The sequence below is a fragment of the Bradyrhizobium algeriense genome (assembly GCF_003062295.1).
Classification (GTDB): domain Bacteria; phylum Pseudomonadota; class Alphaproteobacteria; order Rhizobiales; family Xanthobacteraceae; genus Bradyrhizobium; species Bradyrhizobium algeriense.
Genome location: NZ_PYCN01000017.1, coordinates 111831 through 167391 on the forward strand (window position 1 = coordinate 111831; position 55561 = coordinate 167391).

The window sequence follows — 55561 nt, forward strand, 5'->3', positions numbered from 1 at the left end:
ACCAATTAACAGACAATTCCCGTGGGTGGAAACGATGTTCAACGATCAGCTTCTCGCCGGGCGGCGCATTCTCGTGACCGGAGGCGGCACCGGCCTCGGCAAGTCCATGGCCGCGCGGTTTCTCCAACTGGGAGCCGAGGTCCACATCTGCGGCCGCCGCAAGATCGTGTGCGACGAGACCGCGACCGAATTGATGGATCTTCATGGCGGGCGCGTGGTCAGCCACGGCGTCGACATCCGCAATGCGCTTGCCGTCGACGAAATGATCGAACAGATCTGGACCGAAGGTCCCCTCACCGATCTCATCAATAACGCCGCCGGCAATTTCATCTCGCGCTCGGAAGAACTCTCGCCGCGCGGTTTTGATGCCGTCGCCAACATCGTGATGCACGGCACCTTCTACGTGACGCATGCGGTCGGCCGGCGCTGGATCGCCGCCAAGCTGCCCGGCAACGTGGTGTCGATCACCGTGACCTGGGTGCGCAACGGCTCGCCCTATGTGGTGCCGTCGGCGATGAGCAAGTCGGCGATCCATGCCATGACGATGTCGCTGGCGGTCGAATGGGGCAAGCACGGCATCCGCCTCAACACCATTGCGCCGGGCGAAATCCCGACCGAGGGCATGAGCAAGCGCATCAAGCCCGGCGACGAGGCTGGCGCGCGCACCCGGGCGCAGAACCCGATGGGCCGGGTCGGCACCATGGAGGAATTGCAGAATCTTGCGGTGTTCCTGATCTCCGGCGGCTGCGACTGGATTAACGGCGAGACCATCGCCATGGACGGCGCGCAGGCGCTTGCGATGGGCGGCAATTTCTATCAGTTGCGCGATTGGAGCGACGACGACTGGAACAAGGCGCGCGACTCGATCAAGGCGCAGAACGAAAAGGACCGCGCCGCGCGGGGCTAGGTTGTCGTCCCTGCGAACGCAGGACCCATAACCGTTCGTTTTGCGAAGGCGACTGACCGCATCGCCTTTATCGATAAGCCGCGGCGTATGGGTCCCTGCGTTCGCAGGGACGACGTACCGTATTGTTTTTCGCGCGCGATGACGCCAAACTCCGCGCAACGAAAACAAATCACTACGGGAGCGACATGTCCGCGCCAGAGCAACTGACGAACCTTGCCGACATGGTGCGGGAGCGCGCCAGAACGCGCGGCGACGCGATCGCCTATGAGTTCGAGGGACGCCAGACAAGTTTCGCCGAATTCGACATCAACACCAACCGTGTTGCGAATGCGCTGATCGCGCTCGGCGTCAAGCCGGGCGAGCGCATCGCCCATCTCGGCAAGAACAGCGACTTCTATTTCGAGCTCTTGATGGGCGCGATGAAGGCCAAGGCGGTGATGGCGCCGGTCAACTGGCGTCTCGCCGGCCCGGAGGTCGCCTTCATCGTCGCCGACTGCAAGGCGCCGGTGCTGTTCGTAGGCCCCGAGTTCATCACCCAGGTCCGCAACATCAAGGCGCAATTGCCAGATGTGCATCACGTGATCACGACCGAAGGCGGCGCGCCGGAATGGCAGGATTTCGCAGCCTGGCGCGATGGCGCCAGCAGCGACGACCCGAAGGTGCCGATCAGCCCGAAGGACATCGCGATCCAGCTCTACACCTCGGGCACCACCGGCAAGCCGAAGGGCGCGATGCTGTCGCACGCCAATTTCCTCAATCTGGTGAACGCCGGCAGCGAGGCCGAGAAGCCCGAGTGGAACAAATGGACGAACGACGACGTCTCGCTGGTGGCGATGCCGATCTTCCATATCGGCGGCTCCGGCTGGGGCGTCATGGGCCTCTATCACGGCGCCAAGGGCGTGATCGCGCGCGAGTTCGATCCGACCAAGGTGCTCGATTTCTTCGAGCAGTCCGGAATTACAAAACTGTTCATGGTGCCGGCCGCGATGCAGTTCGTGGTGCGGCAACCGCGGGCGCGGCAGGTCGATTTCTCCCGGCTGAAATACATGCTCTACGGCGCCTCGCCGATTCCTGCCGCCCTGCTGAAGGAGTGCATCGAGGTGTTCAAGTGCGGCTTCGTGCAATTGTACGGTATGACCGAGACGACAGGCACCATTGTAGCCCTTCCGCCCGAGGATCATGTCGAGGGGCTGGAGCGGATGCGCTCCGCGGGCAAGGCCCTGCCCGGCATCGAGCTTGCTATCCTCGACCCCGACGGCAAGCGATTGCCGCCGCGCCAGGTCGGCGAAATCGCCACCCGCTCCGGCTCCAACATGGCCGGCTACTGGAACCTGCCCGAGGCAACCGCCAGGACGCTCGGCAGCGACGGCTGGCTGCGCACCGGTGATGCCGGCTACATGGACGAGGACGGCTATCTCTATATCCACGACCGCATCAAGGACATGATCATCTCCGGCGGTGAGAACATTTACCCGGCCGAAGTCGAGAGCGCGATCTGCGATCATCCTGATGTCGCGGAAGCCGCCGTGATCGGCATCCCCGACGACAAATGGGGCGAAGCGGTCAAGGCGATCGTCGTGATGAAGCCGGGCAAGCAGGCGACCGCCACCGACATCATCAATTTTGCCCGCGAGCGCATCGCCGGATTCAAGACACCGAAGTCGGTGGATTTCATGGAGGCGCTGCCGCGAAATCCGTCGGGGAAGATTTTGCGGCGGAATCTGCGCGAACCGTATTGGGCAGGCAAGGACCGGCAGGTGAACTAGCCTCACCGTCATTGCCTGCGACAAACGCGGAGCGTTTGCGCAAGGGAGCGAAGCGACGAAGCTATCCATCTTTCCGTTATGCCGCGATATGGATTGCTTCGCTTCGCTCGCAATGACGGCGGAGCTCAATGCTTCCCTGCTCCCATATACCCAAACAGGAATCCCGCCACTTTCCGCTTCTGGATTTCCTCGCTGCCCTCGGTGATGCGGTAGCGGCGGTGGTGGCGGTAGATGTGTTCGAACGGCTTGTGGCGTGAATAGCCCATGCCGCCGTGGACCTGCATGGCGCGGTCGGCGGCTTCGCAGCACAGCCGGTTGGCCCAAAAATTACACATCGACACCCGGTCGGAGAGCGTGTGCTCGACCTGCGCCTGGGTGAGCTGGTCCATCTCCCACGCGGTCTTGCGGATCAACAGCCTGAGCATCTCGGCCTGCGTCGCAAGCTCGACCAGCGGCCACTGGATCGCCTGGTTCTCAGCCAGCGCCTTGCCGAATGGTTTTCGCTCGCGCGCGTATTTGACGCTCTCGTTGATGCAGTAGACCGCAGCGCCCAGCGAACTTGCCGCCTGCCGGATGCGGTTCTCGTGCACAAAACATTGCGCCAGCGATAGTCCGCGGCCGATTTCGCCGAACAGCGCATCCTCAGGCACGAACACATCGGTGAAGCTGACGCGCGGATGATCCGTCGGCATGTTGAAGGTCCACATGTATTCCTCGACCTTCACGCCCGGGCTCTTGGCCGGCACCAGCAGGCAGGTAATGCCGCGCGCGTCGCCGTCATTGCCGGACGTGCGGGCAAACAGCGCGCAATGGGTCGCAACATGCATGCCCGTGGTCCACATCTTCTGGCCGTTGATGATCCAGCCCTTGACGTTGTCACGGGTCGCCTGAACGGCCCTGGTTTCCATATGCGTCGCGTCGGAGCCGTGCTCGGGCTCGGTGAGACCAAACGTGATGCGATACTTGCCTGTGATCGAGCCGTCGATCATCGCCTTCTGCGCATCGGTGCCGTAGCGGTCGAGCATGGTTACAATCGGCAAATTGCCGACGATCGAATGTTCGTTCTGCAAATCATTGTGCAGGCCGAGGCCTTTCGAGGCAAAATGCTCACGGATCACGGCCATCCAGAGGTTGGAGCCATCCTTGCCGCCATAGCGCTTCGGGATCGCGAAGCGCAGATGGCCCGCGGCGTCCGCGAGGTTCTTGGCCTTGCGCAGCAGCGCTTCCCATTCATGCCGCGGCAGGCCGCCGTTCTCGAAATCGGTGCGCGCCCATTCGCGGCGATGATCGAAGAAGCGGATGTTGTCGTCGGCCTCCTCCAGCGGCTTGATCTCGCGCGCGATGAAGCGGTCGAGCTCATCGAGATAGGCGACAAGGTCTGCAGGCAGGTTGAAATCCAAGGCAGTCTCTCCCGGAAATGTCGTTTGTTTTGATTTGCGTTTAGGCGCTATGCAGCGCTCCCGCTCGGATCGATTTAGGTTGGAAGACCCGGTCCAAGTCAAGCAACGGAATGAGGCTTGGCACGCGCAGGCGCCTTGCGTAATTGGATGGTATCGGACGCCGCGCTGGCGCTATGATCGTGGTCAATATTCTTCTCCGCAGAAAATCGAAACGGGAGCAAACATGGATCTGAAATTCTCCAAGGTAACGCGCAAGGGCCCGATCACGATCATCACCCTGTCGCGGCCCGAAGTGTACAATGCGTTGCATATCGACGCGCATTTCGAACTCAACAAGGTGTTCGACGATTTCTGCGCGGACCCTGCGCAATGGGTCGCGATCGTCACCGGCGCCGGCGACAAGGCGTTCTGCGCCGGCAACGATCTGAAGTGGCAGGCGGCGGGGGGAAAGCGCGGCTGGGACAAGGGCGGTTTTGCCGGCCTCACCTCGCGGTTCGACTGCGACAAGCCGATCATCGCCGCCGTCAATGGCGTGGCGATGGGCGGCGGTTTTGAAATCGCGCTGGCGTGCGACCTCATCATTGCCTCGGAGAATGCCACCTTCGCGCTGCCCGAGCCGCGCGTTGGCCTCGCGGCCCTCGCCGGCGGCGTGCACCGCCTGCCGCGGCAGATCGGGTTGAAGCGCGCCATGGGCATGATCCTCACCGCGCGCCATGTCTCGGCCAAGGAGGGGCTTGAACTGGGCTTCGTCAACGAAGTGGTGCCCGCCGGGGAAGCGCTGACGGCGGCCGAGCGCTGGGCGGAGACGATCTGCAAGAACTCGCCGATGTCGATCCGTGCCTCCAAGCAGGCGATCCAGCGCGGGCTTGACGGATCGCTGGAACAGGCGATCGCCGAGCAGCGCGAGTACCCGGCCGTGAAGGCGATGGCGGCCTCGCAGGACTACATCGAGGGGCCGAAGGCGTTTGCGGAGAAGCGTCCGCCGAAATGGCTGGGGAAATAAGGATCCCTTGTAGGATGGGTAGAGCGAAGCGAAACCCATCCTACGATTTCCCCAGCTCCCTTTTGTACGACGCGTAGTTCGGCTGATCGACGGCGAGCTTGTCCATCGTCGTCTGCCAGAGATGTTCTGCCAACCCCGGCGTCTGCAGATCGACCTCGCCTTTGGCAATCTTGTCCGATAGCGCGCGATTCAATTCGATCAACGTGCCATCCGCGCCGGTCAACTGCTTCAGGCGCTCAGACTCCGCGGCATCGCCCCCCTGCTCCAGCGCCAATTGCCGCGTGACCAGATCCAGCGCGTTGATGCCGACGCGGAGCTTGAAGGCGTCGTGGCCCTTGATCACGGGAGTGATCTCGTTGCGGAGGAAATCCGCGACCGCCTTGATCAGTTCGGTGGGTGTCGGTTCGTCCTGCATCTTAATCTCTCTTTTTAGGCATGATCTTATCCGAAAACCGGTTCCCACTTTTCGGGATCATGCCTTCCCTCTCGGAGCAAGCAATCTCAGCAAATCGATTTCCGTCTCCGACGAACGCCGCCCGATCATGGCGCGCTCCATCGAGTGATCGGGGCCGGAGCGAAAGCGCTGCATCATGCCGCAGCACATGATGCCCCAGCGCAGCGTGCCCATCACTTCCCAGAACATCACGCGATCGGGGTCGGCCTTGCGGCCGGCTTCCTCATAGCCCGCGAATAATTCTTCGCGCGAACCAAAACCGCCGACCGGCTTGTCGATCTCGCCGAAGCGCCAGGAGTTGACGCAGATCCACCCCAAATCTTCCATCGGGTCGCCGAAATGCGCCAGCTCCCAATCCAGCACCGCGCGGACGCCGTCGGGGCCGATGATGAGGTTGCCATGGCGGAAGTCGCCATGCACCAGCGTCACCTCTTTCGACGGCCCGGGATCGCGCTCGCGCAGCCAGCGCAGCGCCAATTCGAACACCGGACGAGGCCGGCCGAAGCTGCGGTATTCCCGCTCGAGGTCGGCAATCTCCTTTGTCGCGCTCATCTCGCGCAGCTTCGGCAGTTTGGATGACGGCAAGCCGTGAATGCCGGCGATGACCTTGCCGAGCTGTCGCGCCAAAATCGGCCGCGCCTTGGCGAATTGCTCATCGCGAAGAATCTTGCGCGCGATGGTCTCGCCCTCGATGCGCTGCATGATGAAGCCGGTGCCGAGTTCGTCCTCGGGCTTCAGCACACGCATCACGCGCGGCGACGGCAGGCCGGCGTCATGCGCGAGCTGCATCAAGACAGCCTCGGCATCGAGGCCGGCGGCCCGTCCCGGCGACGCGCCATAGCCCGGCGGCGCCCGGCGCAGGATGGCGCCGGTGGTTCCGCCCGCGTGCACGATGTCGAACGTCCAGGTCTCCTGGCTGGCGCCGCCGGAAAGTTTGGCGGCCCCAGTCACGCCGGTCGCTCCCGGATACCAGGAGGCGACGCAGCGTCCGAGTTGTTCCTCGATCATTTCCCTTTGAACTTGGCGGGACGCTTTTCCAGGAACGCGGCGACGCCTTCCTTGAAATCCTCTGCTGCGCCCGCGATGCGTTGCGATTCGAATTCGAGGTTAAGCTGATCCTCGAAGGAATTTTCCGGGCTGTCCCAATAGAGTTTTCGGATCAGCGACAGCGCGATCGTCGGCCCATTGGCGAGTTCATGCGCGAGTTTCATCGCCTCTTCCATCAGCACCGCATCGTCATGGACGCGGTTGATGAGGCCCCATTCCAGCGCCTTCTCGGCCGGCAGCCGCTCGCCCATCAAGGACAATTCGACCGAACGCGCCTTGCCGATCATGCGCGGCAGCAGCCAGGTCGAGCCGCAATCCGGCACCAGGCCGATGCGGCGGAACGCCTGCAGGAAATAGGACGAGCGCGCGCACACGATCATGTCGCCCATCAATGCAAAGCTCATCCCGGCGCCGGCGGCGGGACCATTGACCGCCGACACGATCGGGCAATGCAGCCGGCGCAGGCGCCGCAGGAACGGATGGAAGCCGATTTCCAGCGAGGAGCCGGCGTTGCTCTTGCCGGGCTTGTTGCGGCCCTGCAGATTGGCGCCGGTGCAGAACGCGCGCCCGGCGCCGGTCAGCACGAGGCAGCGCACCTCCTCCCGCTTCTCCTCGATCGCGTCGAGCGCCTCGCCGAGGCCGCCCAGCATGTCCATCGAGACCGCGTTCATGACCTCCTGATGGTCGAGCTTGAGAATGGCGACCGGGCCATCGAAATCGAGCGTGACGTGCTTGAACTGCATTGCTTCCTCATGACTTGTGTTTACGCGCTATTTCGCTGCGCGGAAGATCTGAAGGGGTTCTCGGCCCATATTTGATTTTCCGGGCGCGCTTGTCCATGCTTGCCGCAGAACATCTGCCCGCCACCGGGCGCAAACCTGTTATTGTTTGTGCATGATCTTTTTCGGAAAACCGGTGTCCACTTTTCCGGATCATGCACTAACTTGCTCCAAACAAAATGGGAACACCCAATGAGCATCTTTGACCTCACCGGCCGCACGGCGGTCATCACGGGCGGCAATGGCGGTATCGGCCTTGGCATCGCGCAGGCGCTGAACGCGCAAGGCTGCAACGTCTCGATCTGGGGCCGCAACGCCGACAAGAACAAAAGCGCAGCCGCAACCATGTCGGCCGGTCCCGGCAAGGTCGATACGCAAATCTGCGACGTCAGCGATCCCGCCTCCGTCAAGGCGGCGATGAAGACCACGCTCGAAACGTTCGGCCGGGTCGACGGCTGTTTTGCGAATGCCGGTATCGGCGGCGGCGGACGGCGCGCCTTCATCGACCGCACCGAGGAGGAATGGCGAAAAATGTTCGCAACCAATCTCGACGGCGTCTTCCATGTGTTCCAGGCTGCCGCCCGCCACATGACCGAACGCGCCGAGGCCGGCGACAGATTCGGCCGGCTGGTCGCCACCTCGAGCCTGGCGTCGCTGTTCGGCACCGCGCGCAACGAGCATTACGCCGGCACCAAAGCGGCGCTGAACGCGCTGTGCCGCGCGCTTGCCGTTGAGCTCGCGCGGCACGGCGTCACCGCGAACGCGATCCTGCCCGGCTGGATCAAGAGCGACATGACCTCCGGCCTCATGGCCAACGACAAATTCGTCGCCAACGTGATGCCGCGGATTCCGGTGCGCCGCTTCGGCGAGCCGACGGATTTCGGCGGCATCGCGGTGTACCTTATGAGCAAGGCGTCGTCGTATCATACGGCGGATTGTTTTGTCATCGATGGCGGGTACACAGCGTTTTGAGGGTGGGTGTGGCGCAATCGCCGTCGTCCCTGCGAACGCACGCGTTCGCAGGGACGACGGACGAGCTTTCGGAAGAGGTCGCAGTCATGCGTCCGGATTGTGCTTGCGCACAATGCAAATTGGTTCGCAGGCCATAGGGTGGGCAAAGCGAAAGCGTGCCCACCCTCAAGACGTGCGCTCGGCGATAGATGGTGGGCACAGCGCTGACGCGCCTTTGCCCACTCTACGCGACTTCGCGTCAATCTATCCCCACGGACCGCGTGTAGCCGAGGGCCGGCCCCACGGGCTGCGGCGCGGATAATTGCCGCGGGCGTTGACGGAAAGCGTGCCGCCGTGCGCGCCCATCTCCGCCGCGAGCTGCTGCAGCGCGGCGATGCGGTTCTCGGTCGAGGGGTGCGTCGTAAACAGATTGTCCATGCCTTGGCCCGACAGCGGGTTGATGATGAACATGTGCGCGGTCGCCGGATTGCGCTCGGCTTCCGGGTTCGGCACCACATGCGCGGCATTGGCGATCTTGGACAGCGCCGACGCGAGCCACATCGGCTGGCCGCAGATGCGCGCGCCGAGATCGTCGGCGGCGTATTCGCGGGTCCGGCTGATCGCCATCTGCACCAGCATGGCGCCGAGCGGCGCCAGGATCATCATGGCGATCGAACCGATGATGCCGGGGCCGTTGTTGTCGCGGTTGCCGCCGAAGAACATGCCGAATTGCGCCAGCATCGAGATGGCGCCGGCAATCGTCGCAGTTATGGTCATCAGCAGCGTATCGTGATTCCTGATATGCGCGAGCTCGTGCGAGATCACGCCGGCGAGCTCCTCGCGGCTGACCGACTGCACCAGACCGGTGGTGACCGCGACCGCCGCGTTTTGCGGATTGCGGCCGGTGGCGAACGCGTTGGGCTGCGGCTCGTCCATCAGAAACACGCGCGGCATCGGCAGGCCGGCGCGCCCGGCCAGCTCGGCCACCAGATTGAAGAGATCGGGCGCGGTGCGCTGGTCGACCTCATGGGCGCCGTACATCGACAGCACCATGCGGTCCGAATTCCAGTAGGCGAATATGTTCATCGCAGCCGCGATCACGAGCGCGATCATGGCGCCGCTGGCGCCGCCGATCAGATAACCGACGCCCATGAAGAGGCCGGTAAGACCGGCCAGCAGAATGGCAGTCTTGAAATAGCTCATTGTCGTCTCCTAGCCGCCCGCGGCCGAACCGCCATGGCGCACACCTTCAAAAATAGGAATTCCTCCGGCGGCGCTTCAAGATGCCCGCGGTGCGTCGAGGCGCCGCGCTTGGCGGGCGGAAACCTCCGCTGGATTACCGAAACGTAATCTGACAGCTCCGGGTACCTTTCGGGCCTCCCTCCGGTTGCCCATCGCCTGCTTGTGCAACGCCAACGGCGCCGTCTACATTGCCCGGCAACGGGCAGCGTGGGTGCTTGTTCCATCTCGCGAATGCAATCTTGGCTGTTCGTCCGAAAAACTTGGGGAGGAATTTAAGAATGTTTTCGCACGTGATGATCGGCACCAACGACCTCGAAAAGGCCAAGGCGTTCTATGACGCCCTGCTCGGCACGCTCGGCGTCCGGCCGGCCAAGGTCGATGGCCACCGCATTTTCTACTTCACCAAGACCGGTGTGTTCTCGGTGACGAAGCCGATCAACGGCCAGACGGCGACGCCGGCGAACGGTGGCACCATCGGCTTTGCGGCTGAATCTCCTGAGCAGGCCGACGCATGGCATGCAGCCGGCATCGCCAATGGCGGCACCACTTGCGAAAATCCGCCGGGCGTCCGCGAAGGCAGCGCGGGTAAACTCTATCTGGCCTATTTGCGCGATCTCGACGGCAACAAGATCTGCGCGATGCATCGGATGGCGACGTAGATTGTAGGATGGGTGGAGCGAAGCGATACCCATCAGCCGCGACCAGTGGCTGTGGGTTTCGCTTCGCTCTACCCATCCTACGCACTGCGACGCAATCAAAGGGAGCCACGCCATGAATCGATTTGTCAGATCGCTGGCGGTATCAGCCGCACTGTTTGCGGCCAGCCTGCTGCCGGTCCACGCAGAGCTCGATGCCATCGCTCTCAAGAAGGCGATCGAGACGTCGATCGCAAGCGACTATCCAAAGCTCGACGCGCTCTACAAGGAGCTCCACGCCCATCCTGAACTTGCGTTTCAGGAAGTGAAAACCGCTGCCAGGCTCACAGCCGAGATGCGCGCGCTCGGCTTCGACGTTACCGAGAATGTCGGCAAGACCGGGTTGGTCGCCATTTACAAAAATGGCGACGGGCCCACCATCATGGTGCGCACCGAACTCGACGGGCTGCCGATGGAGGAGAAAACCGGCCTCGACTATGCAAGCCGCGACAAGACCACCTGGATGGGGCGGGAAGTATTCGTCGCCCATAGCTGCGGCCACGACATTCACATGGCGAGCTGGGTTGGAACGGCGAAGACGCTGCTGGGCCTGAAAGAGCAGTGGAAGGGCACGCTGATGTTCATCGCCCAGCCGGCGGAAGAGATCGTGGCCGGCGCCAAGGCCATGCTGGAGGACGGCCTGTTCACGCGATTTCCGAAGCCCGATTTCGGCTTTGCTTTGCACGCATATGGCACCTTCGCCTATGGCACCGTGCTCTATACCGTCGGGGCCGGCTCCTCGACTGCCGACGGCCTCTACATCAAATTCCGCGGCCGTGGGGGTCACGGCGCGATGCCGCAGGCAACCATTGACCCCGTGATGATGGCCGCGCGCTTTGTCGTCGATGTTCAGAGTGTGATCAGCCGCGAAAAGGATCCGACCGAATTTGGCGTTGTCAGCATCGGTACGATCCATGGCGGCACCGCGGTAAACATCATTCCCGACGATGTGGTGCTGGCAGGCACCATCCGCAGCTTCAAGCCGGAGGTGCGCGCCAAGATGCTCGCAGGTATCGAGCGGACAGCGAAGGCGGTCGCCGCCATGTCGAATGCGCCGGAGCCGGTGATCACGATCACCGAGGGCACCAAGGCCGTGATCAATGATCCCGGCGTGGTTGCCACGGCAGAAAAAGTGCTGAAAGCGGCGTTCGGCGACAAGCTCAGGCCAATACCGCCCGTCACGCCCAGCGAAGACTATTCGGAGTTCATCAACGCCGGCGTGCCCTCGATGTTCTTCAGAATCGGCGTCTACGAGCCGGAGCGCGTCGCTGCCGCCCGCGAGGGCGAAGGTCCGCAGCTGCCGGCCAACCACTCGCCCTTGTTCGCGCCGGTGCCGAAGCCGACCATCGAGACCGGAATTGCCGCGATGACGCTCGCTGTTCTCAGTGCCTTCGATCAGAAGGCCCGGCACAAATGATGGGACCAGGAACGTAATTCGCCAATCTCGGTGTGTCAGACCTCAGCTTGCCATGAGGCGGAAAATCGCGCCCCTTCGCGCGTGCTTGTGCAAGCCCGTCCCCGCCGTCTACATTGCCGGCCAACGAGCCGAGTGCGCGCCCGCAAGATCAATGTTCTTGCGCAAATGGGAGGAAATAATCCATGAAACACGCCTACATCCCGCGAACGACGACCTACAATCTTAATCCGGGCGAAGAGCTGAACGATTTGCGCATGTCGGACGAGGTCCGTCCGCTGTACGAGCACGTCAAGAAGTTCATCCGCGAGACCGTCGACCCGATGTCGGTCGAGTTCGTGCGGCTCGGCCAGGACAAGAAGGATCGCTGGAGCTTTACGCCGGAACAGCTCGCGGTGCTGCAGAAGGCCAAGGACAAGGCCAAGGAGGAAGGCCTGTGGAACTTCTTCCTGCCCGATGACGAGACCGGCCAGGGCCTGAAGAATTTGGATTACGCCTATATCGCGGTCGAGCTCGCGAAAAATCCGCTGGCCTCCGAGACCATGAACTGCTCGGCGCCCGATACCGGCAACATGGAAGTGCTGGAGCGCGTCGGCACCAAGGCGCAAAAGGAGAAGTGGCTGAAGCCGCTGCTCGCCGGCGAAATTCGCTCCGCCTACGCGATGACCGAACCGAACGTCGCCTCCTCGGATGCCAAGAACATCTCGACGACGGCAAAGCTCGTCGGCGACGAATGGGTGATCAACGGCGAGAAATACTACATCTCCGGCGCCGGCGATCCGCGCTGCAAGATCATGATCGTGATGGTGAAGACCAATCCCGATGCGCCGCCGAGCAAGCAGCAGTCGCAGATCCTGGTACCAACAGACACGCCCGGCGTCGAGATTTTGGGCCCGATGCACGTGTTCGGCCACGACCACGCGCCGCGCGGCCACATGCACCTGCGCTTCAACAATTGCCGGGTGCCGAAGGAGAACATGCTGCTCGGCGAAGGCCGCGGCTTTGAAATCTCGCAGGTCCGCCTCGGACCGGGCCGCATCCATCACTGCATGCGCACGATCGGCAAGGCCGAAAAGGCGCTCGACCTGATGGTGTCGCGCGGGCTCACCCGCGAAGCCTTCGGCAAGAAGATCGCCCATCTCGGCGGCAATCTGCAGATCATTGCCCAGGCGCGCTGCGAGATCGAGGCGATGCGACTGATGGTGCTCAAAGCCGCCAAGGCGATGGACGTGCTCGGCAACAAGGAAGCGCGCATTTGGGTGAGCATGGTGAAAGCCATGGTGCCGGAGCGCACCTGCAAGATCATCGACCAGGCGATCCAGATGCACGGCGCCACCGGCATTTCGCAGTGGAGCCCGCTCGGCGAAATGTACCAGGACGTCCGCCACCTGCGCTTCGCCGACGGCCCGGATGAGGTGCACTGGATGGTGGTCGGAAGGCATGAGCTGAGCATGCCGTAGTGGCTGATCTCCCTCTCCCCGTTCCCGTTCTTCACGGGGTCGAGACGAGCGTAGCTCGCTCTTAGAGGGTTGGGGTGAGGGGCTGCTTCCGCGAATTCAACAGGCAGCGAGTTCGCTGAGACTCCCCTCACCCGCCGCGCTCAGGCGCGCAAGAGCGCTGCCGAGCGCGTCGACCTCTCCCCGCAAGCGGGGCGAGGCAAGGACCTCCGCCGAAACGGGAATGCCCCATGCAATACGACCCCAGCGACCTGAAACCCCGCGAGCGCTACAAGGTGCTTACATCCTTCGTGCTACCGCGGCCGATCGCGTGGGTGACGTCGATGGGACCCGCCGGCGTGGTCAACGCGGCGCCGTTCAGTTTCTTCAACGTGTTCTGCGAGGACCCGCCACTCTGCATGTTCGCCGCCAACCTGCGGCCCGACGGCCGGGTGAAGGATACCGTGATCAACATCCGCGCGACCAATGAGTTCGTGGTCAACATGACCGACGAGGCACTGGCGCATGCGATGCACGAGAGCAGCGGCGACTTCCCGCCCGAGATCGGCGAGCCGGATTATCTTAAACTCAAACTGGCACCGTCGACGAAAATCGCCGTGCCGCGGCTGGCGGATGCGCCGTTTGCGATGGAATGCAGGACCTGGAAGGAAATCGACGTCAACGGCGACCGACTGCTGATCATGGGCGAAGGCATCCACTTCCACATCCGCGACGAATTATGGGACCACGCCGCGATGCGCGTCCACATGGAGCGCTATCATCCGATCGGCCGCATGTTCGCGGATCGCTATTGCCGGACGGATGATCGCGTGGTGTTTCCGCCGGCGGAAGGGGCGAAGAGCGCGGTCTAGATGTAGGATGGGTGGAGCGAAGCGATACCCATCGGCATCACGAACGGTATTGATGGGTATCGCTTCACTCCACCCATCCTACGGACTATGACATCGGTCGGTGCGCACGAAGGAAAGATCGGATCTGGCGCACCGCGAGCGGCACGCGCTCTTTCGGCTCCTTCCACGGAAATAAACTCACTTCCGCATTCGGCGCCAGCATCGCGCTCTCCATGGCGACGGCGTAAGGGTGCGCGGGGATATCGTCGGGCAGGATCAGCACCGGTGTCTGGCATTGGCGCACGAAGTCGCGCGTCACGGTGAAGACGAAATCGGGGTCGGTTCGATACATTCTTGTCAGGAACTTTTCAGCCTGCTCCATCGTGATGTCGTCCCGGCGTTTGACGAGTTCCGGCGCCCAGCCCTTCATGTTGTTGTCGTAGAACAGGTCGCGCATCTCGGGGCGCGAGCCTGACGGCATCGCCAGCACGCCCGCAACCACGCGGTCCGGGGCGCGCTTGATGAGATTCCAGATCAGCGGGCCGCCGATGCAGAAGCCCAGCACCATGAATTTGTCGAAGCCCAGATGATCCATCAGCGCAAGCTGGTCGTCGGTGTGGGAATCCCAGGGACGGTCGATCTCGAGCGGGCCGGAAGACTGCCCGGGCGGCGCGTTGCGCAGGTCGTAGGCGATGCAGCGGTACTCGTCGCCGAACTCCTTGATGGCGTTGAAGGGCGGATAGTCGCCGGTGATGCCTGAGATGTTCGAGTTCAATCCGCCGCCGGCGATCAGGAGCAGCGGGAAGCCGGAGCCGGCTTCTTGGTAGTGGATGCGGACGACGCCCTTTTCCAAAAAGCTCATGGCGGGTTTCCTCTGCCTCTACTCCCTCTCCCCGTTCTTCACGGGGAGAGGGTTGGGTGAGAGGCTGTCACCACGCATTCGACTCGCGGAGAGTCCCCCTCACCCGGATTTTCGCTTCGCGCAAATCCGACCTCTCCCCGCAAGCGGGGCGAGGTAAGCAAGCCACCTCACGCTTTCGCCGGCTCGCCGATCTTGTCTTGCGTCTTGGTATCGAAATCGCTGGCCTCATGCCGCTCGTGCAACTGGCTCGCCGGATCGCCCGAGATGCGGTTGACCATGCGGCCGCGCTTCACTGCGGGGCGTTTTGCGATCGCGTCGGTCCAGCGCTGCACGTTCTTGTATTCGTGCACCGACAGGAATTCGCCGGCGCCGTAGACCAGGCCCTTCGCCAGCGCGCCGTACCACGGCCAGGTCGCCATGTCGGCGATCGTGTATTCGTGGCCTGCGAGATATTCGTTGTCGGCCAGACGGCGGTCGAGCACGTCGAGCTGGCGCTTCACCTCCATGGCGTAGCGGTCGATGGCATATTCGATCTTGCTCGGCGCGTAGGCGTAGAAATGGCCAAAACCGCCGCCGAGAAACGGCGCGCTGCCCATCTGCCAGAACAGCCACGACAGGCATTCCGCCCGCGCCGCGCCACCGCTCGGCAGGAACGCGCCGAACTTTTCAGCGAGATGCATCAGGATCGCGCCGGACTCGAACACCCGGATCGGTGTCGGTCCGCTGCGGTCCATCAGCGCCGGAATCTTGGAGTTCGGATTGACAGCGACAAAGCCGCTGCCGAACTGGTTGCCGTCGATCTTGATCAGCCAGGCGTCGTATTCCGCGCCGCTGTGGCCAGCCGCCAACAGCTCCTCGAACATGACGGTGACCTTGACGCCGTTCGGCGTTGCCAGCGAATAGAGCTGGAACGGATGGCGGCCGACCAGCAGTTCGGCCTCATGCGTGGGGCCTGCGATCGGGCGATTGATGCTGGCAAAGCGGCCACCGCTCTCCTTGTTCCAGGTCCAGACTTTTGGCGGAACGTAAGCTGCGGGATCGGTGACGGGGGCGTCGGTCATTGGTTCGGCTCCAAGCTTCTTCGGCCGTCTCGCGGTTGCACAATCTGTCGCGCGGCGGCCGGCGCAATCCATGTAAGGTTTCGTATCAGCAGCGCAACCAAACAAATAGCGTGCAAAAGTCAGGGAAGGAATGCACCATGCTGCGCCCCTGCCCTGATCGCACGGCGTGGCAGGTGTACTCGGAGCAATGCTCCTGTGGCTGGCATCGTCGAGATCGGCCATAATGGATTGGTCACCACAACGAGACCATCCAAATGCTCCCCTCACAGCGCGCTTTATTCGAGATACCGCGCCAGATCTGCTACCTGAATGCGGCCTCCTACAGCCCGCTGCCGCTTCGAACGCTGGAGGTCGGTCGCGCCGCGGTTCTCCGCAAGGGCACGCCGTGGACGCTCGAGGCCTCCTTCGCCAACCAGCAGCATGAACGCGCGCGCCTTGCTGCCGCCCGGCTCATCAATGCCGAGGCTTCGGATATCGCGCTGATTTCCTCGATCAGCTACGGCGTTGCGACCGCCGCGAAGATGCTGCCGATCACCCGCGGCATGCGCGTGATCGTGCTGGAGGACGATCATTCCTCGCCGGTGCTCGAATGGCAGACGCGGGCCGAGGCGGAAGGGTTCACCGTCGAGACGGTTCGGCAACCTGACGACGGCGACTGGACATCGGCGGTTCTCGAAAGCATCGAGCGATCCGGCGCCCCGCCGGTCAGCCTGGCCTCGATCTCCTCGGTGCACTGGTCGGACGGCGGGTTGATCGATGTCGACAAGGTCGGCGCGGCGCTGCGGCAGCGGGAGGCTGCCTTCCTTGTCGACGCCACGCACAGCACGGGCGTGCTGGCGACCGACGTGAAGCGTCTCGACCCGGATTTTTTGATCTTCCCGACCTACAAATGGCTGCTCGGCCCTTACGGCCGCGCCTTTCTCTATGTTGCGAAACGCCATCAAGGCGGTATCCCGCTCGAGCAGACCGCGTCCGGCCGCCGCAACGTGCGCGCCGAGAACGCGGTCTATTTCACGGATCTCAGTTACGTTCCCGACGCGCGGCGCTTTGACATGGGTGAGCGCGATCATTTCGTCTCGATGGAGATGGCCTCGATCGGCATGGAGATGATGGTCGAATGGGGGGCGCCGGTCATTGTGCAACGTCTCACGATGCTGACGGAGCGGATCGCGGCGGGCGTGCGCGACATCGGCGTCCACGTGCCGGAGCCGCATCTGCGGGCGCCGCATGTATTGAGCCTTGCTTTCAAGGGTGGAATGCCGGCGGGCCTCGTCGAGGGGCTGGCAAGCGAAGGGATCTATGTCGCACCGCGCTTGGGCCGCATGCGTGTGTCGCCGCACGTTTACAATGACGAGGCTGATGTCGACCGGTTCGTGGAAGTTTTGGGCAGGCGGCTGCGGGGTTGACAAGGGTGGGCAAAGGCGACATCTGCGCCGTGCCCACCATGTTCTCGCCGCGCCGCGAGATGGTGGGCACGCTTCCGCCTTCGCTCGTTGAGCTACGGCGGACAAGTCGCTTTGCCCACCCTACGAAGGCGGCATCTACGACACCGCCACCTTCCGCGGCTGCTCCGCCCGCTCCATCACAAATCCCTCATAGCCCTTCGCCGCGACGTCGTTGCAGATCTGCCGGTAGGGCCCGACGCCGCCGATATAGGGCATGAAGATGCGCGGCTTGCCGGGGACATTGGCGCCCATGTACCAGGAATTGGCCTGCGGATAGAGCGTGGTGTAGGCGACCTCGTTGACGTGGGCGACCCATTTGTCTTCGGCGTCGAGCGCCGCCTCCATGGTGTCGAGGCCACGCTCGCGCATATAGGCCATGCAGTCGGTGATCCAGTCGACATGCTGCTCGATCGAGACGATCATGTTCGACAGCACCGACGGGCTGCCGGGACCGGTGATGACGAAGAGATTGGGGAAGCCGGCGCTCATCAGGCCGAGATAGGTGCGCGGGCCCGCCGACCATTTCTGGTTCAGCGTCTGGCCGTTACGTCCTCTGATATCGATCTTCGCGACCGACCCCGTCATAGCGTCAAAACCGGTCGCCAGCACCAGCGCATCGACCTCGTAGTCCTTGGCGCCCACGCGCACGGCATTCTCCGTGATCTCCTCGATCGGGCTGGACTTGATGTCGACCAGCGTCACGTTGGGGCGATTGAAGGTCGCGAAATAATCCGTGTCGATGCAGATGCGTTTTGAGCCGATCGGATGATTGTTCGGCTGCAGCAGCTTTGCAGTCTGCGGGTCCTTCACGATTTCGGCGATTTTTTCGCGGACGAAATTCGCGGCGGTGTCGTTGGCCGCCTTGTCGAGCGCAAGGTTGTTGTAGACCGACATGAAGGTGAGCCCGCCGCGGTTCCAGCGCGCCTCGTATTTCGAGCGGCGCTCGTTGTCGCCGTCGTCGAGCGCGCCGCGATCAGGCATCTCGGTGTAGATGCCGTTCTTCGCCACCTCGCGCGCAAATCGCCTGATCTCGGGATAGTTGGCGCGAAACTTCTCTCGCTCCTGCTCGCTGAGCGCGGCGTTGCGGGCAGGAATGGAGAAGTTTGCGGTACGCTGGAATACCGTCAACTGGCTCGCCTGTTCGGCAATCACCGGCACTGATTGGATGGCAGACGAACCGGTGCCGATGACGCCGACGCGCTGGCCGGTGAAATCGACCGCTTCATGCGGCCAGTGGCCGGTGTGATAGACCTTGCCGTTGAAGCGATCGAGGCCCTTGATGTCGGGCATCCGGGCGTTCGACAGGCAGCCGGTGGCGAGAACGACAAATTTCGCGGCGACTGTCTTGCCGTCTGATGTCGTCACCGACCACAGCGAAGTCGCCTCGTCGAATACAGCGCTGTCGACACGGGTGTTGAACTGGATGTCGGAACGCAGGTTGAAGCGGTCGGCGACATGGTTGGCGTATTTCAGAATCTCCGGCTGCGGCGCGTAGCGCTCGCTCCAGTCCCATTCCTGCTGCAGCTCTTCGGAGAACGAATAGGAGTACTGCATGCTCTCGACATCGCAGCGCGCGCCGGGATAGCGGTTCCAGTACCAGGTGCCGCCGACACCCGAGCCCTGCTCAAAAACCCGCGCCGTCATCCCCTGCCCGCGCAACCGGTGCAACATATACATGCCGGCAAAGCCTGCGCCGACCACGACGACGTCGTAGGATTCGGTGGGTAGAGTGGCGGCAGATGGCATGGCGGACATGAAGACGGGCTCCCTGAGTGTTCTTTGATTTGTCTGCCAGCATTCCTCTCGTAGCGCCAAAGCGCAAGACGCAAATCGGCGGGCTTGGTTTGCATATTTTGCGAGGTGGAATTGCAAGCCCCTCATCCTGAAGGCCTCGCCAACGCGCTTGGCTTTCAGGCCTCGGATAGGCTAGCGTTCGATCAACACACAAACCAACAATGAGCGACTGGCCAGCGGCCTCCACAGGGAGCAACAACCATGAAATCGCCGATCTGCGACATGCTTGGTATAGAGTTTCCGCTGTTCGCTTTCAGCCATTGCCGTGATGTGGTCGCCGCCGTCAGCCGCGCCGGCGGATTTGGCGTGCTGGGCGCGACCGCGCACTCGCCGGAGACCATCGAGCAGGAACTGAAATGGATCGACGATCACACCGACGGCAAGCCCTACGGGCTCGACGTGCTGATCCCCGAAAACATTTCGACCGCGGGCGAAAAGGACGTCACCTGGAAAAGCCTTGAGGCGCGGATCTCGCCGCAGCACCGCGACTTCACCCGCAACCTGCTGAAGAAACATGGTGTTGAACTGACGACGACCAACGTCGCCGACAACCAGCCGCAGCCGTTCGACGCGCAGCGCGCGCTGGACGTGCTCGACGTCTCCTTCCGCCATCCGATCAAGCTGATTGCGAACGCGCTCGGCGTGCCGCCGAAGGCGATGATCGACATGGGAAGGAAGCATGACGTTCCGGTGGCGGCGCTGGTCGGCTCCAAGGAGCATGCGCTGCGCCAGGTCGCGGCCGGCGTCGACATTCTCGTCGCGCAAGGCACCGAGGCCGGCGGCCATTGCGGCGAGATCTCGACCATGGTGCTGGTGCCCGAGGTGATCAAGGCGATCAAGCCGATCCGCGACGTGCCGGTGCTGGCCGCCGGCGGCATCATGACCGGGCGGCAGATGGCGGCGTGCATGGCGATGGGTGCCGCGGGCGCCTGGACCGGCTCGGTGTGGCTCGCCACCGTCGAGTCAGAGACCACCGAAATCTTCCGCGAAAAGATGATCGCGGCGTCCTCGCGCGACGCGGTGCGCTCCAGGGGCCGCACCGGAAAGCCGGCGCGGCAGTTGCGCTCGGTATGGACCGACGCGTGGGACCGCGGGCCGGACAGCCCCGGCGCGCTGCCGATGCCGCTGCAAAGCATCATCAGCCGCGACGCCTTCAACTCGATCGACCGCGCCGCCGCCGCCGGCAATGTGCAGGCGCGCGACCTCGTGACGTACTTTGTCGGCCAGGGCGTCGGCCTGATCGACAGCGTGAAATCAGCCGGCGCCGTGGTGCAGGAATTCAAGGAGGATTTTGCCGATGCGGTGGAGCATATGAATATGCTGATGGAGGAGTGACGGCCTCTCCACGTCATTGCGAGCGAAGCGAAGCAATCCATCTCGCCAAGAAGAAAGTATGGATTGCTTCGTCGCTACGCTCCCTTGCGCAAACGCTTCGCGTTTGTCGCAGGCAATGACGGATGCACCAAACTAATCAATCGAAAGCGAAACAAGAAAAGATGCCAAACACCTCCCTCCCCGAAGACCGCATTCCCGTCATCGTCGGCGTCGGCGAGATCGCCGACCGGCCCAAGGACATCGCAGCCGGCCTCGAGCCGCTGGCGCTGCTCGAGGAGGCGGTGCGGCGCGCGGAAGCGGACAGCGGGACGAAACTGCTCGGCGAGCTCGGGTCGCTCGACGTCGTCAATTTCCTGAGCTGGCGCTACCGCGACCCCGAAAAGCAGCTTGCGGCGCGGCTCGGCGCCAATCCGGCGCATTGCTATTATGGCCCGGTCGGCGGCGAGAGCCCGATCCGCTACATTCATGAAGCAGCAAAGCGCATCGCGCGCGGCGAGTGCAGCGTGGCCGTGGTCTGCGGCGCGGAAGCGCAATCGACCGCAACCAAAGCCGAGCGTGGCGGCATCGCGCTGCCCTGGACGCCGTTCGCCCATGACGTCGAGGAGCCGAAGCGCGGCGCGGCGTTCCAGAAGCCGATGGCGGTGAAGCTCGGCGTGTTCCGGCCGATCACGGTCTATCCGCTGTATGAATCCGCAACCTCGGCGCATTGGGGCCAGACGCCGCGCGAGGCGCTCGCCGAATCCGGTGCGCTGTGGTCGACCTATGCGCGCGTCGCTTCCGGGAATGAAAATTCATGGCTGAAAAAGCGCTTTACACCTGACGAGATCACCACGCCGACGCCGGAAAACCGCCTGATCGCCTGGCCCTATACCAAGCTGATGGTGGCCAATCCGACCGTGAACATGGGCGGCGCGGTGCTGCTGACGTCGCTGGCAAAGGCGCGCGCGGCCGGCGTGCCCGAAGACCGCCTGATCTATCCGACCGGCGGCGCGTCGGCGGAAGAGCCGCGCGATTATCTCGTGCGCGACCAGTTCTTCGAGAGCCACCCGCAGAACGCGGTGCTGAAGGCCGTGATGGACCTCGTCGAGGGCGACGGCAAAAAGTTCGACGCCATCGAGTTGTATAGCTGTTTCCCCTGCGTGCCCAAGATGGCGCGGCGGACGCTTGGCCTTGGCCCCGACGTGCAGCCGACGGTGACCGGCGGGCTCACCTTTTTCGGCGCCCCGCTCAACACCTATATGACACATGCGGCCGTCGCGATGGTGCGAAGCTTGCGCAAGCGCGGCAAGCTCGGCCTGCTCTATGGCCAGGGCGGATTCGTTACCAAGCATCACGGGCTGGTGCTGTCGCGCGAAGCGCCGAAGGGCGCGCTCGCGCAAGACACCAGCGTGCAGGCCGAAGCCGACCGCAATCGCCGCAAGGTGCCGGAGTTCGTCACCGAGGCCAGCGGCAAGGGCAAGGTCGAGAGTTTTACGGTGATCTACGAGGGCAAGGGCGAGGTCGAGCACGGCGTGGTCATGCTGCGGACGGAAACCGACCAACGGGCGTTGGCGCGTATCCCGGCCAGTGATACGGCGACGCTTGCGCACTTGCTGAACATGGATCGCACGCCGGTGGGCTCGGTGGGCTCGATTGTTACGGCGCACGACGGCGTGCTGGAGTGGCGGGTGGGTAGTGCCTTCTTTCCCTCTCCCCTTGTGGGAGAGGGTGGATCGAATGAGCGTACGCTCATTCGAGACGGGTGAGGGGTCTGTCTCCGCGGATAGAGACCCCTCATCCGCCTTGCCTTCGGCATGGCACCTTCTCCCACAAGGGGAGAAGGGAAGAGAATTCTGCTTCCCTCCCTTGCTCCGACCGGCTTACGCCGCCCGCACGGAATCCAGGAACTTGCCGACTTCGAGCTTGAGGCGGTTGGAGTCTGACGACAGCGACTGCGCCGCCGAGAGCACCTGCGACGACGCAGAGCCGATCTCGCTGGCGCCGCGCTGCACGTCGGTGATGTTGGAGGAGACCTGCTGGGTGCCCTGGGCGGCCTGCTGCACGTTGCGGGAGATTTCCTGCGTCGCCGCGCCCTGCTCCTCCACCGCCGCTGCTATCGTCGATGCGATCTCCGACAGCCTTTCGATGGTCCCGCTGATTGCCTGGATCGCGTTCACCGACTCCTGGGTCGCGCCCTGGATGCTGGTAATCTGCTGGCCGATCTCGCCGGTGGCCTTTGCGGTCTGTTCGGCGAGCGCCTTCACTTCGGAGGCCACGACGGCAAAACCGCGGCCGGCCTCGCCGGCGCGCGCGGCCTCGATGGTGGCATTGAGCGCCAGGAGATTGGTCTGGCCGGCGATGGTGTTGATGAGTTCGACCACATCGCCGATGCGGGCGGCCGCCTTCGACAATTCGCTGACGCGGTCATTGGTGTGACGGGCCTGATCCACGGCCTCGCCGGCCATCCGCGCCGATTCCTGGACCTGGCGGCTGATCTCGTTGACCGAAGAAGACAGCTCCTCGGTTGCGGAGGCCACCGACTGCACGTTGGTGGATGCTTCTTCCGAAGCCGCAGCCACCATGGTCGTCACCTGCTGCGCGCGCTCGGCGGTCGACGTCAGCGTGCCGGCGGAGGCTTCGAGTTCGGTCGAGGCCGACGACACCGTTTCGACGATCTCGCCGACCGCGGTCTCAAAGGAATCCGCCAGCCTGACCATATCGGCCTTGCGCTGCTGCGCCGCGATCTGGTCCTGCCTCATCTTGGCTTCGGCCTCGTCGCGCGCCTTCTGTTCCGAGACGACCTTGAATTTCTCGACGGCGCCGGCGACCGCGCCGAGTTCGTCCTTGCGGCCGAGACCCGGCAGCACCACCGCGAAATTGCCGCCCGCGAGTTCCTCCATCGACACGCTCAGCGCGCGCATCGGACGGGCGATCGTGAAAAAGGAGAACACGGAAGTGCCGATCAAGAGGAGGATCGTGCAGAGACCGACTGCCATGGACTCCCGTTCGGCGGCGGCCATTTCCCGAGTGGACCGGGCCGCTTCCTGATCCACGCCCTGCTTGGCCGACTCGACGATCTGGTTGGCGAGAGATTCCAGTTCGGCCGCAATCGGCAGCGTCACTTCGCGGGCAATCCGGATCGCTTCTTCATTCAGTTTGGTAGTCCGCGTGGCGGCGTCGGACCCGCCCGCCGCAGCTACAGCTTCACCGCGAACCGATGCGATCTGTTGGGCTGCTTTCGCATAGTCTGCTGCCCTGGTCTTGAGCTTCTCGGTGCGTGCGCGGATTTCTCCGGGGCCAGACAATTGCAGCATCTCGTCTGCAAAACGGTTCACCGATTTGAGCCGCGCCGCCAGATAGTCATTGGCCCTCTGCAGATCTGCCGCACTGTTTGCGAGACGGAGATCACGGACGCCGGTCTGCATGCCACGAATCGACGCCTTCGCGTCCACCCCATCTCGCGTGATCGTCTGCTGCGCCGACTTGCGCACATCCGCGTCGCGCATCGCCGCGTTGGCCCGCATCTGGCTGACCACCATCACGACGACGAGCAGGACACCGAGGGCCGAGGCGATGCCGAGCTTGGCACCGATCGACAGATTCAGAATGAGACGGGACATGAGTAGCGTCCTTGAAAAAAAGCGTCGGTGAAATCGCAGCGATGCCGTTGTTTCCCGCGCAGCGGGATCACGGTTGAAAAGCGCCGGGCCGGATAATCGGACGAGCCGGTTCGTTGCGAACGAAGGGCTCCTGCGGCGGCTTCGCCACAGAGCGACACTCATGCCGCCAAGGTTTCATACGATGGTTAATCAGGGGCTAAGCGGAGAGACTTGGGGAAATCGTAGAACTACGGTATCGCCGCTCGTTTCGCCGGTATCACGACTGACTGTCCGTATTCTTACGTGCCGCCGACAAGGTCTGCTGCGGCGTTTCGCCAAACAACTCGCGATAGAGTGCTGTGAACTCGCCCATGTGCCAGAAGCCGTTCACGAGTGCGACCGCCTTGATCGATTGCACCGACGCTCCCCGCAGCAGTTGCTGACGTACGTTCCACAGCCGCCGCAGCCGCATATAACGATGCATGCTCATGCCGCGAATCGCAACCACGGCGTTATGCAGCGTCCGTACCGAGACCCCAAGCTGTCGTGCCACGTCGGCGCTGTACAGCGTCTTGCCGGCGTTCGCGGCGACGAACTCATCGAACCTTCGGACAAGCGCCAGATAGTGGCTCAAGCTCAGGCGCTTGCCTTCGGACGCCGGCGATGCCGCAGCCATCGCCAGATCGACCGCCTGCAGGATCGATTCTTCAACACTCCCGATCACATCAGGCTGAGCGAGGGTATCGGGCGAATGCGACGCGAGCATCAGAACATCGCGCAACGTCGTGCGAAGCGCCTCCAACTTGGCGGGTTCCGTTGCGATCAACTGAGCGCGGTCGAGCTCGCCCGGCCAGCCGCGATCATCGACGGAATCGAAATTCACGAGGGCGACCAGATTGGCCTGCTGCTCCACGATCTCACACTGTGCCCTGCCCTTGACCATCAGGAGCGCCGGCGCGCGGCCCTCCACACCGTTCAGGATCAGCGAGCCCGCATCGTCCATCATCAGACCGATGATCGCGCCGGTCGTGGAATATTGGATCTGAAGAATCCGCGGAAATGTCCGCTGCAGATAGACCGTGCAGGTTTTCAACCTCAGCGACGCGAACGATGCGGCGAAGTCCCGGTGATCGAGCGGAATGCTGCTTGCCTGACCCAATCCTTCGATGCTCCGGAAATGATCGATATCCGGAGACCGGCTGATCTTCACGAAGTCAGACTCAACTAGTTCATCAAGCAACGACACGCGGCGGGTCATCCGAGCCGTCGGTAGCGATCGTCGCAACAACGAAAAAAACGCTAGCCGGGATTGAGAGGGATCATATGCGCAACTTGACCATGGCGGATGGGTGCCTCGATGCGCCCTGCCATCGGATGAAGCGTCTTGAGTTCTGGCGCGTCTTCATTGACGCAGAACACATGGCATCGGATCTTCTGGCATCAGACCTTCACGATGCCTTTGTGTATTACCAGTTTTTCCCGATTTCGGAAATCCGTTCGCCACATTCGGCATCAGTTTCGCCCAGGGCGATTGGTCGACCGATGCCGCAATCGCAATTTTGCGATCTAGGGATGTCTACCGCTCCTCGTGCAGCCGAAAAGCGCTCCGCTTGCGACAGCTCACGCTTCTGATTCGCGTCGTCAGCGATCGCAAAGCCGGCTGAGACGCCGGCTTCGGACTGAATAGTCAGCGCGATCAGGCCGCCCGCACCGAGTCGAGGAACCTGCCGACCTCGAGCTTGAGGCGGTTGCTGTCGCCCGACAGCGATTGCGCCGCCGCAAGCACCTGCGAGGACGCCGATCCGGTTTCGCTGGCGCCGCGCTGCACGTCGCCAATATTGGAGGATACCTGCTGGGTACCCATGGCCGCCTGCTGCACGTTGCGGGAGATCTCCTGCGTCGCGGCGCCCTGCTCTTCCACGGCGGCTGCGATGGTCGACGAAATCTCCGACAGTTTTTCAATCGTGCCGCTGATGGCCTGGATCGCGTTCACGGACTCCTGGGTCGCGGCCTGGATGCTTGATATCTGTTGTCCGATCTCGCCGGTCGCTTTCGCGGTCTGTTCCGCAAGCGCCTTCACTTCCGAGGCTACGACGGCAAAACCGCGGCCGGCCTCGCCGGCGCGCGCCGCCTCGATGGTGGCGTTGAGCGCGAGCAGGTTGGTCTGGCCCGCGATGGTATTGATCAGTTCGACGACATCGCCGATGCGGGTTGCCGCCTTCGACAATTCGCTGACGCGGTCGTTGGTGACGCGCGCCTGATCGACGGCGTCATTGGCCATCCGCGCCGATTCCTGCACCTGACGGCTGATCTCGGTGACGGACGAGGCCATCTCCTCGGTGGCGGAGGCCACCGATTGCACGTTGGTGGAAGCTTCCTCTGAGGCCGCCGCGACTGCGCTCGTGAGTTCCTGCGCGCGCTCCGCGGTCGCGGTCAGCGTGCCCGCGGATACTTCGAGCTGGCTCGATGCCGACGAAACGGTCTCGACGATCCGGCCGACCGCAGTCTCGAAATCGTCGGCCATCTTGTTCATGTCCGCCTTGCGGCTCCCGACGGCGCGGGTCTCGGCCGCGCGTTGCTCGGCCTCCAGCGACTGACGCGCGACGGCATTGCTCTTGAAGATCTCGACTGCCTTGGCCATCTCGCCGACCTCGTCGCCGCGTCCGACGCCGGGCACCTCGACGGCAAGGTTGCCGCCGGCGAGATCGTTCATCGCGACCGTCATCCGTTGCAGCGGACCGGTGACGCTACGCGCCACAAAGATCGACACCACGAGCATAAACAGCAGGATCACGCCGGAAACGATCAGGGACCGCTGGGTCGAAGCCCAGGCCTGCGCCTTCAGGTCGTCGATGTAGACGCCGGTGCCGACGAGCCAGTTCCACGGCGCGAAACCGACCACGTAGGACAATTTCGGCTGCGGCTTGTCGAAGCCCGGCTTGGGCCACTCATAGGGGACGAAGCCTGAGCCGCTCTTTTTGACCGTATCGACGAAATCGACGAACAACAGTTTGCCGTTCGGATCCTTGTAGCTCGACAGGTCGTTGCCGTTCATTTCCGGCCTGATCGGATGCATCACCATTTTCGGATGCATATCGTTGATCCAGAAATAGTCGTTGTTGCCGTAGCGGAGCGCGGCGATCCGCGCCATCGCGCGCTTCTGCGCGTCGGCGTCCGAAACGCCGCCCTTCTGCGCCGCGGCATGCTCTTCCTTGATGATGCCGAGCGCGAGGTCGCCGAGGTGCCGCAGCTCGATCTGCTTCTGCTGGTCGAGGCTCGATGCCAGTTCGCGCGATTCGAGAAAGGTCACGCCCAGGAGCCCGATGAAGCTGAGGCAGATGAGCGCATAGATCTTTCGGCCAACCGTCATCCTGGCCCGACGTATCATTCCAAACATGTCTTATCTCCACGCGACGACGGGTGTCGTCCGCCCCATTTCGCGGAATCGTATATGTCAGCGGCTTTCTTCCCGTTAATTTCTGCTCAGTAGATATACTGAGTTTCCGTTAGCCGGGCGCCACGCGGCCGACGCCAAGAAGTTTGGCGGGATTCAGGGGGAGGATGCGAACTGACGACGTCGGAGCCGGCTTTGCCGCGGGTTCTGAACATCAAAAACCCGCCCCTTGTTCAGGGGCGGGCTGTTTGGTTTGCGGTCTATCGGCTGATTACGCCGCGCGCACCGAGCCGAGGAACTTGCCGACTTCGGCCTTGAGGCGGTTGGAGTCCTGCGACAGCGACTGGGCCGAGGAGAGCACCTGCGTCGAGGCCGTGCCGGTTTCGCCGGCGCCGCGCTGCACGTCGGTGATGTTGGAGGAGACCTGCTGGGTGCCACGGGCCGCCTGCTGCACGTTGCGGGAGATTTCCTGGGTGGCGGCACCCTGCTCTTCCACGGCGGCCGCAATGGTCGAGGATATCTCGGACAGCTTCTCGATCGTGGCGCTAATCGCCTGGATCGCCCCGACCGATTCCTGAGTGGCGGCCTGGATGCCGGTGATCTGCTGGCCGATCTCGCCGGTCGCCTTCGAAGTTTGTTCCGCCAGCGCCTTCACCTCGGACGCCACGACGGCAAAACCGCGGCCGGCGTCGCCGGCGCGGGCCGCCTCGATGGTGGCGTTGAGCGCCAGCAAATTGGTCTGTTCGGCAATGGTGTTGATGAGTTCGACCACCGCGCCGATGCGCGCGGCCGCCTTCGACAATTCGCTGACCCGGTCATTGGTGGTGCGGGCCTGATCGACGGCCTCATTGGCCATCCGCGCCGATTCCTGGACTTGACGGCCGATCTCGGTGATGGACGAGGCCATCTCTTCGGTGGAGGAGGCCACCGATTGCACATTGGTTGAGGCTTCCTCGGAAGCCGCGGCCACCATCGTGGTCAGCTCCTGGGCGCGTTCAGCGGTCGCCGTCAGCGTGCCCGCGGAGGTTTCGAGTTCGGTCGAAGCCGCCGACACCGTCTCCACGATCTTGCCGACCGCGCCTTCGAAATCATCGGCGAGCTTGATCATTTCCTGCTTGCGCCGCTGCGCCGCGACCAGGTCCTGCTTGATCTTGGCCTCGGCTTCCTCACGCGCCTTCTGCTCGGCGTTCTCGCGGATGACGGTCACCGTCTTGGCGAGGTCGCCGATTTCGTCGCCGCGGGCGGCGCCGGGAATCTCGACATCGAGATTGCCGCCGGCCATCTTGCCCAATGCACCGTTCAGGCGCGTCATCGGACGTGCGACGCCGAGGAAGGAAAACACCACCGAGGCGATCAGCGACACGACGACGACGATCGCCATGATCAGGTTGATCTGGTTGGCACGCTCGGTATCGGCCATGACCTCGTCCTTGGAGACCTTCGCATCCTTTTGCGCGCCGGCGACGGTGGCTTCCATCAGGTGGGCGACGTCAGCGGCGGCCTTGACGGTCCGGGTGGCGATGATTTCGCTCTTCGACTGCTCGGTCCTGACGGCCTCCTCATTGGCGGCCAGGAAGCGCTTGACAATCGAGGAAAGGTTGCTGACCACGACCAGCAAATCCCGGTCATCGGCTTCGCCACGCAGCTTGTTGAAAACGTCCTTGAGCGAGGCCTCGGTCTTGGCCATCTCCGTGACCAGCTTGGCATCGCCGGTAGCGCCGAGCTTCCAGGCATTCGCCCGCAGCGCGTTCACCTTGCCATCGGCCTGAAACAACAAACGCTCGATCTCGAGGCGGTTGTCCAGCTTTTGCATGGCCGGCAACTTCATCTGGGTATCGACCGACTTGTTCCATTCCTCGGAAATGACCGAGCGCTTCTCGATCTGCGCCAGCAGCGTCGCCTGCGCCTTCGCGAGATCTTCCACTGCCGCAGCAAAGCCTTCCATCAACGCCTTGGTCTTCTGGAGTTGTTCCTTGGCTTCCGGCCGCTGGGCTATTGCCAGCGCCGCCTCCAGCTCCTTTGCCGCGCTCGCCTTGTGGCGCTGCAGATCGGAAAGGGCCTTCTCGACTTCAGCGGGAGTTCTCGCCAGGCGGACATCGTCGGCGGCAAGCTGAATCTTGCGCAGGTCGATATGCGCGGCGAGTGCATTATTCGCCACCTGCTGCGATCGCGCGGCGCGATCGCTGCCTTCCTCGATTCTCGATTCGGTGACCATCTGGTTGGCCACCATGCCGATCGCCAGCAAGACGCCGACCGCCCCGGCCAAGCCCAGTTTGTTTCCGATACGGTTGAGCTTGATCATGTCGACGACCCCAAATTTTCTGAAGCACATTTTCCGGGAAGCGGAAGTTGCGCCGCGACGGGACCAGCCTTGCGCGCGCGGCCCCAAAAGTACCGGCAGCCTAGCCGGGACCGGTTAATTTCCGCTTGCGTGAATTTACGGAATTCGGCTCGGGTTGCAGACCTACCAAATTCGCGCATCGCGCGAATCAAGCCCCGGCTCCCCGCCGGAAGCCGGCCGCGCGGCGGCCGTCAGGCCGCCCGGACCGAATCCAGAAACCGGCCGACCTCGAGCTTGAGGCGATGGCTGTCGCCCGACAGCGACTGCGCCGCCGAGAGCACCTGCGAGGAGGCGGCGCCGGTCTCGCTGGCGCCGCGCTGCACGTCGGAGATGTTGGAGGAAACTTGCTGGGTTCCGCGGGCGGCCTGCTGCACGTTGCGCGAAATTTCCTGCGTCGCCGCGCCCTGCTCTTCCACGGCAGCCGCGATGGCCGAGGAGATTTCTGCCAGCCGTTCAATGGTGCCGCTGATATCCTTGATCGCATTGACCGACTCCTGGGTCGCGCCCTGAATGCCGGCAATCTGCTGGCTGATCTCGCCGGTGGCTTTTGCCGTCTGCTCCGCGAGCGCCTTCACTTCCGACGCCACGACGGCAAACCCGCGGCCGGCGTCGCCGGCGCGCGCCGCCTCGATGGTGGCGTTGAGCGCCAGCAAATTGGTCTGGCCGGCGATGGTGTTGATGAGCTCGACGACGTCGCCGATACGGCTCGCCGCCTTGGACAATTGGCTGACCCGGTCGTTGGTGACGCGGGCCTGGCCAACCGCTTCGGTTGCCATCCGCGCCGATTCCTGCACCTGACGGCCAATCTCGGTGACCGAGGAGGAAAGCTCTTCGGTCGCCGATGCCACCGACTGCACGTTGGCAGACGCTTCCCCGGAAGCCGACGCCACCGTCGACGTGAGCGTCTGCGACCGTTCGGCCGTCGCCGACAGCGTGCCGGCGGAGGCCTCGAGTTGCGTCGAAGCCGACGACACCGTCTGCACGATTTCGCCGATCACGTTTTCAAAATTGCGGGTAATGCCGTCGACGCGGCGGCCGCGCTCGATCTTGGCTTCGGCGTCGAGCGCCGCAGCTTCGTCAGCGGCCTTCTTGGCAATCAGCGCCTGCTTGAATACCTGCAAGGTGTCCGCCATGACGCCGATTTCGGTCTTTTCGCCCTGATGCGGCACGTCCGCGCTCAGATCGCCTTTGCCCAGCGCCTGCATCGGCGTGACGATCGAGGCAATGCCGCTGGAAACGTCGCGAACCAGATAGTAGCTGACGGCGATACCGGCGACGATGGCCACACCCAGGATGGTCGCGAGCATCATGAAGGCGAATGTATAATTGTCGGCAGCCTCCTGCGCCGCTTTGTCGCCGCCCGCGTTGTTGAGGTCGATATCCTTCTTAAGGACTGCGTCGGCCTCGAGCCCGATCTTGTTCACGGTGGTCGTGTTCAGGTCGTGCGCTTCCGTCGGCATCTGGCCGGCCGCCTTGCGCGACAGCGCCATGACCTCCTCGGTGCCCTTCTTGTAGCGCTCCCACAACCTGACCCATTCGTTATAAAGCGCGCGCTCTTCCGGCGACGTAATCATCGGCTCATAGGCCGCACGGATCTTGGTGTTGGACTCGGTAACAGTCGCCAGCGTCTTCTCCATCGCCAGCTTTTCTTCCAGCGTCTCGGACAGCATGTGCTCGCGGATCACGTTGCGGTAGGTGACGACGCCGGCGCGCAGGTCTCCGAGCACGCGGACGCTGGGCAGCCAGCTCGTCGAGATGTCCACCGTGTTGGCATTGATGGCCCGCATGTTCCTGACCGCCAGCAGACCCATGCCCGTCATCGCGACGAGCAGGAAGGCAACGACAGTGATGATCTTGGTGCGGATCGAATAGCGTGCGAGCATGGCGGGAATCTCTTGGTTTTGGGCGCGACGGGACACGCCAAACGTGACGAGGCGGAGAAAGTCGGGGGAGGCAAAAGGATGCCGTTACAGAAATAAAACCCGGCACGTCCTCAGGTTGAGTTAACGACGTCGGGGTAAAAATACGTAGGCGCCAGACCGCACCGGCCCCGTGAAGGCCGGCGCAGCGATCAGCGCATCAGCTTCAGCGCATCGGAGAAAAATTCCGTGCCGCCGAAATTGCCCGATTTCAGCGCAAGCAGCATTTCGCCCTTGTCGGCGCCGACGGCGCGCAGAACCGGCACTCCTGCAGCGATTTCTTCGCCTACGAGGAATCCGGGAATGCCCAGGCGATCGACGACGGCGCCCGAAGTTTCACCACCGGCGACCACCAGCCGACGCACGCCTGAGCGCACCAAACCTTCCGCGATGTCCGCCATCGCCTGCTCGATGGCATGTCCGGCTGCATCGCGGCCATGCCGGGATTGCAGAGCTGCAACCTGGTCCGGCGTCGAGCTGCTGGCGATCAGGATCGGACCGTTGGTGATTCGGTCGGCAGCCCAGGCCAGCGCGCGACGCACCTCGCCGGGTCCGGCGATGATCTGTTCGGGATCGAGATGCAGCACGGCCATGGTCTTTTCGGCATTGGCGATCTGGGCCAGCGTCGCCTGCGAGCAACTCCCGGCCAGGCACGCCGCCGGCCCGCCGACCGGCGCGCCGGACGCCGCGCCAGCCGAAGCCGATTTGACCTTACCGGAAGCGACCAGCGACCGGGCCAGGCCGAGCCCGATGCCGGATGCGCCGACCGACAGGCGGTGATCCAACGCGACGGCGCCGATGGTCTCCAGATCGCGGTCGAACACGGCGTCGATGATCGCTGCGCCGATGCCCTTCCCAGCCAGATCGGCAAGACGCTCGCGAACGGCGTCCGCGCCGCGCGAAAGCGTGGCGAGGTCGACCAGCCCGACTTTGGTTTGGCTCTGGCGCGCCAGCACCCGCACCAGATTGGAATCGTGCATCGGGTTGAGCGGATGGTCCTTCAGCGGACTTTCGTTCAGCGGCACGGAACCGACGAACAGGTTGCCCTGATAGACGGTGCGGCCGGTTTCCGGGAAGGCCGGCGTCACCAAAACGATGGCGTCGCCGGAATCGGCGCGCAGCGCATCCATCACGGGACCGATATTGCCGGCGTCGGTGGAATCGAAGGTCGAGCAGATCTTGAACAGCACGTGGCCGGCGCCGCGGTCGCGCAGCCATTTTTCGGCGGCGCGGGAACGATCAACCGCAACATCAGCCTCGATCGAGCGGCTCTTGAGCGACACCACGACCGCGTCGACCTCCGGCAGCGCGAGGTCGTCCGACGGCACCCCGATGGTCTGCACCGTGCGCAGACCCTGACGGGTCAGCGTGTTGGCGAGATCGGAGGCTCCGGTGTAGTCGTCGGCGATGCAGCCCAGAGACAATTTCACGGCTTTACTCCGGCATAGGGCTTGAACCAGGCGAGGCCATCGGTGGTCTTGCCGCGCGGGTTGTATTCGCAGCCGACGAAGCCGCCATAGCCGAGCCGGTCGAGTTCAGTGAACAGGAATGGATAGTTCAGTTCCTCGCCGTCGGGTTCGTTGCGCGAGGGAATGCTGGCGATCTGGACGTGGCCTGTGATCGGCATCATCTCGCGCAGCCGCATGGTGACGTCGCCATGAATGATCTGGCAGTGATAGATGTCGAACTGCAGTTTTAGATTTGGAATCTTAAGTTCGGTGATCAGGTCGCGCGCGAAGCCAAAATCGTTGAGAAAGTAGCCCGGCACGTTGCGGGCATTGATCGGCTCGATCACGACGTCGAGGCTGTGGGCTGCGAAGAACTCCGCGGCCCACGTCACCGATTTATAAAACTGCTCGACGGCTTTCGGTTCGGTGCGATTGGCGATGCCGGCCATCAGATGCAGCCGCTTGACACCGGTCGCCTTCGCGTAAGGAAGCGCCGTCTCAAGGCTTCGCTTCAGATCGTCAAAACGCTCCGGCAGCGCCGCAAAGCCCTTTTCGCCGGCGTCCCAATTGCCCGGCGGCAGATTGAACAGCGCCTGCGTCAGGCCGTTGCGCTTCAGGGCGTCGCCGACGGCTTCGGCCGGATGGTCGTAAGGGAACAGGAATTCGACGGCGGTGAAGCCCGCTTTCGCCGCCGCCTCGAAGCGGTCGAGGAACGGCACGTCGGTGAACATCATGGAGAGATTGGCGGCAAAATGCGGCATCGAGCGTCCCCTTCTTGATCTTGCTGCTATTTCGGTTCGCCGGGCAGATGCGTGCCGGTGACGCGGGCATACATCCGCGCCACCGAGGCGTCGTCGTCGCGGCCCATGCCTGATGCGGCCGTCATCAAAAACATCTGTAGCGCGGCAGCGGCGACCGGCACCGGGAATTTTTGCGAGCGCGCCATGTCCTGAATGATGCCGAGGTCTTTGACGAAAATTTCGACCGCGCTGCGCGGCGTATAATCGCCGTCGAGCACATGCGGCATGCGGTTCTCGAACATCCAGGAATTGCCGGCGGATGCCGTGATCACCTCGTAGACCTTTCGGATGTCGAGGCCCTGCTTGGCAGCGAATGCGATGGCTTCCGATGCGGCGGCGATGTGCACGCCGGCCAGCAACTGGTTGATCATCTTGAACGCGGCGCCCTGGCCGGCGTCATCGCCGAGCTCGTAAAGTTTTGCGGCCATCGCATCGAGTGCCGGTCGGGCTTTGGCAAAGGCGGCCGGGCTGCCTGAGGCCAAAACGGTGAGTTCGCCCTGCGCCGCCCGCTGCGCGCCGCCGGAAATCGGCGCGTCGAGGTAGTGCCGCCCGGTGGCTTCCAACTGTTTGGCGAGCCGCCGCGCGACGTCGGGGTCCATGGTGGCGGAGGAGACGAATACCGCGCCCTTGCCAAGGGTTTCGGCGACGCCATTGGCGCCGAACAGGATGGTCTCGGTCTGGGTTGCGTTGACGACCACGCTGACGACGACGTCAGCGGCCTTGGCGGCTTCCGCTGGCGTCGCGGCACCCTTCCCGCCGTCAGCCACGAACCGTGCCACGGAGTCCGCCGAGACGTCGCAGCCGGTCACTTCGAGGCCGGCGCGGCGCAGCGAGGTCGCCATGCCGTACCCCATCGAGCCCAGCCCGATGACGGCAACGCGCGGTTTTGCGGATTCTGGCATGCGGCGGTCCCTCAATGTTTCATTTTGGCTGCGATCTGGCCGGCGGCTTTGCCTCTGGGTATCACGGCTTGGCCGCGCTGCCAAAGCGTGGGAAAAGGCGTCAAACGGGGTCGGTTCATGAGCGAAACAAAAATCCGGGAGGAAATCTGCCGCCTCGGCCGCTCGCTGTTCGAGCGCGGGCTGACGCCAGGCTCCTCGGGGAACATCAGCGTGAAACTCGACGATGGCGGCTGGCTGGTGACGCCGACCAACGCCTCGCTGGGCTCGCTCGACCCGGCGCGGATGTCACGGCTCGGGCCCGACGGACGGCTGGTTTCCGGCGACGCGCCGACCAAGGAAGTGCCGCTGCACACCGCGCTCTACCAGACTCGCGGCGCTGCGCGCGCGGTCGTGCATCTGCATTCGACCCACTCGGTGGCATTGTCGATGCTGCCGGAGATCGACCCCCGCGCCGCGCTGCCGCCGATGACGCCCTACTACCTGATGAAATGCGGCCAGACCGCGCTGGTGCCGTATTATCGTCCCGGCGATCCGGCTGTCGCCGACGCGATCAAGGGGCTGGCCGGAAAATACTCCTCCGTGCTGCTCGCCAATCACGGGCCGGTGGTATCTGGGGACACGCTGGAAGCTGCGGTGTTCGCGATCGAGGAACTGGAAGAAACGGCGAAGCTCTATCTGCTGCTGCGCGGGCTGAACCCGCGGTATCTCTCGCCGGAGCAGGTGAAGGATTTGACGAAGGTGTTTGGACTAGTGCTACCGGAGCATGGGCACGACTGATACGCTGATCGCGATTAGCGTAGCCCGGATGGAGCGCAGCGCAAATCCGGGGAGACAAACCGTACGCTGGCCCCGGATTTCGCTGCGCTCCATCCGGGCTACGAGATTGACCTCGCCCAACTACAGCCCCAGATACGCCTTCCTCACATCCGGATTGACGCGGATGTCTGCAGCGCTGCCCTGCATGAGCACGCGCCCCGTCTGCAGGATGTAGGCGCGGTCGGCGATTTCGAGACATTCCGACATGCGCTGCTCGACAATCAGCACGGTCATCCCCGCGTCGCGGATGCGTTTCACAGCCTGAAAGATTTCGTCGACCAGCTTTGGCATGATGCCCTGCGACGGCTCGTCCAGCATCAAGAGCCGCGGCCGCGTCATCAGCGCGCGGCCGATGGCCAGCATCTGCTGCTCGCCGCCGCTTAGCGTTTCGGCGCGCTGCTCCAGCCGCTCCTGCAGGCGCGGAAACAGCTTGAACACGAGATCGAGCGGCGTTTCGCGATCAGCCTGACCGCGATAGAGGTAGCTGCCGAGCCGCAAATTGTCGCGCACCGACAGGCGCGGAAACAGCCTTCGGTTTTCCGGCACGTAGGCGATGCCGCGCGAGGTGATGATGTGCTGGGCCATGCCGTCGATCCGCGCGCCGTCGAACGACACGGTGCCGGAGCGCGGGCGTTCCGCGCCGGCGATCGATTTCAACAGCGTCGACTTGCCGGCCCCGTTGGCGCCGGCGACGCAGACGATCTCGCCTTTTGCCACTTCGACGCTGACTGCCGAGATCGCGACCAGGCCTTGATAGGCGGTGGTGACTTCATGCACTGACAGCATGGCGATCCCCCAGATAGGCGGTGATGACCTTCGGATCACGAACGACGTCGGCAGGCTTGCCCTCGACCAGCACCTTGCCGAGATCGAGCACGATGGCGCGATCGACCAGCGGCATCACGATTTCCATGACATGCTCGACCATCAGCACGGTGACGCCGGTGTCGCGCACCTTGCGCACCAGTTCGACGCCGGTTTTCGCCTCGACCGGCGTCAGCCCCGTCAGAACTTCGTCGAGTAGCAACAGTTTCGGCTCGGTCGCCAGCGCGCGAGCCACCTCGAGCCGGCGCTTTTCAGACGGGACCAGATCGCTGGCCAGCACATTGGCGCGCGGGCCGAGGCCACAAAATTCCAGCACCTCATGCGCCTTGCGGCGGGCATCGCGCATCACGGTGGTGCGGACCAGCGCCCCGACGATGACGTTGTCGATGACAGTCATGGTCTCAAAACTCTTCACGACCTGAAACGTGCGGCCGATTCCGCGCTGACAGCGTTCCGCCGCCGGCAACGCGGTGACGTCCTGACCGTCGAAGATGATCGAGCCTTGGGTCGGCGGCAGTACGCCCGCGATCAGGTTGAACAGCGTCGACTTGCCGGCGCCGTTCGGGCCGATCAGGCCGACGATTTCGCCGCGCCCGACCGAGATCGAGACGTCGCTGTTGGCAACCAGGCCGCCAAAACGCTGCCAGACGCCTCGGGTTTCCAGAAGAGGCGTCGTCATCGGGCCGCCTCCTTACGTTTGAACGAGAACAGGCCGATCAGCCCCTGCGGCCGCGCCAGCGAAATCGCGATGATCAGGCCGCCATAGACGATCAGGTCGACACCACGGCCGGAGCCACCCATGTAGGAACGCGTCAATTCCGTGAGCGGGATCAGGATGACCGCGCCCAGCATCGGACCCCACAGCGTACCGATGCCCCCTAACACGGCCGGCAAGGCCATCAGCAGCGAGAGCTGAAAGCCCATGATGCTCTCGGGATCGATATAGGAGACGAACTGCGCATAGAAGCTGCCGCCGACCGCGACCAGGAACGCCGAGACCGCCGCCGCACCCATCTTGGAATTGAACACGACGACGCCGAGGCTTTCAGCCGCCTCCGGGTTGTCCTTTACCGCGCGCCACCAAAAACCCCATTTGGAATTTTCCAGCCACCAGGTGACGAACCAGGCGACGCAGGCCAGCGCCAGCGCGAAGTAGAAGTATGGCAGCTTGCTGCGTGGGAACTGGAATTTCAGCCAGCTGTCGCCGCGCACGGGAATCTCGATGCCCATTGCAGCACCAGCCCAATCCCAGTTGTGAAACAGCAATAGCCCGATCTCGGCGATGACGATGGTGGCGATGACGAAGTAATGTCCGCGCAGCCGGAAACAGGGGTAGCCGAGCGCCATCGCAATCAGCGCGGAGATCACGCCGCCGCCGAGCATGCCGAACCACGGCAGCACGCCGAATTTGGTGAACAGCAGCGCGGTGGTGTAGGCGCCAAGCCCGAAATAGAGCGCGTGGCCGAGCGAGATCTGTCCGCAATAGCCGGAAAGAATGTTCCAGCTCTGCGACAGCGCGCCCCACATCAGCGTCAGCACCATCATGTTCTGGACGTACACGTCCTTGACGAACAGCGGCACGACGGCTGCGATCGCGGCGAGAACACATGCGACGACGAGGTCGCGGCGGCGGCGTTCTGCGAAAGCGCTATCCATCACATCGATCCGAACAGGCCGCGCGGCCGGATGAAGACGACAAGGAGATAGACCGCATAGATGCCGACCGCCTTGAGCGAAGGCGGCAGCAGCAACGCGGTCGTGGCCTCGACGAGGCCGACGATGATGCCGCCGGCGAAGGCGCCGAACACGCTGCCGAAACCGCCGAGCGCCACCGTCACATAGGCGATCAGCGCGAATGAAGCGCCCACATCCGGATAGATGTAGAAGAAGATCGCCATGATCGCGCCTGATAGCCCCACCAGCGCCGCGCCCAGGCCCCAACCCAGCGCAAACACCTTGTTCTTGTCGATGCCGACCAGCGCCACGGCGCCGGCGTCCTCGCGGGTCGCTTCGAGCGCGCGGCCAAAGTCAGTGCGGTTGATGAAGAGATAGAGCGCGCCGAATGCTGTGATCGCGACCAGGGCGCCCACCAGTTGCGGCACCGGCAGGAAGATGCCGGCGACCGAGACGGTCTTGCCGCCGAGCCAAGAATGCGTGACGCTGCGATAGTCCGGCGTGAAGAAGTACTGCGCCAGGCCGCGCATGACGATGGCGAGGCCGAAGGTGGAGAAGATCTGCACCATGCCGGCGTTGGCCTTGGCGCGCACGGCAAAGCGCACGATCAATAGATAGACCACGGCGCCGAACACGAACAGTGCCGCCGCGACCAGCGGCGCCGACAGCAACGGGTCGATCGCGAAGAATGCGAACAGGAAGAACGTCGCGTACATCGCGATCATCAGGAATTCGCCATGGGCGAAGTTCACGACGTCCATCAGGCCGAAGATCAGCGCGAGCCCGACGGCGATGAGACCGTAGAGCAGTCCCATGAGGAGGCCGCTCGCCAGGCTCTGGATGATGGTTTCGGCGGTCATGGAAGTCGCTCCGTGGCCCACGCGCCATCGAGAGGGTCCGTCATTGCGAGGAGCGAAGCGACGAAGCAATCCATTCTTTCTTCGTGAGGAAAGATGGATTGCTTCGCTTCGCTCGCAATGACGGAGCGAAGCAGCCTCTGAATGATCTCGACTCTCATGTCCCGTCCCCCGCCCCCGCGTTATCAGGCCTACTTCATCGGCCAGACGGCTTCGGCAATCGCGGCCTGCGGCGGGAAGATGGTGACGAACTTGCCGCCGATATATTGCAGCAGCACCGGATCGGCGTCGTTGTTCTGGCCCAGCTCGTCGAACTTGACGCGCTTCCACGGCATGATGGTCTGCTCGCCCGGGATGTCGGTCGCGACCAGCGCCTCGCGGATCTTCTCGCCGTCAGTCGATTTGGCGCGGTTGATGGCTTCCGCCATCACCAGGAGGCCCATGAACTGCCGCGACGTGAGGTCGTTAAAATCCTTGCCCGACTTTTCCTTGAACATGGCGTTGATCTTGCCGACCATCGGCCGCTTGGCCGCGAGGTCGAGCGAGAAGCTGCCGCGCGAGATCACGCCTTCGAGCTTGTCGCCGACCGCATCATACAGCGCCTTCTCGGAGAAGCCGGCGTTCTGGGCGACGATCGCGTTCGGCTTGTAGCCGAGCTCGGCCATGGTCTTGACCAGCAGGATGCCGTCGGTGGTGTAGCTCGAGGGCATCAGCACGTCGGCGTTCGCCGTCTTGAGCTGCTGCACTTCCGCCGACAATGAGGGAGAATTGGAGCGATACTTGATGTCCGTGACGATCTTGTAGCCGCGATCGCCAGCCAGCTTGATCTGGGTGTTGGCGGAATCGGTGCCGAAGATGGTGTCTTCGTGGAACAACGACAGCGTGTCGATCTTGGTGCCCTTCTTCTTCATGGCGTCGAAGAAATTGAACATCGCGGCCGAGAACATTTCGTCATGTGGCGCTGCGCGGAAATAGAACTTGAGACCGCGCTTGTGCAGACTCGGCGAGGAATTGTCGGCCGAGATGAACGGGATCTGGTAGCGCTCGCAGACCTGGCTGACGGTCACCGCGACCGAGCTCTGATAGGTGCCGATGACGGCGCAGACCTTCTCCTGCGTGATCAGGCGCTCGGTCTCGGCACGGCCCTTCTGCGGATCGGCCTGGTGGTCGGCGAATACGAGGCGGATCTTGGCGCCGCCGAGGCCGGGCAACCCCTCGCCCTTTGCCAGCGGCAGATCGAAATCGTGATTCTTGTTGATGATGTCGAGCGCGGTCTCGTACGACTTCTGGGCATCGACACCCATCTGGGCGCTGGCGCCGGAGAACGGATAGATCACGCCGATCACCACTTCGGAAGTTTGGGCACGGGCGGCGATCGGGCCGAGCGCTGCGGCAGCAGTGGCTCCAAGCAGTACGTTTCGGCGCGTGATATTCATGGCGATATCCTTTGTTGGATGGCGACTATCGATGAAACGGGCGAAGGTTACGGTAAAGCCTCAATGATCAGCAGGAACTGCATCAAAGCACGGCAAGCGCTTTGTTCCTGAGATCGGTCACAAGCATCAATCCGGGCGCATGCGTAATCGCAAACGGCACCTTCGCGGCCTGGATGACAGATTGCGGGGTCACGCCGCACGCCCAGAACACCGGAATTTCGTCCGCCTCGACCGGCACCGGATCGCCGTAGTCGGGTTTGGCGAGGTCGGCGATGCCGATCGACTCGGGAAGACCGATATGAACCGGCGCACCGTGCACCGAGGGGAAGCGCGAAGTGATCTGCACCGCGCGGATCGCGTCCGCGGGCTTGAACGGCCGCATCGTCACCACCATCGGACCGGCAAACGGACCCGCGGGGCTGCAGGCGATATTGGTGCGGAACATCGGCACGCGCACATCGCGCTCGATATGGCGGATCGGCAGACCTTCCTCCAGCAGCGCCTCCTCGAAGGAGAACGAGCAGCCGAGCACGAAGGCGACGAGATCGTCGCGCCAGTGCGCCATGATGTCGGTCGGCTCCTCCACGATTTCGCCGTCGCGCCACACGCGATAGCGCGGCAGGTCGGTGCGGATGTCGAGGTCGATGCCGAGGGCGGGAATGCGGGGATCGCCGACCTCGGACATGCCGATGATCGGGCACGGTTTGGGATTGAGCTGGCAGAAGCGATGAAAAGCGCCCGCGAATTTTTCCGGCAGGATGGCGAGATTGCCCTGGACGAAGCCGTTGGCGACGCCCGCCGTGTGATGGGCCATGCCGCTGCGGCAGGCATGCCGGGCCGCGACGCTCGGCGATAAATCCGCCGTATCGTGACCGCGTGTTTCCGTCCTCGCCAAGCCGGTCATCGTTGTCCCCGCTTCCATTCTTGTCGACATCTACTCCCGCATATGGCTATGATAATGTCTAATCGTCTTTTTTAATCAAGTTAGATAAATCCAAATTATCAACCTGCGACCAGAGGGTGCATGACTGATTTCAAGGCAATTGAGACTTTCATGTGGGTAGTGACGCTCGGCAGCTTCCGCGGCGCGGCGCAAAAGCTCAACACCACCCAGCCCGCAATCTCGCAACGGATCGCCCAGCTCGAACGCGAGGTGGGTGTAAAACTCCTGCAGCGCGACCGCCGCATGGTGCTGCCGACGCCGAGCGGGCGCCAATTGATGGTCTATGCCGAGAAGCTGATCGGGCTGCGTTCGGAAATGCTGGCGGTGGTCGGCGACCGCTCGGCGATGCGCGGCGTGCTGCGGCTTGGCGTCGCCGAAACCATCGTTCACACCTGGCTGCCGCAGCTCATCAAGAGCGTCAATCACGCCTACCCGAACCTCTCGCTCGAGATCGAGGTCGACATCACCTCGAACCTGCGCAACCGGCTGCTCGCGCAGGAAATCGAACTCGCTTTCGTGCTCGGGCCGCTGACGGCGCCGATGGTCAACAATCGGCCGCTGTGCGATTATTCCGTGGGCTTTCTGGCGAGCCCGTCGCTCGGCCTCGGCAAGCAGGCGCTGACCCTGCACGATCTGGCGAAATTTCCGATCATCACCTTTTCGCGCCGGACCCAGCCCTATGAGATCGTGCGCTCCCTGTTCAACCGCCCTGATCTGCCGCCGATACGCCTGCATGCCAGCGCCTCGCTCGCAACCGTCATCCACATGGCGATCGAAGGCCTCGGCATCGCCCTGATACCTACCGCGATTGTCGAGGGCGACATGGCAGACGGGCGGTTGCAATTGTTGTCGACCAATCTGCAGCTGGCCCCGCTGACATTCTCGGCAAGCTGGCTCGCCTCCCCCGACACGGTCGCGGTGGAGCGCGTGGTCGAACTCGCCGCCAGCCTTGCGCGCGGCGGCGTCATTGTTGACGCGCCGCGCGAGGCGCGTCATTGAAAAAGCGCGGCTCGCGTATCGTCTGAACTTCGGAACGGTCAATGACAAAAATCACCTCCAACCTGCAAATCGATTCCGCCCGCCTTTGGGACACGATTCACGAAACCGCCAAATTCGGCGCCACCCCGAAAGGCGGCGTGCGGCGGCTGACGCTGGGGCCTGAGGATAAGCAGGTGCGCGACTGGTTCCGCGCGCGTTGCGAGGCCGCGGGGCTGGAAGTCCATGTCGATGCGCTGGGTTCGATGTTCGGCCTGCGCAAGGGCCGCGACATGTCGAAGGCTCCGATCGGCCTCGGCTCCCACCTCGACACGCAGCCGACCGGCGGCAAATATGACGGCGTGCTCGGCACGTTGGCCGCGCTGGAGGTGGTCCGTACGCTCAACGATGCCGGGATCGAAACCGAGACGCCGATCTGCATCTGCAACTGGACCAATGAGGAAGGCTCGCGGTTTGCGCCGGCAATGATGGCGTCGGCGGCTTACGTCGGTGATTTCACCACTGACGACATTTTGTCGCGTAAGGATGCCGAGGGCATGACAGTCGCGCAGGCGCTCGACAGCATCGGTTACCGCGGCGCGACCCCGGTGGGGACGCAGAAATTCTCCGGGTTCGTCGAACTGCACATCGAACAGGGGCCGATCCTCGAGGCTGAAAACAAGACCATCGGCGTGGTCGATTCCGGCCAGGGCGTGCTCTGGTATGACGGCAAGATCACCGGTTTCGAAAGCCACGCCGGATCGACGCCGATGCCTTTGCGGCGCGACGCGTTGGCGACGCTGTCGGAAATCGTGCTGGCGATGGAGGCGATCGCGAAGAAGCACGGCCCCAAGGCCGTCGGCACCGTTGGCGAGGCGGTGATTGCCAACCCCTCGCGCAACGTCATTCCCGGCGAGATCGCCTTCACGGTCGACTGCCGCAGCGCGGATGCCGCCATCATGGATGCGCTGGATAAGGATTTGCGCGCCGCGATTGCCGAAATCGCGGCGCGGCGCAAGGTCGAGGTCCAGTTCGATCTGATCTGGCGCAAGCCGCCGACGCATTTCGATCCCAAACTGGTAGACGCGGTGGAGAACGCCGCGAAGATGCTGGGGCTTTCGCATCGCCGCATTACCTCCGGCGCCGGCCACGATGCCTGCAACCTCAACACCGTGATCCCTGCGGCAATGGTGTTCGTGCCGTGCAAGGACGGCATCAGCCACAACGAACTGGAAGACGCCACGCAGGCCGATTGCGCGGCAGGCGCCAATGTGCTGATGCATACCGTGCTGGCGCTGGCCGGCGTCGCATCCTGATAAATAGAGCCTGATAAATAGAATTTGGGGAAATGCCATGCGTGGAGTTTTCGTCGACGCCAATGAATCGCTGGCCGTGATCTTCGAGCGGCTGGAGAAATCAGGCGATCCCAAGGTCGTAATCCACCGGAACCCCGACATCACCTCGGATCAGTATCCCCAGATACTCGATGGCGCCGAGATCGCGATCGTCGATCACACCGCACTGCCGACGGATGTCGCGAAGAAGTGCACGGGCTTGAAGCACGTCGTGTTTCTCGGCACCGGCGCACGCAGCTACATGAACCCGGAAGAGCTCGCCGGGCTCGGGATCGAAGTACATCTGATCAAGGGCTATGGCGATACCGCCGTGGCGGAATGCGCTGTCGCGCTGATGTGGGAGGGCGCGCGCGGCCTCGCCAAGATGGACCGCGGGATCCGCGCCGGCAACTGGCTGCGTGATGACGGCATGCAGCTGACGGGCAAGACGCTGGGCCTGATCGGCTTCGGCGGTATCGCCGCCGAGGTCGCCCGCATTGCGATCGGCTCAGGCATGCGCGTCATCGCCTGGAACCGGTCGCCGAAGAAACATCCGAAGGTCGAGTTCGTCGATCTCGATGAATTGCTGACCGAGAGCGACGTCGTTTCGATCCATCTGCTGTTGAACGACGAGACGCGCGGACTGATCTCGGCCGCCTGCATCGAGGCCATGAAGCCCGGCGTCATCCTGGTCAATACCGCGCGCGGCGCAATCGTTGATGAAAAGGCGATGATCGATGCGTTGAAGTCTGGCCAGATCCGCCATGCCGGCCTGGATGTCTTCAACATCGAGCCGCTGCCGGCGGATCATCCGCTCACGAAACTGGAGAACGTGACGCTGTCGGCGCATTCGGCGTTCCGCACGCCGGAGGCGAGCGAGAACTTGATGCGCGCGGCGTGGGAGCACTGCCGGCGGATCGTGAAGGGAAAATAGCAGCACCGGGGATACGCGTTTGAACCGACCGGCGCCGCCTCGCGACAACAGACAGCGTCGCGGCCCGCGGCCGCCCATGAGGTTCACATGCTGTAACTGGTCAAGAAGCCGTTATTCAATCGCGGCAAGCCTGCAGACCCCGCTGGTTCCCACCTGCAACGGCTCGCCATCTACGAGCATGAGCTTGGCGAACGCGAATATACGTTCAGCGACGCCAGCGATCGCCGCATCGACGTGCACGCCTTTGGTCGCGATTTCGTGCCGGATTGCGAAGAAGGTTCGGATGAAGGCTACGTTCTTCTGACCAATGGCATGAGCGAATATCGCATGGCCGTACCGGATCAGGCAGAGGCGAAGGTTCGCGCCGAACTGATGTGGTACGTCCGCCAAGCCACACCGGAAGTCAGCGCCACGCTGCGCTGGCTCGCCACGGTGCCGCTCCTCGACAGCACCTGGTTCGGGTTCGGACACAGGGTGCCGATGCCGGAGCCGCCTATGCCGGGCACGGACTTCAAAACATTCCTGTTTCTCACGCCGGTCATTACCCCGGACCAGCGTATCGCGGAGCAACTTTCGATCGCGGGAGACGCGATAGAGATACTGACCGTGAACCTGATCTCCGACCGCGAGTACGGCCTGATCAAGAACGAGGGTATCGGCGCGTTTCTCGATCTTCTCGATGAGAATGATTACCCGCCGATTTTCGATCCGTCGCGGAGATCGTACGTGTAATTTTGACGTAGACGATCGCTGTCCCTTCTCCCCTTGTGGGAGAAGGTGCCGAAGCGAAGCGTAGGCGGATGAGGGGTTCTCTCCGCGGAGACAGACCCCTCATCCGGCGCTGCGCGCCACCTTCTCCCACAAGGGGAGAAGGAAGAAGTGCCCTACTCCACCATGTCAGCCACAGCCTTGCCACATGCCGTCGTGTCGGCGTTGCCGCCGAGGTCCCGCGTCCGCAGCGTCCGTTCACCGAGCGTGCGTTCGATGGCGCCGACGATCGAGGCCGCCGCCTGCTTCTCGCCGAGATGCTCCAGCATCATCGCGCCGGACCAGATCATGCCGATCGGGTTGGCGATGCCCTGGCCTGCGATGTCGGGCGCCGAGCCGTGCACCGGCTCGAACACCGACGGGAAATTGCCTTCCGGATTGATGTTGCCCGACGGCGCGATGCCGATGGTGCCGGTGCAAGCGGGGCCCAGGTCCGAGAGGATGTCGCCGAACAAATTGGAGCCGACCACGACGTCGAACCAGTCGGGATGCAGCACGAAATTCGCGGTGAGGATATCGATGTGGTACTTGTCCCACTTCACTTTGGGATAGTTCTTCGCCATCGCCTCCACGCGCTCGTCCCAATAGGGCATCGTGATCGAGATGCCGTTGGACTTGGTCGCCGAGGTCAGATGCTTCTTCGGGCGTGACTGCGCCAGATCGAAAGCAAATTTCAGGATACGGTCGACGCCGACGCGCGTCATCACGGTCTGCTGCGTCACGAATTCACGGTCGGTGTCCGGGAACATGCGGCCGCCGACGGAAGAATACTCGCCCTCGGTATTTTCGCGCACCACCCAGAAATCGATATCGCCGGGCTTGCGGTTGGCGAGCGGCGACGGCACGCCGGGCATCAGCCGCACCGGACGCAGATTGACGTACTGGTCGAACTCGCGCCGGAATTTTATCAGCGAGCCCCACAAGGAAATGTGATCGGGGATCTTCGCCGGCCAGCCGACCGCGCCGAAATAGATCGCGTCGTGCTTGCCGATTTTCGCCTTCCAGTCCTCCGGCATCATCTCGCCGTGCTTTTCGTAATAGTCCCAGGACGCGAAGTCGAAATGATCGAAATGAACGGACACACCGTGCTTTTTCGCCGCCGCCTCCAGCACGCGCAGGCCTTCCGGGACCACTTCCTTGCCGATGCCGTCACCGGGAATGACCGCGATCCGATATTGCTTTGTGGCGCTCATCGAGAGTTTCCTTGTTGTCTTGTCAGGCGGCTAATGCCGGTTATTTGATTGCCTTGCAATGGACCAAACCTGCCGCCTGCGCAACGCTGCACTGCAATGTTGACCGCCATGGCGCCGCAAGCCTAACAATTTGCGGCCCCCTCTTCCTGCCTCCCTCACCGAAGCGAGAAATCCCATGGATCTGCACCTGCGCGGCAAGCGCGTCCTGATTACCGGCGCCTCCAAGGGCATTGGCGCGGCCGCAGCCGAAGCCTTTGCCGAAGAAGGCTGCGACGTCATGCTGGCCGCCCGCAACGGCGAGCAGTTGAAGGCCCTCGCCGAGCGGCTGCGCTCGGCGCACCAGATCGGCGCGACCGCCCATGTCGTGGACCTGCGCAAGCCCGACGACATTGCAAGGCTCGTCAAGGACGCCGCCGATATCGACATCCTCGTCAACAATGCTGGCGATATCCCGGGCGGCTCGATCGACAAGATCGACGAGGCGACCTGGCGTCACGCCTGGGAGCTGAAAGTGTTCGGCTATATCAACCTCACCCGCGCAATCTACGCGCAGATGAAGGCGCGTGGGCACGGCGTCATCGTCAACGACATTGGTGCTGCCGGTGAAAAGTTCGACGCCAACTACATCTGCGGCAGCGCCGGCAACGCCGCGCTGATGGCGTTCACCCGCGCGCTCGGCGGCAAGAGCCTCGCCGACAATATCCGCGTGGTCGGCATCAATCCCGGCCCCGTCGGTACTGACCGCCACGTCACGTTGCTGAAGACCCGGGCAAAGAACCAGTTCGGCGACGAGAACCGCTACAAGGAATTCCAGAAAGGCATGCCGCTTGGCCGCCCTGCGCATGCGCGCGAGATCGGCGACCTCATGGCGTTCCTGGCGTCGGATAGATCTGGGTACACGTCGGGGGTGATCTACACGGTGGATGGTGGGTATACGGCGGGGTGGTAACCCGCGGGGCCACCTACTCGACCTCATGCCGAGGAGCCGCGCAATTGCGCGGCGTCTCGAAGGATGGGCCACAAGGGGACGAAAACAAGGGCAAGGAGTAAGCGGCCTGGGTCTTGCTTTGAGTACAGCGTAACAGGAAGGAGCTTCGTCGATGTCTGAGGCTGTACGCGGCCTATTCGACCGGTGGGAGCGAGTTTGGCATGAAGGCCAATACGATCTGATCCCGAGTTGCGTCGGATCGCACTACATCCGGCATGACGAAAAGGGCGACCGGACGGTGACGCGGGAGACCTACGCGGCGGAACTCGCAGCTATCCACAAGGAGCGACCGGGCACCCGCGTCGTCGTGTACGATCACTCATTCACAGATGACCGTGCGTGGTTTCGCTTCTCGTTCGTGTGGCCTGATCCCACAACTGGCGAGCGCCGCAGCCGGGCGGGGATGCAAAGCTACCGGATCGAGGGCGGCAAGCTCGCCGAGACCTGGATTACGCTACTCCTACCAGGCACCGCATGGACGGATGCCACTGCCCAGGAGCGTTGGACGGTGAAGCGTCCTGTCTGATCCATCCTTGTCAGTATTGCAATTCCTCGCCATGAGGGTCGGACAGGCGTCAGTGCGGCTAATTCTGGCCGGTCGTTCGCTCGAACAATTGCCGGACCAGCGTCGTGATCCGTCCCCTCGGCGACATCATTTCGTGCATGATGGTGAAATGGTTCGCACCCGGAATTTCCTCATACGTCACCGGCAAGCCGTATCTGGCACGGTGGCCGGCGAAGTCTGCGGTCTGCTTGCGCAATAGCGGCAGCTCGGCGCTGCCGACCACCAGCGACAGCGGTTTTGGCGGACCGCCTTCCTGCATCATCGGCGAGTTGCGGCGAGAGGTTGCCTCATCGGCTCTCAGCTTTTCGTTGAGGTAGCTGTGGCGGATCGGCTCGAGGTCGTAGATGCCTGATATGGCCATGCCTGCCCTCACCTTCGGATGCGACAGCACCATCGAGGTAAGATGCCCGCCGGCGGACCAGCCGGAAACCACGATGCCTCCGGCCGCGGCACCCAGCGCAGGCAATTGCCCGGTGAGGAAATCAATGCCGGCGTAGATTTCGGCGACGATTTCGTCCAGCGCAGCCTCCGGCGCCAGCGTATAGCCGATCAGCGCGACATTGATGCCATGCGCCATCGGACCTTCGGTAACGACGGTGAAGACTTCCTTGGCCCGCGCCTGCCAGTAGCCGCCGTGAATGAACAGCAGCGTCGGCGCGTTGTCGGCGGCCTTCAGGAAATCGATCCGGTTGCGCTCGCGCGGGCCATAGCGCAGGTCGAGATGCCCGGGGAAACGCTTGCGCATCGCGGCGGAGCGCTGCTCCCAGCCGGCGACCATCTCCATGCTGCCGGGCGCGGCGACGGCATTATTAAGGCCGAGGTCGCGCGCCTCCTGGCTCATCGCGCGCCAGTCCAGCGCGGAAAACAATGTCGTCATGCAGATATCTCCAGTCGGCTACGACTCTGGTGCGTTTCCACTTTGCCAAAAAATGTTCTACAGCACCACCTGCGATCAAGAAACGGAAACGAACGGAGACTGCGAAGTGGCTGATCAGGGGCTGGTGCGTGAGACGGCGTGTGCCGTCGTCGGCAAACTGAAATCGGGCGAAGTTACCCCACTCGACCTGCTCGACGTGCTGGAAAAACGCATCGCCGAAGTCGACGGCAAAGTCAACGCGCTGCCGACGCTGTGCTTCGATCGCGCCCGCAAGCACGCGACCGCGCTGATGAAGAAGCCGGCCAGCGAACGCGGGCTGCTCGCCGGCCTTCCGATCCCGATCAAGGACCTGACCAGTGTCGCCGGCGTCCTGACCACGCAGGGTTCGCCGATCTACAGGGATAATATCCCGGCGAAGTCGGATATCCTGGTCGAGCATCTCGAAAGCAATGGCGGAGTGATCTACGCCAAGTCGAACACGCCGGAATTCGGCGCCGGCGCCAACACCTTCAACGAAGTGTTCGGCCCGACCCGCAATCCCTGGGACACGTCACGCTCCGCCGCCGGCTCCTCGGGCGGTGCGGCAGTGGCGCTCGCCACCGGCACCGCATGGCTGGCGCACGGCTCCGACATGGGCGGTAGCTTGCGCAACCCCGCGAGCTTCTGCGGCATCGTCGGATTGCGGCCGAGCATCGGCCGCGTCGCGCATACCTTGGCGGCGGCGATCGATCGCAATCTCGGCGTTCAGGGTCCGATGGCGCGCAATGTGGAGGACTTGGCGCTGCTGCTCGATGCCATGAGCGGCGAGCATCCCGCGGATCCCCTCTCGTTGCCGGTGCTGCCGAATTCGTTTCTGTCCGCCGCGCGTTCCGGCAGCAAGCCGAAGCGCATCGCCTATTCGCCCGATCTCGGCATCACGCCGGTCGATCCCGAGGTCGCGGCCGTCACCCGCAAGGCCGCGCAGCGTTTTGCGGAAGTGGGCGCCATCGTCGAGGAGGCCCATCCCGACCTGCGCGAGGCTCATGAATGTTTCCACGTGCTGCGCGCGTTCGATTTTGCGCTGTCAAAGGCGGCGCTGTTGCGCTCGAAGCGCGACCTGCTCAAGCCCGAGGTGATCTGGAACATCGAGGAAGGCCTGAAGCTGACGGTCGAGCAGCTCGAACGCGCCGAAGCACAGCGCGTCGCCATGACCGCGCGCACGCTGGAATTTTTCGACAAATACGATCTATTGCTCGCGCCCGCCACGATCGTACCGCCCTTCCCGGTCGAGAACCGCTACGTCGCCGAATGCGCCGGCAAGAAGTTCGACAATTACGTCGAATGGCTCGGCATCGTCTATGCGATCACGCTGGTGTGTTGTCCTGCGCTGTCGCTGCCGTGCGGATTCACCGCCTCCGGCCTGCCGGTCGGGCTGCAGGTGGTGGCGCCACCGCGCGGTGAAGCGCAGTTGCTGGCGGGGGCCAAGGTGCTTGAGGATATTCTCGGCATGCGCGGCACGACCCCGATCGATCCGCGGGCGCCGAATTAAAGATTATTTGAACGGTCTATGATCGGCCGCGCGCAGGCACCAACTCCTCGCGTCCATCGGAAGGAACCGGGCGCGGCCCGCGACCGTTAGCAGTGCTGGTCAAAGAGGCGAACCGATCCGGAATAAAGGGATCGCAATCGCCCGTGGAGATCGCCATGACGGATCAAGCCATCAAATCTGCCGACGATCATTTAGACATCAAGGACGTGAAACGGCGGATCAAGGCGATCTTCATCGGCTCGATCGGCAATCTCGTCGAATGGTATGATTTCTACGCGTACACCGCGTTCGCGCTGTATTTCGCGCCGGCGTTCTTTCCGAACAGCGATCCGGTGGTGCAGCAGCTCGACGCCGCAGTGTTGTTCGCTGCAACCTTCCTGATGCGTCCGCTCGGCGGCTGGCTGTTCGGGTTCATCGCCGACCGCTATGGGAGGCGATTGTCGCTGACGCTCTCGGTGATCTGCATGTGCTTCGGTTCGCTGATCATCGCGGTGACGCCGACCTACGCCACGATCGGGATTGCCGCTCCCGCCATCCTGGCGCTGGCGCGCATCATCGAGGGCTTGAGCCTCGGCGGCGAATACGGCGCCAGCGCGACCTACCTGACCGAAGTCGCCGACCCCAGGCACCGCGGATTCTATTCAAGCTTTCAGTATGTCACCCTGATCGGCGGCCAGCTCACCGCGATCATGGTGTTGCTCCTGCTGCAGAAGGTGTTTCTCACCCCGGAAGAACTGAAGGAGTGGGGCTGGCGAATCCCCTTCGTGATCGGCGCCCTGCTCGCGATCTTCGCCGCCGTCATGCGGCGTAACTTGCACGAGACCGAGGCGTTCGAGGAAGCCAAAAAGCTGACAAAACCAACCGGCTCCATCCGCGGACTTCTAAAATATCCGCGCGAGCTGCTGCTGGTGGTCGGCCTCACCGCCGGAGGTACCGCCGCGTTCTATACGTTCACCACCTACATGCAGACCTTCGTCAAGCTGTCCGTCGGCTTGACCGAGGACCAAACCACGTTCGTGATCTTCGGCTCGCTGATCTTTGCAACCCTGTTGCAGCCGATCTATGGCGGCCTCTCCGACCGCATCGGCCGCAAGCCGCTGCTGATTTTCTTCGGGCTCGCCGGCACGCTGGCGACGGTCCCGATCCTGACCACGCTGAAGGAAGCCGGGTCGCCGTTCACGGCCTTTCTGCTGATCTGCGCCGCCTGGATCTTCGTTGCCGGCTACACCTCGATCAACGCGGTGGTAAAAGCCGAATTATTCCCGACCAATGTCCGCGCGCTCGGCGTCGGCCTGCCCTACGCCATCACGGTATCGCTGTTCGGCGGCACCGCTCCGGCGATCGCGCTCTATTTCAAGACGCTGGGGCATGAGGACTGGTTCTATTATTATCTTAGCGGCATGATCTTCCTCTCGCTCACCATCTATGCGACGATGCGCGACACCAAGCATGCCTCCGCAATGCATCGCCACGAGTGACCGGTTCCGATATGGTCGACGAGAACGAGCCGCCGCCAGAAAGCAAGCTGACGCGCAGCAAGGCGCGCTGGGCGCGCGAGGGAAAATTCCTCACCGGCAAGATTTCGCGGCCCGAAGAGGCGCGGCTGCCGCCGGGCCAGCACCTCACGAAGGATTGGCCGACGCTCGATCTCGGACTGACCCCGAACATTTCACGCGAGCGCTGGCGGCTCGATGTTTACGGCACGGTCGAAAATCCGCTGTTCTGGGATTTCGCGCAATTTTCCGCGCAGCCGCAGAGCAAGTTCATATCAGACATTCACTGCGTCACCACCTGGTCGCGCTACGACAATCACTGGGAGGGGCTGGCAACCCGCGATCTCCTCGATGCCTGCCGGCCGCGCGAGGAGGCGCGGTTCGTGGTGCTGCATTCGCATGACGGCTACACCACCAATCTGACGCTGGAGGATTTCGCCGCCGCGGACGCCATCCTCGTCCATAGCTGGTCGGGCGCGCCGCTTGAACTGGAGCATGGCGGCCCGGTGCGACTCGTGGTGCCGCATCTCTATTTCTGGAAAAGCGCGAAGTGGCTGCAGAGCATCGAATTTCTGGCAGAGGATGCGCCGGGCTATTGGGAAGTGCGCGGCTATCACAACCGCGGTGACCCGTGGGCTGAGCAGAGATATTCCGGAGACTAAGCCGCAACACTTGACTGGGGAGAACGCCCGTGCCGACTGAACGCTTCCAATTCACCGGCCAAGGCGGCCATCAGCTTGCCGCTGCGCTGGATACACCGGATGGACCGGTGCAGGCCTACGCGCTGTTCGCGCATTGCTTCACCTGCGGCAAGGACGTGCTGGCCGCGAAACGCATCGCGACCGCGCTGGCCGCCAAGGGGATTGCGGTATTGCGTTTCGACTTTACCGGGCTCGGCTCCAGCGAGGGCGAATTTGCAAATTCGACCTTCACTTCCAACGTCGCCGATCTTGTCCGCGCCGCCGACCATCTGCGTGAAACGCGCGGGACGCCTGCGATTCTGATTGGACACAGCCTCGGCGGCGCCGCGATCCTCGCTGCCGCAGAAAGGATTCCGGATGCGAAAGCGGTCGTGACGATCGCCGCGCCCGCCGATCCCGCACACGTCACCCATCTCTTTGGAGATCGCATCGAGGACATCCGCAAGCACGGCACGGTGCAGGTCCAGCTCGCCGGCCGGCCGTTCCACATCAAGCGCGAGTTCCTCGACGATATCGCCGAGCATGGCCTGATGGCGCATGTCGCGAAGCTGCACAAGGCGCTGCTGATCATGCAGTCGCCGACTGACGACACCGTCGGGATCGACAATGCAACGAAGATCTTCGTCGCGGCCAAACATCCCAAGAGCTTTGTTTCGCTGTCAGGCGCCGACCATCTGTTGAGCGGCAAGCGCGACGCCGCCTATGTCGCCGACGTTATCGCCGCATGGGCTGAGCGCTATATCGAGCCCGCCGCCGCGCAGCCCGCCGCTGCCGCGAGCGAGGCGCCCCGCAAGGTCGTGGTGCGCGAGACCCGCAACAGCAAGTTCCAGCAGACCGTGACAACAGGCCCGCACCAGATGCTGGCGGATGAACCGGTTGCCGCCGGCGGCCAGGATAGCGGACCCGGGCCCTATGATTTCGTGCTGGCGGGCCTGGGCGCCTGCACCTCGATGACGATGCGGATGTATGCCGACCGCAAGTCGCTGCCGCTCGATCGCGTCACCGTGACGCTGAAGCACAGCAAGGTTCACGCAGAGGATTGCGCCGAATGCGAAACCCGCGAGGGCATGCTGGACCAGATCGATCGTGTCATCTCAATCGAAGGCGCGCTCGATACCGATCAGCGCAAGCGGTTGATGGAGATTGCCGACAAGTGTCCGGTGCATCGGACGTTGACGTCGGAGGTGCGGATCGTGACGAAGGCCGCCGACTAGGCCGCCGCCAGCGGGCGGACGCGGAGCGCGCCGCGCAGGCCGGCAGCGGTGCCCACCAAAATACCGGCGAAGGCAATCAGCGACGCCAGCGCCAGCGTGGAAAATCCCGTCAGCCCCTGCCCGATCGAGCAACCGAACGCCATCACACCGCCCGCGCCCATCAACGCCGCGCCGCCGCCGGATCGCAGCATGTGGCGCGGCGATTGAAAGCCCTCAAGCTGAAAGCGGCCGGTCAGCAGCGCCGTGACGAGGCTGCCGGCAAGCACGCCGAACACCGTGACGATGCCGAAATTCAGCGTCGATCCCGTCGACAGCATGACATATTGAAGTGCGTCCGCGATCGGCGCGATGAAGGTGAGCGAGGTCACCGGCGTCGGATTGAAATCGTCGGCGCCGAGATAGCCGGTCGCGAACCAGCCGGCCGCCACCAGCAGGCCGACCGCGAGACCCGCGGCGATCTGGCCCGGCGAGCGCCGGAACGCAGGGTGCACAAAGGCGAAGATGATCAACGCCGCCGAGATGATCGAGGCCGCCAGCATCCGCGCGGCCGTTGCGCTCAAGCCTGCCGCCGCGAGCAGCGCGGGCACCGAGTTTGCCGTGGCCGTGGTCTGCGATGCGCCGACCATCGCGATGCGCGCCGGCGCGATCAGGCCCTTCAGCGTCATCTGGGCGAAGATCGCCAGCACGACCACCACCACGAACGAACGGAGATTGCCGCGCCCGAGCAGCACCAGCGCGCGCGATCCGCAGCCGTTCGACAGCACCATGCCGTAGCCGAACAAGAGGCCGCCGAAGAACATCACCGGCGCGGAGAAAGATGGTTGCAGATAGATCGATTTGCCGATATCGGCGAGGCCTGCCGCCGCCAGCAATTGCGTACCGGCAACGGCAACGCCGATCGCCAGCGCATAGGTCCGCACCAGCCGGCCATCGCCTTCCGCCCAAAAGCCCCGCAGACTGCTGAGCAGGCAAAATCCGCTCAGCAGGCCGACCGATCCATAGACGAGACCGATCAGCAGTCCGCTGATGACGACAATATTGGCACTGTCCAGCACCGGCATTTCCCAGTTTTCTCGCGCGGCCGCCCGGCCGTCATCGCTCAAATAGGAAGCAATTTCCGTGCTGCTATTACGTTGGAAGCATGGGGCCGTCCACGGCCTACCGATGCAGAGAATTAACCTATCGCGCGGCCCAGCGATCGGGGAACAAAACCGTTGTCGCCGGCCACGGCGGGAGAGATTTGCTTCCGCGAGGCCTAGCATTACAGTTGCCTTTTTGTTTTGACGTGCGCGCGCTGAGCGGCCGCCTGATGAGCTCTACGCCAGAATGACCATGCGATGATGTGTGCGGGTTGAATACGGTTTCGAGCGAGTCTGATGGCAATGCGGCGGATTTCCTGGATTGACCAACGGATCAGCGGCGCCGTGGTTGTGTTTTGGCTTTTGCCGTGGGGCGCCGTTTTGTTTTTTTGGGCGGTGGCGGGTTAGCTCGATGTCGGATCGCGGCCATCATGGCGAAGGCAAGCATCACCAGGGACACGTGACGGTGCCAGCCATGCCAGGATCTGCTCTCGTTGTGATCGAGCCCGAACTCGTTTTTCGCGGTTTCAAAGCTGT

48 protein-coding genes and 1 pseudogene are annotated in these 55561 nt (G+C 63.2%); 23 read left to right on the top strand and 26 right to left on the bottom strand.

Annotated elements, in window-relative coordinates; translation table 11 throughout:
- The first annotated feature begins 34 nt into the window (after positions 1-34).
- Entirely contained in the window at positions 35-907 is an 873-nt protein-coding gene (locus C7G61_RS27405) for an SDR family oxidoreductase (RefSeq protein WP_108519796.1), read from the top strand.
- 185 nt (positions 908-1092) lie between these two features.
- On the top strand, positions 1093-2673 hold the full coding sequence (locus tag C7G61_RS27410) for a fatty acid--CoA ligase (protein ID WP_108519850.1): 1581 nt from the start codon (positions 1093-1095) through the stop codon (positions 2671-2673).
- A gap of 125 nt (positions 2674-2798) precedes the next feature.
- Here the strand turns inward: C7G61_RS27410 and C7G61_RS27415 are convergent, their stop codons facing one another.
- Entirely contained in the window at positions 2799-4073 is a 1275-nt protein-coding gene (locus C7G61_RS27415; RefSeq protein WP_108519797.1) for an acyl-CoA dehydrogenase family protein, read from the bottom strand.
- Positions 4074-4296: 223 nt separating this feature from the next.
- Here C7G61_RS27415 and C7G61_RS27420 point away from each other — a divergent pair, with 223 nt between their 5' ends.
- Positions 4297-5076, top strand: a complete 780-nt coding sequence (locus C7G61_RS27420; protein WP_108519798.1) for an enoyl-CoA hydratase-related protein — start codon at positions 4297-4299, stop codon at positions 5074-5076.
- 40 nt (positions 5077-5116) lie between these two features.
- On the opposite strand, the gene C7G61_RS27425 is transcribed toward C7G61_RS27420, so the two are convergent.
- From C7G61_RS27425 to C7G61_RS27435, 3 genes are read right to left on the bottom strand one after another with little or no spacing between them, the layout of a single operon-like run.
- A complete protein-coding gene (locus C7G61_RS27425) occupies positions 5117-5491 on the bottom strand; it encodes a DUF6285 domain-containing protein (RefSeq protein WP_108519799.1) in 375 nt (124 codons plus the stop codon).
- A 57-nt stretch (positions 5492-5548) separates the two neighbouring features.
- Positions 5549-6538, bottom strand: a complete 990-nt coding sequence (locus C7G61_RS27430) for a phosphotransferase family protein (protein ID WP_108519800.1) — start codon at positions 6536-6538, stop codon at positions 5549-5551.
- Entirely contained in the window at positions 6535-7320 is a 786-nt protein-coding gene (locus tag C7G61_RS27435) for an enoyl-CoA hydratase/isomerase (RefSeq protein WP_108519801.1), read from the bottom strand. The genes C7G61_RS27430 and C7G61_RS27435 overlap by 4 nt, the downstream gene beginning before the upstream one ends.
- A gap of 228 nt (positions 7321-7548) precedes the next feature.
- Here C7G61_RS27435 and C7G61_RS27440 point away from each other — a divergent pair, with 228 nt between their 5' ends.
- Entirely contained in the window at positions 7549-8328 is a 780-nt protein-coding gene (locus C7G61_RS27440) for an SDR family NAD(P)-dependent oxidoreductase (RefSeq protein ID WP_108519802.1), read from the top strand.
- A gap of 243 nt (positions 8329-8571) precedes the next feature.
- Here C7G61_RS27440 and htpX read toward each other — a convergent pair whose 3' ends face one another.
- A complete protein-coding gene (htpX, locus tag C7G61_RS27445; protein ID WP_108519803.1) occupies positions 8572-9510 on the bottom strand; it encodes a zinc metalloprotease HtpX in 939 nt (312 codons plus the stop codon).
- Positions 9511-9827: 317 nt separating this feature from the next.
- Between htpX and C7G61_RS27450 the strand changes: the two genes are divergently transcribed.
- From C7G61_RS27450 to C7G61_RS27465, 4 genes are all read left to right on the top strand, one after another.
- The gene (locus C7G61_RS27450) at positions 9828-10208 is read left to right on the top strand and encodes a VOC family protein (protein WP_108519804.1); all 381 of its coding nucleotides are present in this window, start codon (positions 9828-9830) and stop codon (positions 10206-10208) included.
- 112 nt (positions 10209-10320) lie between these two features.
- On the top strand, positions 10321-11661 hold the full coding sequence (locus C7G61_RS27455; RefSeq protein WP_108519805.1) for an amidohydrolase: 1341 nt from the start codon (positions 10321-10323) through the stop codon (positions 11659-11661).
- A 182-nt stretch (positions 11662-11843) separates the two neighbouring features.
- The gene (locus C7G61_RS27460) at positions 11844-13118 is read left to right on the top strand and encodes an acyl-CoA dehydrogenase family protein (protein ID WP_108519806.1); all 1275 of its coding nucleotides are present in this window, start codon (positions 11844-11846) and stop codon (positions 13116-13118) included.
- A 227-nt stretch (positions 13119-13345) separates the two neighbouring features.
- A complete protein-coding gene (locus C7G61_RS27465; protein ID WP_108519807.1) occupies positions 13346-13966 on the top strand; it encodes a flavin reductase family protein in 621 nt (206 codons plus the stop codon).
- Between the two features lie 85 nt (positions 13967-14051).
- Here C7G61_RS27465 and C7G61_RS27470 read toward each other — a convergent pair whose 3' ends face one another.
- Complete coding sequence (locus C7G61_RS27470) at positions 14052-14807, bottom strand: alpha/beta fold hydrolase (RefSeq protein WP_108519808.1); 756 nt, start codon at positions 14805-14807, stop codon at positions 14052-14054.
- Positions 14808-14974: 167 nt separating this feature from the next.
- Positions 14975-15868: a glutathione-dependent disulfide-bond oxidoreductase gene (yghU, locus tag C7G61_RS27475; protein ID WP_108519809.1), complete on the bottom strand. Its 894-nt coding sequence runs from the start codon at positions 15866-15868 to the stop codon at positions 14975-14977.
- Between the two features lie 254 nt (positions 15869-16122).
- Between yghU and C7G61_RS27480 the strand changes: the two genes are divergently transcribed.
- The gene (locus C7G61_RS27480) at positions 16123-17274 is read left to right on the top strand and encodes an aminotransferase class V-fold PLP-dependent enzyme (protein ID WP_108519810.1); all 1152 of its coding nucleotides are present in this window, start codon (positions 16123-16125) and stop codon (positions 17272-17274) included.
- A gap of 135 nt (positions 17275-17409) precedes the next feature.
- Here the strand turns inward: C7G61_RS27480 and C7G61_RS27485 are convergent, their stop codons facing one another.
- Positions 17410-19068: a flavin-containing monooxygenase gene (locus tag C7G61_RS27485; protein WP_108519811.1), complete on the bottom strand. Its 1659-nt coding sequence runs from the start codon at positions 19066-19068 to the stop codon at positions 17410-17412.
- Between the two features lie 240 nt (positions 19069-19308).
- On the opposite strand from C7G61_RS27485, the gene C7G61_RS27490 reads away from it, so the two are divergent.
- Both C7G61_RS27490 and C7G61_RS27495 read left to right on the top strand, forming a co-directional pair.
- Entirely contained in the window at positions 19309-20442 is a 1134-nt protein-coding gene (locus tag C7G61_RS27490; protein ID WP_108519812.1) for a nitronate monooxygenase, read from the top strand.
- Positions 20443-20603: 161 nt separating this feature from the next.
- Positions 20604-22187, top strand: coding sequence for an acetyl-CoA acetyltransferase (locus C7G61_RS27495; protein WP_108519851.1), 1584 nt, complete (start codon positions 20604-20606; stop codon positions 22185-22187).
- A gap of 114 nt (positions 22188-22301) precedes the next feature.
- Here the strand turns inward: C7G61_RS27495 and C7G61_RS27500 are convergent, their stop codons facing one another.
- Both C7G61_RS27500 and C7G61_RS27505 read right to left on the bottom strand, forming a co-directional pair.
- Positions 22302-24041, bottom strand: a complete 1740-nt coding sequence (locus C7G61_RS27500) for a methyl-accepting chemotaxis protein (protein WP_108519813.1) — start codon at positions 24039-24041, stop codon at positions 22302-22304.
- Between the two features lie 256 nt (positions 24042-24297).
- Positions 24298-25278 (bottom strand): helix-turn-helix domain-containing protein, encoded by a 981-nt coding sequence (locus C7G61_RS27505; protein WP_108519814.1) that lies wholly within the window; start codon positions 25276-25278, stop codon positions 24298-24300.
- Positions 25279-25343: 65 nt separating this feature from the next.
- Between C7G61_RS27505 and C7G61_RS44060 the strand changes: the two genes are divergently transcribed.
- Positions 25344-25652 carry a hypothetical protein gene (locus C7G61_RS44060; RefSeq protein ID WP_145963697.1) on the top strand — a complete coding sequence of 103 codons (309 nt, stop codon included), beginning with the start codon at positions 25344-25346 and terminating at the stop codon, positions 25650-25652.
- A gap of 64 nt (positions 25653-25716) precedes the next feature.
- Here the strand turns inward: C7G61_RS44060 and C7G61_RS27510 are convergent, their stop codons facing one another.
- The 6 genes from C7G61_RS27510 to ltnD form a co-directional block, all read right to left on the bottom strand.
- The gene (locus C7G61_RS27510; protein WP_108519815.1) at positions 25717-27417 is read right to left on the bottom strand and encodes a methyl-accepting chemotaxis protein; all 1701 of its coding nucleotides are present in this window, start codon (positions 27415-27417) and stop codon (positions 25717-25719) included.
- Positions 27418-27685: 268 nt separating this feature from the next.
- On the bottom strand, positions 27686-29713 hold the full coding sequence (locus tag C7G61_RS27515; RefSeq protein ID WP_108519852.1) for a methyl-accepting chemotaxis protein: 2028 nt from the start codon (positions 29711-29713) through the stop codon (positions 27686-27688).
- 233 nt (positions 29714-29946) lie between these two features.
- Positions 29947-31638, bottom strand: coding sequence for a methyl-accepting chemotaxis protein (locus C7G61_RS27520; protein WP_108519816.1), 1692 nt, complete (start codon positions 31636-31638; stop codon positions 29947-29949).
- Between the two features lie 188 nt (positions 31639-31826).
- The gene (otnK, locus tag C7G61_RS27525) at positions 31827-33104 is read right to left on the bottom strand and encodes a 3-oxo-tetronate kinase (protein ID WP_108519817.1); all 1278 of its coding nucleotides are present in this window, start codon (positions 33102-33104) and stop codon (positions 31827-31829) included.
- On the bottom strand, positions 33101-33883 hold the full coding sequence (otnI, locus tag C7G61_RS27530) for a 2-oxo-tetronate isomerase (RefSeq protein WP_108519818.1): 783 nt from the start codon (positions 33881-33883) through the stop codon (positions 33101-33103). Before otnI ends, otnK begins: the two co-directional genes overlap by 4 nt.
- A 26-nt stretch (positions 33884-33909) precedes the next feature.
- Positions 33910-34908, bottom strand: coding sequence for an L-threonate dehydrogenase (gene ltnD / locus C7G61_RS27535; RefSeq protein ID WP_274542292.1), 999 nt, complete (start codon positions 34906-34908; stop codon positions 33910-33912).
- A 33-nt stretch (positions 34909-34941) separates the two neighbouring features.
- Between ltnD and otnC the strand changes: the two genes are divergently transcribed.
- A complete protein-coding gene (gene otnC / locus C7G61_RS27540) occupies positions 34942-35601 on the top strand; it encodes a 3-oxo-tetronate 4-phosphate decarboxylase (RefSeq protein ID WP_108519819.1) in 660 nt (219 codons plus the stop codon).
- A 120-nt stretch (positions 35602-35721) separates the two neighbouring features.
- Here the strand turns inward: otnC and C7G61_RS27545 are convergent, their stop codons facing one another.
- The 6 genes from C7G61_RS27545 to C7G61_RS27570 all read right to left on the bottom strand — a co-directional run bounded on the left by C7G61_RS27545 (position 35722) and on the right by C7G61_RS27570 (position 41336).
- Positions 35722-36426, bottom strand: a complete 705-nt coding sequence (locus C7G61_RS27545; protein WP_108519820.1) for an ABC transporter ATP-binding protein — start codon at positions 36424-36426, stop codon at positions 35722-35724.
- Positions 36410-37144, bottom strand: coding sequence for an ABC transporter ATP-binding protein (locus C7G61_RS27550; protein ID WP_108519821.1), 735 nt, complete (start codon positions 37142-37144; stop codon positions 36410-36412). Before C7G61_RS27550 ends, C7G61_RS27545 begins: the two co-directional genes overlap by 17 nt.
- Positions 37141-38121: a branched-chain amino acid ABC transporter permease gene (locus C7G61_RS27555; protein WP_108519822.1), complete on the bottom strand. Its 981-nt coding sequence runs from the start codon at positions 38119-38121 to the stop codon at positions 37141-37143. Before C7G61_RS27555 ends, C7G61_RS27550 begins: the two co-directional genes overlap by 4 nt.
- Positions 38121-38999, bottom strand: coding sequence for a branched-chain amino acid ABC transporter permease (locus C7G61_RS27560; protein WP_108519823.1), 879 nt, complete (start codon positions 38997-38999; stop codon positions 38121-38123). Before C7G61_RS27560 ends, C7G61_RS27555 begins: the two co-directional genes overlap by 1 nt.
- A 188-nt stretch (positions 39000-39187) precedes the next feature.
- On the bottom strand, positions 39188-40432 hold the full coding sequence (locus C7G61_RS27565) for an ABC transporter substrate-binding protein (RefSeq protein WP_108519824.1): 1245 nt from the start codon (positions 40430-40432) through the stop codon (positions 39188-39190).
- Positions 40433-40514: 82 nt separating this feature from the next.
- Positions 40515-41336 (bottom strand): putative hydro-lyase, encoded by an 822-nt coding sequence (locus tag C7G61_RS27570; RefSeq protein WP_108519825.1) that lies wholly within the window; start codon positions 41334-41336, stop codon positions 40515-40517.
- A gap of 120 nt (positions 41337-41456) precedes the next feature.
- Between C7G61_RS27570 and C7G61_RS27575 the strand changes: the two genes are divergently transcribed.
- The 4 genes from C7G61_RS27575 to C7G61_RS27590 all read left to right on the top strand — a co-directional run bounded on the left by C7G61_RS27575 (position 41457) and on the right by C7G61_RS27590 (position 45350).
- Positions 41457-42374, top strand: coding sequence for a LysR family transcriptional regulator (locus C7G61_RS27575; protein ID WP_108519826.1), 918 nt, complete (start codon positions 41457-41459; stop codon positions 42372-42374).
- A gap of 41 nt (positions 42375-42415) precedes the next feature.
- Positions 42416-43666, top strand: a complete 1251-nt coding sequence (locus tag C7G61_RS27580) for a Zn-dependent hydrolase (protein WP_108519827.1) — start codon at positions 42416-42418, stop codon at positions 43664-43666.
- 37 nt (positions 43667-43703) lie between these two features.
- Positions 43704-44618, top strand: coding sequence for an NAD(P)-dependent oxidoreductase (locus C7G61_RS27585; RefSeq protein WP_108519828.1), 915 nt, complete (start codon positions 43704-43706; stop codon positions 44616-44618).
- Between the two features lie 234 nt (positions 44619-44852).
- Positions 44853-45350: a suppressor of fused domain protein gene (locus tag C7G61_RS27590; protein ID WP_274542293.1), complete on the top strand. Its 498-nt coding sequence runs from the start codon at positions 44853-44855 to the stop codon at positions 45348-45350.
- Between the two features lie 152 nt (positions 45351-45502).
- Here the strand turns inward: C7G61_RS27590 and C7G61_RS27595 are convergent, their stop codons facing one another.
- A complete protein-coding gene (locus C7G61_RS27595) occupies positions 45503-46579 on the bottom strand; it encodes a tartrate dehydrogenase (RefSeq protein WP_108519830.1) in 1077 nt (358 codons plus the stop codon).
- Between the two features lie 175 nt (positions 46580-46754).
- On the opposite strand from C7G61_RS27595, the gene C7G61_RS27600 reads away from it, so the two are divergent.
- Complete coding sequence (locus C7G61_RS27600) at positions 46755-47528, top strand: SDR family oxidoreductase (RefSeq protein ID WP_108519831.1); 774 nt, start codon at positions 46755-46757, stop codon at positions 47526-47528.
- A 151-nt stretch (positions 47529-47679) separates the two neighbouring features.
- On the top strand, positions 47680-48093 hold the full coding sequence (locus C7G61_RS27605) for a nuclear transport factor 2 family protein (protein WP_108519832.1): 414 nt from the start codon (positions 47680-47682) through the stop codon (positions 48091-48093).
- Between the two features lie 58 nt (positions 48094-48151).
- Here C7G61_RS27605 and C7G61_RS27610 read toward each other — a convergent pair whose 3' ends face one another.
- On the bottom strand, positions 48152-49009 hold the full coding sequence (locus tag C7G61_RS27610) for an alpha/beta hydrolase (RefSeq protein ID WP_108519833.1): 858 nt from the start codon (positions 49007-49009) through the stop codon (positions 48152-48154).
- Between the two features lie 106 nt (positions 49010-49115).
- Here C7G61_RS27610 and C7G61_RS27615 point away from each other — a divergent pair, with 106 nt between their 5' ends.
- The 4 genes from C7G61_RS27615 (at position 49116) to C7G61_RS27630 (ending at position 53945) form a co-directional block, all read left to right on the top strand.
- On the top strand, positions 49116-50537 hold the full coding sequence (locus C7G61_RS27615) for an amidase (RefSeq protein ID WP_108519853.1): 1422 nt from the start codon (positions 49116-49118) through the stop codon (positions 50535-50537).
- Between the two features lie 155 nt (positions 50538-50692).
- Positions 50693-52015, top strand: a complete 1323-nt coding sequence (locus tag C7G61_RS27620; RefSeq protein ID WP_108519834.1) for an MFS transporter — start codon at positions 50693-50695, stop codon at positions 52013-52015.
- An 11-nt stretch (positions 52016-52026) separates the two neighbouring features.
- Positions 52027-52692 carry a sulfite oxidase-like oxidoreductase gene (locus C7G61_RS27625; RefSeq protein ID WP_108519835.1) on the top strand — a complete coding sequence of 222 codons (666 nt, stop codon included), beginning with the start codon at positions 52027-52029 and terminating at the stop codon, positions 52690-52692.
- Between the two features lie 29 nt (positions 52693-52721).
- Positions 52722-53945, top strand: coding sequence for a bifunctional alpha/beta hydrolase/OsmC family protein (locus tag C7G61_RS27630; RefSeq protein ID WP_108519836.1), 1224 nt, complete (start codon positions 52722-52724; stop codon positions 53943-53945).
- Here the strand turns inward: C7G61_RS27630 and C7G61_RS27635 are convergent.
- Positions 53942-55000 carry a YeeE/YedE family protein gene (locus tag C7G61_RS27635; RefSeq protein ID WP_420836802.1) on the bottom strand — a complete coding sequence of 353 codons (1059 nt, stop codon included), beginning with the start codon at positions 54998-55000 and terminating at the stop codon, positions 53942-53944. The two genes, C7G61_RS27630 and C7G61_RS27635, sit on opposite strands and share 4 nt — an antisense overlap.
- A 358-nt stretch (positions 55001-55358) precedes the next feature.
- A pseudogene (locus C7G61_RS27640) lies at positions 55359-55561 on the bottom strand (IS701 family transposase); the annotation flags it as partial.

Excerpts from the sequence above, each read along its gene's own strand:
- C7G61_RS27405 (WP_108519796.1), top strand. The coding sequence starts at position 35 with ATGTTCAACGATCAGCTTCTCGCCGGGCGGCGCATTCTCGTGACCGGA.
- C7G61_RS27410 (WP_108519850.1), top strand. The coding sequence starts at position 1,093 with ATGTCCGCGCCAGAGCAACTGACGAACCTTGCCGACATGGTGCGGGAG.
- C7G61_RS27420 (WP_108519798.1), top strand. The coding sequence starts at position 4,297 with ATGGATCTGAAATTCTCCAAGGTAACGCGCAAGGGCCCGATCACGATC.
- C7G61_RS27425 (WP_108519799.1), bottom strand. The coding sequence starts at position 5,491 with ATGCAGGACGAACCGACACCCACCGAACTGATCAAGGCGGTCGCGGAT.
- C7G61_RS27430 (WP_108519800.1), bottom strand. The coding sequence starts at position 6,538 with ATGATCGAGGAACAACTCGGACGCTGCGTCGCCTCCTGGTATCCGGGA.
- C7G61_RS27435 (WP_108519801.1), bottom strand. The coding sequence starts at position 7,320 with ATGCAGTTCAAGCACGTCACGCTCGATTTCGATGGCCCGGTCGCCATT.
- C7G61_RS27440 (WP_108519802.1), top strand. The coding sequence starts at position 7,549 with ATGAGCATCTTTGACCTCACCGGCCGCACGGCGGTCATCACGGGCGGC.
- htpX (WP_108519803.1), bottom strand. The coding sequence starts at position 9,510 with ATGAGCTATTTCAAGACTGCCATTCTGCTGGCCGGTCTTACCGGCCTC.
- C7G61_RS27450 (WP_108519804.1), top strand. The coding sequence starts at position 9,828 with ATGTTTTCGCACGTGATGATCGGCACCAACGACCTCGAAAAGGCCAAG.
- C7G61_RS27455 (WP_108519805.1), top strand. The coding sequence starts at position 10,321 with ATGAATCGATTTGTCAGATCGCTGGCGGTATCAGCCGCACTGTTTGCG.
- C7G61_RS27460 (WP_108519806.1), top strand. The coding sequence starts at position 11,844 with ATGAAACACGCCTACATCCCGCGAACGACGACCTACAATCTTAATCCG.
- C7G61_RS27465 (WP_108519807.1), top strand. The coding sequence starts at position 13,346 with ATGCAATACGACCCCAGCGACCTGAAACCCCGCGAGCGCTACAAGGTG.
- C7G61_RS27470 (WP_108519808.1), bottom strand. The coding sequence starts at position 14,807 with ATGAGCTTTTTGGAAAAGGGCGTCGTCCGCATCCACTACCAAGAAGCC.
- yghU (WP_108519809.1), bottom strand. The coding sequence starts at position 15,868 with ATGACCGACGCCCCCGTCACCGATCCCGCAGCTTACGTTCCGCCAAAA.
- C7G61_RS27480 (WP_108519810.1), top strand. The coding sequence starts at position 16,123 with ATGCTCCCCTCACAGCGCGCTTTATTCGAGATACCGCGCCAGATCTGC.
- C7G61_RS27485 (WP_108519811.1), bottom strand. The coding sequence starts at position 19,068 with ATGTCCGCCATGCCATCTGCCGCCACTCTACCCACCGAATCCTACGAC.
- C7G61_RS27490 (WP_108519812.1), top strand. The coding sequence starts at position 19,309 with ATGAAATCGCCGATCTGCGACATGCTTGGTATAGAGTTTCCGCTGTTC.
- C7G61_RS27495 (WP_108519851.1), top strand. The coding sequence starts at position 20,604 with ATGCCAAACACCTCCCTCCCCGAAGACCGCATTCCCGTCATCGTCGGC.
- C7G61_RS27500 (WP_108519813.1), bottom strand. The coding sequence starts at position 24,041 with ATGTCCCGTCTCATTCTGAATCTGTCGATCGGTGCCAAGCTCGGCATC.
- C7G61_RS27505 (WP_108519814.1), bottom strand. The coding sequence starts at position 25,278 with ATGACCCGCCGCGTGTCGTTGCTTGATGAACTAGTTGAGTCTGACTTC.
- C7G61_RS44060 (WP_145963697.1), top strand. The coding sequence starts at position 25,344 with ATGCGCAACTTGACCATGGCGGATGGGTGCCTCGATGCGCCCTGCCAT.
- C7G61_RS27510 (WP_108519815.1), bottom strand. The coding sequence starts at position 27,417 with ATGTTTGGAATGATACGTCGGGCCAGGATGACGGTTGGCCGAAAGATC.
- C7G61_RS27520 (WP_108519816.1), bottom strand. The coding sequence starts at position 31,638 with ATGCTCGCACGCTATTCGATCCGCACCAAGATCATCACTGTCGTTGCC.
- otnI (WP_108519818.1), bottom strand. The coding sequence starts at position 33,883 with ATGCCGCATTTTGCCGCCAATCTCTCCATGATGTTCACCGACGTGCCG.
- otnC (WP_108519819.1), top strand. The coding sequence starts at position 34,942 with ATGAGCGAAACAAAAATCCGGGAGGAAATCTGCCGCCTCGGCCGCTCG.
- C7G61_RS27545 (WP_108519820.1), bottom strand. The coding sequence starts at position 36,426 with ATGCTGTCAGTGCATGAAGTCACCACCGCCTATCAAGGCCTGGTCGCG.
- C7G61_RS27550 (WP_108519821.1), bottom strand. The coding sequence starts at position 37,144 with ATGACGACGCCTCTTCTGGAAACCCGAGGCGTCTGGCAGCGTTTTGGC.
- C7G61_RS27555 (WP_108519822.1), bottom strand. The coding sequence starts at position 38,121 with ATGGATAGCGCTTTCGCAGAACGCCGCCGCCGCGACCTCGTCGTCGCA.
- C7G61_RS27560 (WP_108519823.1), bottom strand. The coding sequence starts at position 38,999 with ATGACCGCCGAAACCATCATCCAGAGCCTGGCGAGCGGCCTCCTCATG.
- C7G61_RS27565 (WP_108519824.1), bottom strand. The coding sequence starts at position 40,432 with ATGAATATCACGCGCCGAAACGTACTGCTTGGAGCCACTGCTGCCGCA.
- C7G61_RS27570 (WP_108519825.1), bottom strand. The coding sequence starts at position 41,336 with ATGACCGGCTTGGCGAGGACGGAAACACGCGGTCACGATACGGCGGAT.
- C7G61_RS27575 (WP_108519826.1), top strand. The coding sequence starts at position 41,457 with ATGACTGATTTCAAGGCAATTGAGACTTTCATGTGGGTAGTGACGCTC.
- C7G61_RS27580 (WP_108519827.1), top strand. The coding sequence starts at position 42,416 with ATGACAAAAATCACCTCCAACCTGCAAATCGATTCCGCCCGCCTTTGG.
- C7G61_RS27585 (WP_108519828.1), top strand. The coding sequence starts at position 43,704 with ATGCGTGGAGTTTTCGTCGACGCCAATGAATCGCTGGCCGTGATCTTC.
- C7G61_RS27595 (WP_108519830.1), bottom strand. The coding sequence starts at position 46,579 with ATGAGCGCCACAAAGCAATATCGGATCGCGGTCATTCCCGGTGACGGC.
- C7G61_RS27600 (WP_108519831.1), top strand. The coding sequence starts at position 46,755 with ATGGATCTGCACCTGCGCGGCAAGCGCGTCCTGATTACCGGCGCCTCC.
- C7G61_RS27605 (WP_108519832.1), top strand. The coding sequence starts at position 47,680 with ATGTCTGAGGCTGTACGCGGCCTATTCGACCGGTGGGAGCGAGTTTGG.
- C7G61_RS27610 (WP_108519833.1), bottom strand. The coding sequence starts at position 49,009 with ATGACGACATTGTTTTCCGCGCTGGACTGGCGCGCGATGAGCCAGGAG.
- C7G61_RS27620 (WP_108519834.1), top strand. The coding sequence starts at position 50,693 with ATGACGGATCAAGCCATCAAATCTGCCGACGATCATTTAGACATCAAG.
- C7G61_RS27625 (WP_108519835.1), top strand. The coding sequence starts at position 52,027 with ATGGTCGACGAGAACGAGCCGCCGCCAGAAAGCAAGCTGACGCGCAGC.